This window comes from Pseudonocardia nantongensis, from assembly GCF_046546495.1.
Taxonomy (GTDB): Bacteria; Actinomycetota; Actinomycetes; order Mycobacteriales; family Pseudonocardiaceae; genus Pseudonocardia; species Pseudonocardia nantongensis.
Genome location: NZ_JBKGXT010000011.1, coordinates 115,344 through 173,014 on the forward strand (window position 1 = coordinate 115,344; position 57,671 = coordinate 173,014).

47 protein-coding genes and 1 pseudogene (2 of these 48 cut by a window edge) are annotated in these 57,671 nt (G+C 73.6%); 19 read left to right on the top strand and 29 right to left on the bottom strand.

The genetic code is table 11. The features are described 5' to 3' along the window. The 3 genes in view from ACLFMI_RS13925 to ACLFMI_RS13935 are tightly spaced (at most 10 nt apart) and all read right to left on the bottom strand, a layout consistent with a single transcriptional unit that may run on beyond the window. Nucleotides 1-269, bottom strand: the beginning of a protein-coding gene (locus tag ACLFMI_RS13925; protein ID WP_410948253.1) for an ABC transporter ATP-binding protein. 625 nt of this gene lie to the left of the window's left edge; only the first 269 of its 894 coding nucleotides appear in the window; the start codon lies at nt 267-269; the stop codon falls past the left edge of the window. Nucleotides 270-279: 10 nt separating this feature from the next. Then, entirely contained in the window at nt 280-1,332 is a 1,053-nt protein-coding gene (locus tag ACLFMI_RS13930; RefSeq protein WP_410948254.1) for an ABC transporter substrate-binding protein, read from the bottom strand. A 3-nt stretch (nt 1,333-1,335) separates the two neighbouring features. Then, nucleotides 1,336-2,289 carry a TauD/TfdA dioxygenase family protein gene (locus ACLFMI_RS13935; RefSeq protein ID WP_410948255.1) on the bottom strand — a complete coding sequence of 318 codons (954 nt, stop codon included), beginning with the start codon at nt 2,287-2,289 and terminating at the stop codon, nt 1,336-1,338. 405 nt (nt 2,290-2,694) lie between these two features. On the opposite strand from ACLFMI_RS13935, the gene ACLFMI_RS13940 reads away from it, so the two are divergent. Beyond that, nucleotides 2,695-3,075: a VOC family protein gene (locus ACLFMI_RS13940; protein ID WP_410948256.1), complete on the top strand. Its 381-nt coding sequence runs from the start codon at nt 2,695-2,697 to the stop codon at nt 3,073-3,075. A gap of 7 nt (nt 3,076-3,082) precedes the next feature. Here the strand turns inward: ACLFMI_RS13940 and ACLFMI_RS13945 are convergent, their stop codons facing one another. The 4 genes and pseudogenes from ACLFMI_RS13945 to ACLFMI_RS13960 all read right to left on the bottom strand — a co-directional run bounded on the left by ACLFMI_RS13945 (nt 3,083) and on the right by ACLFMI_RS13960 (nt 5,985). Continuing rightward, entirely contained in the window at nt 3,083-3,424 is a 342-nt protein-coding gene (locus ACLFMI_RS13945) for a DUF488 domain-containing protein (protein ID WP_410948257.1), read from the bottom strand. 52 nt (nt 3,425-3,476) lie between these two features. Beyond that, on the bottom strand, nt 3,477-4,001 hold the full coding sequence (locus ACLFMI_RS13950; RefSeq protein WP_410948322.1) for a class I adenylate-forming enzyme family protein: 525 nt from the start codon (nt 3,999-4,001) through the stop codon (nt 3,477-3,479). Further along, nucleotides 3,975-5,005 (bottom strand): annotated as a pseudogene (locus tag ACLFMI_RS13955) (class I adenylate-forming enzyme family protein); the annotation flags it as partial. The gene ACLFMI_RS13950 and the pseudogene ACLFMI_RS13955, both read right to left, overlap by 27 nt. Then, entirely contained in the window at nt 5,002-5,985 is a 984-nt protein-coding gene (locus tag ACLFMI_RS13960) for a phosphotriesterase family protein (protein ID WP_410948258.1), read from the bottom strand. The gene ACLFMI_RS13960 and the pseudogene ACLFMI_RS13955, both read right to left, overlap by 4 nt. 173 nt (nt 5,986-6,158) lie before the next feature. Between ACLFMI_RS13960 and ACLFMI_RS13965 the strand changes: the two genes are divergently transcribed. From ACLFMI_RS13965 to ACLFMI_RS13975, 3 genes are all read left to right on the top strand, one after another. Then, complete coding sequence (locus ACLFMI_RS13965; protein WP_410948259.1) at nt 6,159-6,791, top strand: protein-L-isoaspartate(D-aspartate) O-methyltransferase; 633 nt, start codon at nt 6,159-6,161, stop codon at nt 6,789-6,791. Nucleotides 6,792-6,935: 144 nt separating this feature from the next. Further along, nucleotides 6,936-8,981: an NAD(+) synthase gene (locus ACLFMI_RS13970; protein ID WP_410948260.1), complete on the top strand. Its 2,046-nt coding sequence runs from the start codon at nt 6,936-6,938 to the stop codon at nt 8,979-8,981. A gap of 388 nt (nt 8,982-9,369) precedes the next feature. Beyond that, nucleotides 9,370-9,627 (top strand): hypothetical protein, encoded by a 258-nt coding sequence (locus ACLFMI_RS13975; protein ID WP_410948261.1) that lies wholly within the window; start codon nt 9,370-9,372, stop codon nt 9,625-9,627. A gap of 40 nt (nt 9,628-9,667) precedes the next feature. Here the strand turns inward: ACLFMI_RS13975 and ACLFMI_RS13980 are convergent, their stop codons facing one another. After that, nucleotides 9,668-10,999, bottom strand: coding sequence for an MFS transporter (locus ACLFMI_RS13980; protein WP_410948262.1), 1,332 nt, complete (start codon nt 10,997-10,999; stop codon nt 9,668-9,670). 299 nt (nt 11,000-11,298) lie between these two features. Here ACLFMI_RS13980 and ACLFMI_RS13985 point away from each other — a divergent pair, with 299 nt between their 5' ends. Then, the gene (locus tag ACLFMI_RS13985; RefSeq protein ID WP_410948263.1) at nt 11,299-12,105 is read left to right on the top strand and encodes a hypothetical protein; all 807 of its coding nucleotides are present in this window, start codon (nt 11,299-11,301) and stop codon (nt 12,103-12,105) included. A gap of 16 nt (nt 12,106-12,121) precedes the next feature. Here ACLFMI_RS13985 and ACLFMI_RS13990 read toward each other — a convergent pair whose 3' ends face one another. Together ACLFMI_RS13990 and ACLFMI_RS13995 are read right to left on the bottom strand one after the other, a co-directional pair. Continuing rightward, a complete protein-coding gene (locus ACLFMI_RS13990) occupies nt 12,122-14,242 on the bottom strand; it encodes a PhoX family protein (RefSeq protein WP_410948264.1) in 2,121 nt (706 codons plus the stop codon). A 230-nt stretch (nt 14,243-14,472) separates the two neighbouring features. Further along, entirely contained in the window at nt 14,473-15,201 is a 729-nt protein-coding gene (locus ACLFMI_RS13995; protein ID WP_410948265.1) for a LuxR C-terminal-related transcriptional regulator, read from the bottom strand. 196 nt (nt 15,202-15,397) lie between these two features. Between ACLFMI_RS13995 and ACLFMI_RS14000 the strand changes: the two genes are divergently transcribed. Further along, a complete protein-coding gene (locus tag ACLFMI_RS14000; protein ID WP_410948266.1) occupies nt 15,398-16,894 on the top strand; it encodes a GAF domain-containing protein in 1,497 nt (498 codons plus the stop codon). Nucleotides 16,895-16,904: 10 nt separating this feature from the next. On the opposite strand, the gene ACLFMI_RS14005 is transcribed toward ACLFMI_RS14000, so the two are convergent. From ACLFMI_RS14005 to ACLFMI_RS14015, 3 genes are read right to left on the bottom strand one after another with little or no spacing between them, the layout of a single operon-like run. Continuing rightward, nucleotides 16,905-20,768 (bottom strand): ABC transporter ATP-binding protein, encoded by a 3,864-nt coding sequence (locus ACLFMI_RS14005; RefSeq protein ID WP_410948267.1) that lies wholly within the window; start codon nt 20,766-20,768, stop codon nt 16,905-16,907. Nucleotides 20,769-20,814: 46 nt separating this feature from the next. Then, complete coding sequence (locus ACLFMI_RS14010; protein ID WP_410948268.1) at nt 20,815-21,696, bottom strand: hypothetical protein; 882 nt, start codon at nt 21,694-21,696, stop codon at nt 20,815-20,817. Further along, entirely contained in the window at nt 21,693-22,616 is a 924-nt protein-coding gene (locus tag ACLFMI_RS14015) for an ATP-binding cassette domain-containing protein (RefSeq protein ID WP_410948269.1), read from the bottom strand. Before ACLFMI_RS14015 ends, ACLFMI_RS14010 begins: the two co-directional genes overlap by 4 nt. Nucleotides 22,617-22,838: 222 nt before the next feature. Here ACLFMI_RS14015 and ACLFMI_RS14020 point away from each other — a divergent pair, with 222 nt between their 5' ends. The 3 genes from ACLFMI_RS14020 (at nt 22,839) to katG (ending at nt 27,146) form a co-directional block, all read left to right on the top strand. Next, complete coding sequence (locus tag ACLFMI_RS14020; RefSeq protein ID WP_410948270.1) at nt 22,839-24,398, top strand: long-chain-fatty-acid--CoA ligase; 1,560 nt, start codon at nt 22,839-22,841, stop codon at nt 24,396-24,398. Between the two features lie 83 nt (nt 24,399-24,481). After that, complete coding sequence (locus ACLFMI_RS14025) at nt 24,482-24,901, top strand: Fur family transcriptional regulator (protein WP_410948323.1); 420 nt, start codon at nt 24,482-24,484, stop codon at nt 24,899-24,901. Then, nucleotides 24,894-27,146: a catalase/peroxidase HPI gene (gene katG / locus ACLFMI_RS14030; protein WP_410948271.1), complete on the top strand. Its 2,253-nt coding sequence runs from the start codon at nt 24,894-24,896 to the stop codon at nt 27,144-27,146. Before ACLFMI_RS14025 ends, katG begins: the two co-directional genes overlap by 8 nt. Before the next feature lie 186 nt (nt 27,147-27,332). Here the strand turns inward: katG and ACLFMI_RS14035 are convergent, their stop codons facing one another. Then, entirely contained in the window at nt 27,333-28,331 is a 999-nt protein-coding gene (locus ACLFMI_RS14035) for an alpha/beta fold hydrolase (RefSeq protein ID WP_410948272.1), read from the bottom strand. Continuing rightward, complete coding sequence (locus ACLFMI_RS14040; RefSeq protein WP_410948273.1) at nt 28,250-29,218, bottom strand: acyl-CoA desaturase; 969 nt, start codon at nt 29,216-29,218, stop codon at nt 28,250-28,252. The genes ACLFMI_RS14035 and ACLFMI_RS14040 overlap by 82 nt, the downstream gene beginning before the upstream one ends. Before the next feature lie 118 nt (nt 29,219-29,336). On the opposite strand from ACLFMI_RS14040, the gene ACLFMI_RS14045 reads away from it, so the two are divergent. The 4 genes from ACLFMI_RS14045 to ACLFMI_RS14060 all read left to right on the top strand — a co-directional run bounded on the left by ACLFMI_RS14045 (nt 29,337) and on the right by ACLFMI_RS14060 (nt 37,128). Beyond that, the gene (locus ACLFMI_RS14045; RefSeq protein WP_410948274.1) at nt 29,337-30,380 is read left to right on the top strand and encodes an LLM class F420-dependent oxidoreductase; all 1,044 of its coding nucleotides are present in this window, start codon (nt 29,337-29,339) and stop codon (nt 30,378-30,380) included. A 41-nt stretch (nt 30,381-30,421) separates the two neighbouring features. Beyond that, nucleotides 30,422-32,077 carry a flavin-containing monooxygenase gene (locus tag ACLFMI_RS14050; RefSeq protein ID WP_410948275.1) on the top strand — a complete coding sequence of 552 codons (1,656 nt, stop codon included), beginning with the start codon at nt 30,422-30,424 and terminating at the stop codon, nt 32,075-32,077. A gap of 167 nt (nt 32,078-32,244) precedes the next feature. Then, nucleotides 32,245-33,024, top strand: coding sequence for a hypothetical protein (locus ACLFMI_RS14055; protein WP_410948276.1), 780 nt, complete (start codon nt 32,245-32,247; stop codon nt 33,022-33,024). Between the two features lie 255 nt (nt 33,025-33,279). Further along, entirely contained in the window at nt 33,280-37,128 is a 3,849-nt protein-coding gene (locus ACLFMI_RS14060; protein WP_410948277.1) for a multifunctional oxoglutarate decarboxylase/oxoglutarate dehydrogenase thiamine pyrophosphate-binding subunit/dihydrolipoyllysine-residue succinyltransferase subunit, read from the top strand. A gap of 40 nt (nt 37,129-37,168) precedes the next feature. Here the strand turns inward: ACLFMI_RS14060 and ACLFMI_RS14065 are convergent, their stop codons facing one another. Next, nucleotides 37,169-38,179 carry a class I fructose-bisphosphate aldolase gene (locus ACLFMI_RS14065; RefSeq protein ID WP_410948278.1) on the bottom strand — a complete coding sequence of 337 codons (1,011 nt, stop codon included), beginning with the start codon at nt 38,177-38,179 and terminating at the stop codon, nt 37,169-37,171. A gap of 43 nt (nt 38,180-38,222) precedes the next feature. On the opposite strand from ACLFMI_RS14065, the gene ACLFMI_RS14070 reads away from it, so the two are divergent. After that, nucleotides 38,223-38,399 carry a DUF6104 family protein gene (locus ACLFMI_RS14070; protein WP_410948279.1) on the top strand — a complete coding sequence of 59 codons (177 nt, stop codon included), beginning with the start codon at nt 38,223-38,225 and terminating at the stop codon, nt 38,397-38,399. A gap of 16 nt (nt 38,400-38,415) precedes the next feature. On the opposite strand, the gene ACLFMI_RS14075 is transcribed toward ACLFMI_RS14070, so the two are convergent. The 3 genes from ACLFMI_RS14075 to ACLFMI_RS14085 all read right to left on the bottom strand — a co-directional run bounded on the left by ACLFMI_RS14075 (nt 38,416) and on the right by ACLFMI_RS14085 (nt 41,901). After that, a complete protein-coding gene (locus tag ACLFMI_RS14075) occupies nt 38,416-38,799 on the bottom strand; it encodes a hypothetical protein (RefSeq protein WP_410948280.1) in 384 nt (127 codons plus the stop codon). Further along, on the bottom strand, nt 38,796-41,570 hold the full coding sequence (locus tag ACLFMI_RS14080) for an FtsK/SpoIIIE domain-containing protein (RefSeq protein ID WP_410948281.1): 2,775 nt from the start codon (nt 41,568-41,570) through the stop codon (nt 38,796-38,798). Before ACLFMI_RS14080 ends, ACLFMI_RS14075 begins: the two co-directional genes overlap by 4 nt. A gap of 70 nt (nt 41,571-41,640) precedes the next feature. Continuing rightward, nucleotides 41,641-41,901 (bottom strand): hypothetical protein, encoded by a 261-nt coding sequence (locus ACLFMI_RS14085; protein WP_410948282.1) that lies wholly within the window; start codon nt 41,899-41,901, stop codon nt 41,641-41,643. A 207-nt stretch (nt 41,902-42,108) separates the two neighbouring features. Here ACLFMI_RS14085 and ACLFMI_RS14090 point away from each other — a divergent pair, with 207 nt between their 5' ends. Continuing rightward, a complete protein-coding gene (locus ACLFMI_RS14090) occupies nt 42,109-43,452 on the top strand; it encodes an Nramp family divalent metal transporter (protein WP_410948283.1) in 1,344 nt (447 codons plus the stop codon). 7 nt (nt 43,453-43,459) lie between these two features. Here the strand turns inward: ACLFMI_RS14090 and ACLFMI_RS14095 are convergent, their stop codons facing one another. From ACLFMI_RS14095 to ACLFMI_RS14130, 8 genes are all read right to left on the bottom strand, one after another. Continuing rightward, nucleotides 43,460-44,251, bottom strand: a complete 792-nt coding sequence (locus ACLFMI_RS14095; protein ID WP_410948284.1) for an MOSC domain-containing protein — start codon at nt 44,249-44,251, stop codon at nt 43,460-43,462. Next, nucleotides 44,248-45,156, bottom strand: a complete 909-nt coding sequence (locus ACLFMI_RS14100; RefSeq protein ID WP_410948285.1) for an ABC transporter substrate-binding protein — start codon at nt 45,154-45,156, stop codon at nt 44,248-44,250. The genes ACLFMI_RS14095 and ACLFMI_RS14100 overlap by 4 nt, the downstream gene beginning before the upstream one ends. Next, nucleotides 45,153-45,905, bottom strand: a complete 753-nt coding sequence (locus tag ACLFMI_RS14105) for an ABC transporter permease (RefSeq protein ID WP_458788585.1) — start codon at nt 45,903-45,905, stop codon at nt 45,153-45,155. The genes ACLFMI_RS14100 and ACLFMI_RS14105 overlap by 4 nt, the downstream gene beginning before the upstream one ends. After that, nucleotides 45,872-46,522 carry an ABC transporter permease gene (locus ACLFMI_RS14110; protein ID WP_410948286.1) on the bottom strand — a complete coding sequence of 217 codons (651 nt, stop codon included), beginning with the start codon at nt 46,520-46,522 and terminating at the stop codon, nt 45,872-45,874. Before ACLFMI_RS14110 ends, ACLFMI_RS14105 begins: the two co-directional genes overlap by 34 nt. Before the next feature lie 7 nt (nt 46,523-46,529). Beyond that, nucleotides 46,530-47,606: an ABC transporter ATP-binding protein gene (locus tag ACLFMI_RS14115; protein WP_410948287.1), complete on the bottom strand. Its 1,077-nt coding sequence runs from the start codon at nt 47,604-47,606 to the stop codon at nt 46,530-46,532. 100 nt (nt 47,607-47,706) lie between these two features. Further along, entirely contained in the window at nt 47,707-50,436 is a 2,730-nt protein-coding gene (locus ACLFMI_RS14120) for a putative bifunctional diguanylate cyclase/phosphodiesterase (RefSeq protein ID WP_410948288.1), read from the bottom strand. A gap of 307 nt (nt 50,437-50,743) precedes the next feature. Next, nucleotides 50,744-51,916, bottom strand: coding sequence for an NAD(P)-dependent malic enzyme (locus tag ACLFMI_RS14125; protein WP_410948289.1), 1,173 nt, complete (start codon nt 51,914-51,916; stop codon nt 50,744-50,746). Nucleotides 51,917-52,263: 347 nt separating this feature from the next. Continuing rightward, nucleotides 52,264-53,286, bottom strand: coding sequence for a serine protease (locus ACLFMI_RS14130; protein WP_410948290.1), 1,023 nt, complete (start codon nt 53,284-53,286; stop codon nt 52,264-52,266). Nucleotides 53,287-53,477: 191 nt separating this feature from the next. Here ACLFMI_RS14130 and ACLFMI_RS14135 point away from each other — a divergent pair, with 191 nt between their 5' ends. Both ACLFMI_RS14135 and ACLFMI_RS14140 read left to right on the top strand, forming a co-directional pair. Continuing rightward, the gene (locus tag ACLFMI_RS14135; protein ID WP_410948291.1) at nt 53,478-54,230 is read left to right on the top strand and encodes a histidine phosphatase family protein; all 753 of its coding nucleotides are present in this window, start codon (nt 53,478-53,480) and stop codon (nt 54,228-54,230) included. Further along, the gene (locus ACLFMI_RS14140; RefSeq protein ID WP_410948292.1) at nt 54,227-54,715 is read left to right on the top strand and encodes a GNAT family N-acetyltransferase; all 489 of its coding nucleotides are present in this window, start codon (nt 54,227-54,229) and stop codon (nt 54,713-54,715) included. The genes ACLFMI_RS14135 and ACLFMI_RS14140 overlap by 4 nt, the downstream gene beginning before the upstream one ends. 192 nt (nt 54,716-54,907) lie before the next feature. On the opposite strand, the gene ACLFMI_RS14145 is transcribed toward ACLFMI_RS14140, so the two are convergent. Further along, nucleotides 54,908-55,333 carry a hypothetical protein gene (locus tag ACLFMI_RS14145; protein ID WP_410948293.1) on the bottom strand — a complete coding sequence of 142 codons (426 nt, stop codon included), beginning with the start codon at nt 55,331-55,333 and terminating at the stop codon, nt 54,908-54,910. 43 nt (nt 55,334-55,376) lie between these two features. On the opposite strand from ACLFMI_RS14145, the gene ACLFMI_RS14150 reads away from it, so the two are divergent. Continuing rightward, nucleotides 55,377-56,327: a diacylglycerol/lipid kinase family protein gene (locus ACLFMI_RS14150; RefSeq protein ID WP_410948294.1), complete on the top strand. Its 951-nt coding sequence runs from the start codon at nt 55,377-55,379 to the stop codon at nt 56,325-56,327. A gap of 425 nt (nt 56,328-56,752) precedes the next feature. Beyond that, complete coding sequence (locus tag ACLFMI_RS14155; RefSeq protein ID WP_410948295.1) at nt 56,753-57,004, top strand: WhiB family transcriptional regulator; 252 nt, start codon at nt 56,753-56,755, stop codon at nt 57,002-57,004. Between the two features lie 232 nt (nt 57,005-57,236). Here the strand turns inward: ACLFMI_RS14155 and ACLFMI_RS14160 are convergent, their stop codons facing one another. Further along, on the bottom strand, nt 57,237-57,671 hold the final stretch of the coding sequence (locus ACLFMI_RS14160) for a sensor histidine kinase (protein WP_410948296.1). Its footprint extends 1,083 nt past the window's final position; 435 of the gene's 1,518 nt are visible here — the last part of the coding sequence; its start codon lies beyond the right edge, outside the window; its stop codon occupies nt 57,237-57,239.

A 57,671-nucleotide genomic window follows, 5' to 3' on the forward strand; every position in this document is an offset into this window, starting at 1 on the left:
AACACCACTCCCCGGTCCAGGCCGGGGCCGCGGATCGGGGCGCCGTCCAGCCGGATCGTGCCGGAGCTGGGGGCGCTGAGCCCGGCCAGCAGGTCGAGCAGGGTCGACTTGCCGCAGCCGCTCGGCCCGACCAGCACACTGAACTCCCCGGCGGTGACGTGCAGGTCGATGCCGTCGAGCGCGGTGACCTCGCGCGCCGAGTCGGGATCGTTCCCGGCGCGCACCGGGAAGCTCTTGGAGACGTTGTCGAAGGTGATCGAACTGGTCATGCGATGACTCCTATCCACCGCCGCCTGCCGGCGGCGACGCGACGGACGCCGTCCCGGCCGGCTCCGGCGAGGCTGGGGCGTAGGGGTTGAACCGGTTGGTGTGGAGCCGGGCGGGGTCGACGCGGCCGGGCTCCAGGCGCCCGTCGCGCTCGAGCCAGCTCGCCCACGTCCCGAACTCCTCGGGACGGATCACGCCGCCGCGACCGGCAACCCCGGTGCTGGTGAAGTACTCGATGGTGGTCGTGTCCTCGTTGCGGCCACGGCGAGCGATGATGTCGCGGAAGCGGGCGATGACCTGCTCGCGCGGCTGGTCCTGGGCCCAGGCGATGGCGCGGGCGGTGCCGGTCACGAAGGCGCGGGCGGTGTCGGGGTTGCGGGCCAGGAACTCGTCGCGCATCACGTAGCTGCCGGCGGTGAAGGGCCCGAGGAACTCGACGTCGGTGAACACCGCGCGGACCCCGCCGCGCGCCAGCGCCCTGTCCCGGTACATGTCGTTGAGCACCGCCACGTCGAGCTGTCCCGAGCGCAGCGACTGCTCGGCGGCCACCGGCGGCACCACCACCAGCTGCACCGAGTCGACCTCGGCCGGCGTGAGGCCCTGCCGGGTCAGGTACATGCGCAGGACGGCCTCGTAGTGCCCGCCCAGGGTGTTCACCGCGACGGTCCGTCCGATCAGGTCCCGGGCGGTGCGCACGGGGCTGTCCGCGCGCACGTAGTAGCCGCCGAAGGTGCGGGTGTCGGTGCCGTAGTAGCCGATCACCGCGGTGATCGGTGCCCCGGCGGCGGCCAGCTGCAGCACCGCCCCGTTGAACGCCCCGCCGACGTCGGTGTCCCCGGTGACGGCGGCCTGGATGTCCTGGGGTCCGCTGGTCGTGTTGCCGATCCACTGCAGCGCCACCCCCTCGAGCAAGCCCAGGTCCGCGGCCAGCTCGGGGAAGGTGACGTCACCGGTGGCGCCCTGGTAGCGGACGATGCCCGGTTCCGGCTGTGGGCTCCGGGCGCATCCGGTCAGCGACAGGGCCGCCGCACCTGCGAGGCCGGCGAGGAACTCGCGTCGGCGCACCGGTCAGGCCGCGCTCGGCGCGACGCCGGCGTAACCGCGGGAGTCCCCGGCGATCGCGATGCTGTGCTCGCCGGTCGTACCGACCGGCACCTCCCCTGCCACCGTGACCCGGTGCAGCCGGCGGGGCGCGTCACCGTAGTCGGCCACCGCGTAATGTTGAGTGGATCGGTTGTCCCACAACGCGATGTCGCCGGGCGACCAGCGCCAGCGCACCGTGTTCTCCAGCCGCGTGACGTGCGCCTGGAACAGCTCGAACAGCAGCTTCCCATCCACACCGGACAGACCGGGGAAGCGTTGCACGAAGTGCCCGAGCAGCAGGGCGCGCGCACCGGTCTCCGGGTGCACCCGCACCACCGGGTGGCGGGTCCGGTACACGGTGGAGATGAACTCCTGGCGGTACTCGGCCTGGGCCTCGGACACCTCGGTGGTGGCGTGTGCGGTGGCGTGTGCGGTGGCGTAGTCGTAGTCGTTGCTGTGCTCGGCCCAGAGCTCGTCGGCGAGCGCACGCAGCGGGGCCGGCAGTCCCCTGTAGGCGGCGACGGTGTCGGCGAACACGGTGTCCCCACCCGATGGCGGCAGCACCTGGGCGCGCAGCGTCGTGAACGACGGCGGCCGGTCGACGAACGTGACATCGGAGTGCCAGCTGTTGGCCCGGTTGCCCCGCCCGGAGTCCACCGGCAGCACCGCGGCCTCGGGCCGGCCGCCGGAGATCGTGGGATGCGCGGTGGTCAGCGGGCCCAACCGCCGGACGAACCCGGCGTGTCCGGCGTCGTCGAGGTGCTCCTGGCCGCGCAGGAACACGACCTTGTGGTCGAGCAGGGCGGCCCGGATCCCGGCGACCACGTCCTCGCCGAGGTCGGGACCGAGCCGCACGCCGGTGATCTCGGCACCGAGCGTGCCGGAGACCGGACGTACGTCGACGCCGGGACCCTGCTGCGGATTCGTCGTCGTGGACACGTGGTGCACTCCTTTTCATCGATGCATTCCGGGCAGCACGGGAAACCGGTCCACGGCACCGGACTGCGCCCGCGGAACCGATCGGGCCGGGTTAGTCGGACAGGGTTCGTTCGGGCCGGGTTCGTTCGGGCAGCGACGTCCGGTCCGGAACGCACTGCGGCGCAACGGGTCAGGCTCGGGTCGACCCTGGTCGGGAAGTGCAGCGCGCCCGCCGGGGCGCGGCAATGAGAATCAGCGACAGCCGGAGGAGTTCACCCGGAAAAGGTCGACGTGACGTCGACGGGTGAGTCCGGAATTCGGCATGCATCCAATTTGTGCGACGGCCCGACCGATGTCAACGGAGGGGTCAGGGGCTGGGAGGCGAACCGAGTTGTCCGGTCAGGTTTCCTCCGCCAGGCTGGGCCGGTGCTCCGCCTCGGGTTCCCGGTCGTCGGCGTGACCGATCTCGACCGCGCCGCCGCGTTCTGGTCGGCCGCGTTGCATCTCGTCGTGAGCGACGAGTGGGCGGGTGCCGGCTGGCGCACCCTGACCGGCCCGGACGGTGCCCGGGTGCTCGGGCTGATGCGCAGCGACTCGCCGCCGGAACCGCGGCCCCGGGTGCACCTGGACCTGCTCGTGGACACGACCGCCGAGCAGGACGCCGAGGTGGCGCGGTTGGCCGGGCTGGGTGCGACCCGGCCCGACTGGGACGGCTACCCGGCCCAGCCGGACTTCGTCGTGCTCGCCGACCCGGACGGCAACATCTTCTGCGTGGTCGACCTCAGCCGGGCGCCGTCGTCGGGCTGAGCTCGGGTCACTCCCGCAGCAGCTCGCAGAGCACCTCTGCCTGGCTGATCTCCGGCGACTTCGACGCGGTCAGCAGCGTGAGATCCCCGTCGTTCGCCAGGCTGCGCAACCGGTCCAGCGCGGACGAGCCGTCGAGCTCGTCCCGGTAGCGACGGCGGAACTCGTCGAACCGGTCCGGGTCGTGGCCGTACCACTTCCGCAGCTCGGTGCTCGGCGCGACGTCCTTGACCCACTCGTCGTAGCGGGCGTCCTGCTTGCGCACGCCGCGCGGCCACACCCGGTCGACGAGTACCCGCGTCCCGTCACCCTTCTCGGCCGGGTCGTAGATCCGTCGCACCTGGACCGTCATGACCCGGGGATACCGCCGGGACCGGGCGTTGAAACCCGCGGAACCGTGCCCGTCACCGTCCGTGCACCGGCGGGCCCCAGTCCGTCCCCTCCCGCAGCGGTCGTTTGAGGATCTTCCCGCCGGGGTTGCGCGGCAGCGGCTCGTCGCGCACGGCGAAGAACTGCGGCACCTTGAAGTCGGCCAGGACCGCCCGCAGGTGCTCGAGCACCGGAGCGATCTCGAACGGCGAGCCCGGCAGCGGGACGACCACCGCCCCGACCTTCTCCCCCAGCATCTCGTCCGGCACCGCCACGACGGCCGCGTCGGCCACCCCGGGCGCGCCGGCCAGCGCGTTCTCCACCTCGACCGAGTACACGTTCTCGCCACCGCGGTTGATCAGGTCCTTGGCGCGGTCGACGATGTGGACGAGCCCCTGGTCGTCGATCCGGGCCAGGTCGCCGGTGTGCAGCCAGCCGTCGACGAACGTCTCCCGGGTGGCCTCGGGCTTGTTCCAGTAGCCGGGGACGACGTTCGGGCCGCGCACGAGCAGCTCCCCGACCCCGGCCTCGTCCGGCTGGTCCAGGGCGAGATCGACCACGGGCGCGGCGAACCCGACGGAGTCGGCATGATCCGCGGCCCAGGCGTCCGGCAGGAACGTGGCGATCGACGAGGTCTCGGTGAGCCCGAAGCCGTTGCCCAGCTCGGCGCCGGGGAACCGCTCGCGCAGCCGGGAGACCAGCGCGGGCGCGATCGGTGCGCCACCGTAGGAGATCCGGGTGACCGCGGAGAGATCGAACTCGTCGACGTCGGGCCGGGCCAGTGCCAGCGCGTAGATCGCGGGTGCGCTGGTCAGCACGTTGATCCGCTCGTCGGCCACGGTGCGCAGGAAGGTCTGCACGTCGAAGATCGCAGCACCACCGTCGTCCCGCCGAGGGCGAGCTGCACCAGCAGCTGGCTGTTGCACCCGGTCACGTGGAACAGCGGCACCGAGACCAGGTTGCGCAGGGTCGGGCCGGCCGCGCGGTCCAGGCCGACCACCCGCACCGCGGTCTCGACGTTCGACAGGAAGTTCTCGTGGGTGGTGATCGCCCCCTTCGGGAACCCGGTCGTGCCGCTGGTGTAGAAGATCGCGGCGGCGTCCTGCGGTCCGGCGCCCTCGTCCGCCCGCGGTGGCCCGTCCGGCAGCGGCTCGCCGGGCCGCAGCGCGAGCACCGCACCCGAGTCCCGGAGCACGTAGTCGATCTCCGGATCGGCGAACCGGGTGTTCACCGGTACCGCGATCGCCCGGGCCAGCTGGGTGCCGAGGAACCCGAGTACCCAGTCCACTCCGGCCGGCAGCAGGTTGGCCACCGGATCCCCTGGCCCGATCCCGGCATCGCGCAGTCCGCCGGCGACCCGCGCCGCGCGGTCCCACAGCTGCCGGTAGCTCAGCCGCTCGCCGCCCACCTCGACCAGCGCCTCAGCGTCCGGATAGCGGTCCACCGTGGACTGCAGCATGGCGACCAGCGAGGCCGGCAGTCCGATGTAGTGCGCCACGCCCCGCCGGTCACGGGTGATGCCGGAGGTGTCGAACGGCGACGCCACGGACCCCGTGCCGGTCATCCGGCCGCGGTGAAGTACCGGCGCGGGTTGTCGACCAGCATCGTGGCGATCTGCTCGTCGGTCACCCCCCGCTCGCGCAGCGCCGGCAGCACCTCCTGGCTGATGTGCAGGTAGTGCCAGTTCGGCGCGGCCGTGGCCAGCGCCTGCTGGGCGGCGTCGCCGGAGAAGAAGTCCATGTAGCAGGCGGCGTCGTGGGCGAGCACGATCCGGTCGGCGTAGCCCTGGTCGCAGAGCGCGGCGATCGTCGCCACCCGCGCTTCGGTGGGGTTGAAGAGGTCCAGACCGAACCGGTCGCAGCCGATCGTCGCGCCCTGGTCCATGATCCATTTCAGGTAGTCCAGATCGTTGCTGTCCCCGGCGTGCCCGATCACCACCTTGCTCAGGTCGACACCCTCGCGCGCGTACAGCTCCATCGCCTGCCGGCCCGTCTGGTGGGCGCCGTTGGTGTGCACGGTGATCGGCACGCCGGTCTCGTGGTGGGTCGCGCAGATCGCCTCCTGCACCCGTGTCTGGTCCGGGGTCAGCCCGCGCTCCTCCACCACGCACTTGAGGAACGCCGCCCGCACCCCGGTGCCCGCGATGCCCTCCCGGATGTCGCGGACGAACATCTCGACCATCGGTTCCGGGCCGCCGAGCATCGTGTCCGGGCCCCGGTATCCGAAGAAGTGCGGGATCTCGTCGAACGTGTAGAGCCCGGTCGCGGCCACGATGTTGATGTCGACCTCGGCGTTGATCCGCGCCACCCGGGGGATGTAGCGGCCGAGCCCGACGACGGTGGGGTCGACGATCGTGTCGACCCCGGCGTCCCGGAGCGCGCGGAGCTTGGCGACGGCGTCGGTGACCCGCTCCTCCTCGTCCCACCACTCGTCGCCGTAGTTCTGCATCACGTCCGGCGTCAGCACGAACACGTGCTCGTGCATCAGGGTGGTGCCCAGCGCGTCGACCTCGACCGGCCCGCGCACGGTGTCAACCGTCGTCATCGATCGTCCTTCCCGCTCGCCCGTCACCGGAGCGTGGTCGCGGTCACACCGGCCGTCAAGGCGTCCGGGCCGGCACCGGGGTGAGAACCCGCGCCGACCGGGTATCCGGATCGGCACGGAGGACGACCACGGCCGACCGGGACCGACCCGACCGGCGGAAGGAGGTGGTCGGAGTGCCGGGACTGCACGACGACCGGTCCGACCTGGCGGATCGCCTGCGCGAGCGCGGCATCACCGACGAGCGGGTGCTGGCCGCGATGAGCGCGGTCCCCCGCGAGCTGTTCGTCCCCGAGGACGTCGCCGGTGAGGCCTACGCGGACGTGCCGCTGGGCATCGGTCAGGGACAGACGATCTCCACCCCGTGGATCGTGGCGTTCAGCGCGGCCGCGCTGGGCGAGTTCCCGGCCGGCGCGCGGGTGCTGGAGGTGGGCACCGGCTCCGGGTACGGGGCCGCGGTGCTGGCCGCGTGCGGCGCCTCGGTGGTCACCGTCGAGCGGCACCCGGAGCTGGCCGAGCAGGCCCGGCGCACACTCGCCGCCACCGGGTACGGCGACGTGGCGGTGCGGACCGGGGACGGACTGGCCGGCGCACCCGACCTGGCCCCGTTCGACGGGATCGTGGTGACGGCGATGGCCCAGCGCCGGCTCCCGCCGGCGCTGCTCGAGCAGCTCGCGCCGGACGGGGTGCTCCTCTGCCCGGTCGGCGACGGCGCCGAGGGCACGCTGGTGCGCCATCATCGCGACCGCGACGAGAGGCTGGCCGACGTGCGGTTCGTACCGCTGGTCCCCGGGGCCCCGAGCGACTGAGCGCAGCGACGACCGTTGACGCTTCAGCGGCCGCCCGTCCGCGCTGCTGCGGCTGTTGCGGCGCTGACGGTCCCGGCCACGCCGGTCACGGTCGCGTGTGGAGCGCCCCGAGCCCCGCCGGCCGCGTACGGGCAGAATGCGGCCGTGGACTTCCGCTCCGTCTACCGTCATCACTTCCTGCGGGCCGCCGCGGCGACGCTGCACACCACGATCGCCGAGCCCGCGGCGAACGCCGCGGCGGTGCTGGAGACCGCCCGCGCCTGCCACGACGACGGCGTCGGACTGGTCGTGTTCCCGGAGCTGACGCTGTCCGGCTACTCGATCGAGGACATCCTGCTGCAGGACACCCTGCTGGAGTCGGTGGAGCGGGAGCTGATCGCGCTCGCCGGGGCCACCGCGGACCTGCTGCCGGTGCTCGTCGTCGGGGCGCCGCTGCGGCACCGGCACCGGCTCTACAACTGCGCGGTGGTGCTGCACCGCGGGGAGATCCTCGGCGTCGCACCGAAGTCGTACCTGCCGACCTACCGGGAGTTCTACGAGCGTCGCCAGGTCGCGGCCGGCGACGACACCCGGGGCGGCACGATCCGGCTCGGCGCGCGGGACCACCCGTTCGGCCCGGACCTGCTGTTCGTCGCCGAGGACCTGCCCGGGTTCGTGCTGCACGCCGAGGTCTGCGAGGACTTCTGGGTGCCGGTGCCGCCGTCCGCGGAGGCGGCCCTGGCCGGGGCGACGGTGCTGGCGAACCTGTCCGGCTCGCCGATCACGGTCGGCCGCGCCGACCAGCGTCGCCTGCTCTGCCGGTCGGCCTCGGCGCGCTGCCTGGCCGGCCACGTCTACGCCGCCGCCGGGGAGGGCGAGTCCACGACGGACGTCGCGTGGGACGGCCAGACCATGATCCACGAAAACGGCGAGCAGCTGGCCGAGTCCGGCCGGTTCCCGCAGGGCCCGCAACGCGCCGTCGCGGACCTGGACCTGGACCTGATCGGGGCCGAGCGGCGCCGGCAGGGCACCTTCGACGACAACCGCCGCACGCACGCCGCGCGCACCGGTGACTTCCGGACCGTCACGTTCCGGCTGGACCCGCCCGGCGACGACATCGGCCTGCGCCGCACCGTCGAGCGGTTCCCGTTCGTGCCCGCCGACCCGGAACGCCTCGAACAGGACTGCTACGAGGCGTACTCGATCCAGGTCGCCGGGCTGGAACAGCGGCTGCGCGCGATCGGCCGGCCGAAGGTCGTGATCGGGGTGTCCGGTGGTCTGGACTCCACGCACGCGCTGATCGTCGCGGCCCGGGCAATGGACCGGGCCGGCCGGCCGCGCTCGGACATCCTCGCCTTCACGATGCCCGGCTTCGCCACCTCCGACCACACCCGCAACAACGCCGTCGCGCTGTCCGAGGCCCTCGGCGTCACGTTCTCCACGATCGACATCACCCCGACCGCGCGCACCGTGCTCACCGAGATCGACCACCCCTTCGGCCGCGGCGAGGAGGTCTACGACGTCACGTTCGAGAACGTGCAGGCCGGACTGCGCACCGACTACCTGTTCCGGCTGGCGAACCAGCGCGGCGGGATCGTGCTGGGCACCGGGGACCTCTCCGAGCTGGCGCTGGGCTGGTCCACCTACGGCGTGGGCGACCAGATGTCGCACTACAACGTCAACGGCGGCGTCCCGAAGACCCTGATGCAGCACCTGATCCGCTGGGTGGCCTCGAGCGGGCAGTTCGACGACGACGTCTCGGCCGTCCTGCAGTCGGTGCTCGGCACCGAGATCACCCCCGAGCTCGTGCCGGCGGGCGGCTCCCGGCAGGTGCAGTCCAGCCAGGCGACGGTCGGCCCGTACGCGCTGCAGGACTTCACGCTCTGGTACACGCTGCGGTACGGCATGCGGCCGTCCCGGATCGCGTTCCTGGCCGGGCACGCCTGGTCCGACGCGGCGGCGGGGCCATGGCCTCCCGGCTTCCCCGACGACGAGCGCCCGGCATACTCCGCGGCGGAGATCCGGCACTGGCTGCAGGTGTTCGCGCGCCGGTTCTTCTCGTTCAGCCAGTTCAAGCGCTCCGCGCTCCCGAACGGACCGAAGGTGTCGGCCGGTGGCGCGCTCTCCCCGCGCGGGGACTGGCGGGCACCGTCGGACATGTCGGCGGAGCTCTGGCTGGCCGAGATCGAGCGGGAGATCCCCGCGGAGTGAGCCCGGCCGGACCTCCCGGGTGAGCCTGCGGACGTCCGGCGCAGGAACCGGGTATGTCGTCGCCATGAAACGACCGTCGGCCGATCGGACTAGCGGCTCGTCGAGCGGTCGGCCGCCCTCCGTGCTGCCCGGGGCACACCCGCACACCCGTCCCCGGCCGTACCGCGCCACCGGGACGGCCACTCCCCGGGACCGCCCCCGGGAAGCTGACCTGCGGCGACGACCGTGCACCCCGCTCCGGCGCGGCGCCTCGGCGGCCCGCGGCCGGGGCCACCGGCCGTCGCACGACGCGTCTCGCCCCCGGCCCGGCCGGGTGAGTCGCGCTACTACTGTGCGCGGCAATCGACCTGGAGGTGGAGTGTTGGCGCTCGCGAACATCCTGTCCGAGATGCCCGATCTGCTCGAGCGGACCCTGTCGGAGCACACTGCCGACTCCGAGGGTTACTGCCGCGAGTGCCGGGACGCGACCGGGGTCAGCGCCAGCTGGCCGTGCGTCACCCGCGAGCTCGCCGAGCAGGCCCGCTCGATGAACGGTGCCGCCCCGGACGACGCGCCCGCCTCCAGCACGGTCGCCGGGCGCCGGCGTGCCCGTGACCTCAGCGCCACGGCCGGGGCCGAGGGCAGCGGCCGGCACCAGAGCCCCTGATCCACACCCGACGGCGGCGGCCGGCTCCCGGCCGCCGCCGTCAGCTCAGTGGGCCGGGCGCGGCGGGCCGGTGGGTCTCGCGGATGACAAGCACCGCGACCAGCGACAGCACCGCCACGCCGACCATGTAGCCGGCGACCGCCATCGAGGTCCCGAACCCGCTCTGCAGCGCGGCGGCGATCAGCGGCGCGAACCCGCCCCCGAGCACGGCGCCGACGGCGTAGGAGAACGACGCCCCGCTGTAGCGGTAGCGCGCCTCGAACATCTCCGCGAACAGCGCCGACTGCGGCCCGTAGGACAGCCCGAGCGCGACCGTCAGCACGATCACCGAAATGATCATTAGGGCGACGGCTCGGGTGTCGATCAGCAGGAAGAACGGCACCGGCCAGAGCACCAGCAGGACCGAACCGGTCAGGTAGACCGGCTTGCGGCCGATCCGGTCCGACCAGATCGCCGCGCCCACGATGCTGACCAGCCAGCTCACGCTGCCGACGATCACCACCAGGATCATCAGGTTCCGCGGCACCTCCAGCACCTGGGTGCCGTAGGAGAGCAGGTAGGCCAGGAAGACGTAGCCGATCGCGTTGTTCGCGACGAAGCTCAGCGAGGCCAGCACCAGCTCGCGCGGCCGGGACCGGAACACCTCGACGATCGGCGCCCGGCTGCGCGTGCGCTGCGCCCGCAGCTCCGCGAACACCGGGCTCTCCTCGACCCGTAGCCGGATCACCAGGCCGACCACGACGAGCACGATCGAGAGCAGGAACGGGATCCGCCAGCCCCAGGCCTGGAACTGCTCGGGCGTGACGAGGTTGGACACGACCAGGAACACCAGCTGGGCCAGGATCAGCCCGGCCGGCACGCCGATCTGCGGGAACGAGCCGTACCGGCCGCGCCGCCCTGGCGGGGCGTGCTCGACCGACATCAGCGCCGCACCGCCCCACTCGCCACCGGCGGACAGGCCCTGCAACAGCCGCAGCACGACCAGCAGCACCGGTGCCGCGACCCCGATCTGCGCGTACGTCGGCAGCAGGCCGACCCCGACCGTCGCCACCCCCATCAGCAGCAGCGAGGCGACCAGCATCGCCTTGCGCCCCACCAGATCGCCGAAGTGCCCCCAGACGATTCCGCCGAGCGGCCGGGCGACGAGGCCGACGCCGAGCGTGGCGAAGGCGGCCAGCGTGCCAGAGGCCGGGGACAGCGTGGAGAAGAACTGGCCCGAGAACACCAGGGCGGCCGCCGTGGCGTAGATGAAGAAGTCGTACCACTCGATGGTGGTGCCGATCGCGCTCGTCACCGCCACCCGGCGGATCTGGGACGGCGTCGATCCGGCCGCGCGGGCCGCACCGGCGGCGGCCGGGTCGGTCGAGGTCATGGCGTTGCGCTCCCCCCGGGCCGGACGACGGTGTGGCGGCCCGCCGACACTCTGCAACGAACGTCCGGTCGGCGGAAGAGGAAATCCGGACGTCCGGGGACGCGGAAGGGTTGCGACCGCTCGACGCACGATCACCCGCGGTCGTCTCGCGCCGGCGCGCTCGATACCGGACATCCCGGCACGCTTCGCTAACGTCCCGGGCACCAAACGCGGTCCGGTTCCCCGACGGGCAGGGATCGACTCCCCCGATCCCGTCGCTCCCCCGCACGCCCGCCCGGGCCGCGTGCGAGGAGAACGCCGTGCCCCGACACAGTCGACGGCGTGCGCAGGTCCGGGACGTTCCCGGCCTGCGCCACGTCGCCACCGCAGCCGCCGTCGCGAGCGGCGCCATGGCCGTCGTCACCCCGGTCACCGGGCTCGACCTCGGCGACGCCGAGATCACCGGTGACCTGCGTCTGGCCTCCGAGAACACCCCGTCGGACGACGCCGTGGACCTCGACGAGGCGACCCCCGCGGCCGCCCCGCGCGACGAGCCGGTGCTCGCCGCCGGGGACGACCTCGTCCGCAACGCCGGCCTGCTCGAGGCCACCGGCGAGGCCGGCCGGGCGCTCGCCGGCGAGCGGGACCGGCTCGCCCGGGAGGCCGAGGCCGCCGCCCGGGACTCCGGCGACGACGAGCCGCAGCCGGGCGAGGACGCCGGCAGCGGCGCCGGTCCGAGCTCCGCCTCCTGCGACATCGACACCTCGGGCCTGGGTGACGTGCAGAGCTGGGTGGAGGACGCGGCCGGGTTCCTCGGCTGCGCCTACGGCCAACCCGACCTGCTCGGGGTCGGCAGCCGCGGCAACGCCTCGGACCACCCCAGCGGTCACGCGCTGGACCTGATGGTGCGCGGCGAGACGGGCGACCGGATCGCCGAGTGCGCGATGGCCAACGCCGACGAGCTCGGCGTGAAGTACGTGATCTGGGACCAGCAGATCGACACCGGCAGCGGCTTCGAGGCCATGGAGGACCGCGGTGGCGACACCGCGAACCACAAGGACCACGTGCACATCTCCTTCGAAGACAGTGCCGGGTCCGGCTCCCCCGATCTCGGGAAGTGCGCCTGACTGCGCCCGTGAGTCGCTAGACCCCGACCTTTCCCGGCCGCCCGCCGTCCAGGTGCCGGATCGCCACCACCGACGGCCGCGGCTGGGCCGCGCCACCGTCCGGCCAGTGCGACGCCGGCGCCTCGGGCGTGGCGTCGTCGACGTCGCCGGGGTGCTGCACCGACACCAGCACGAACGTCTCGGCGACGACCGGGCCGCAACACTCGGCGCCGACCGGGACGCTGGCGAACAGCCGGGTCAGACCGCGCTGCGGGCCCTCCAGCACGACGCCGTAGAGCCCGTCGTTGATCTCCAGCGCCTGCGAGGAGTCGGTGGAGACCCACAGGTTGCCGTACGGGTCGAACGCCACGTTGTCCGGCGAGGTGATCGGGCTGACCTGCGACCTGTCGTAGCCGCCGAAGAACGTCGACGGGTCGGCCGGATCACCGCAGACCAGCAGGATGTTCCAGCCGAACGTCGTCGATGCCGGGTCGTCGCCGGACTCGGTCAGCTCGATCACGTGGCCGTGCTGGTTGCCGTTGCGCGGGTTGGCCTCGTCGGCGCCGGCCTCGCCCGCCTTGCCGCGATCGGAATTGTTGGTGCAGGCGATGTAGACCTTCCCGGTCTCCGGGTTCGGCTCGACGTCCTCGGGACGGTCCATCTTGGTCGCGCCGACCAGGTCGGCAGCGACCCGGGTGAACACGAAGACGTCGGCGACGCTCATACCGGGCACGTGGGACGTCGTCGTCGAGGCCAGCGGCTTCCAGGTCCCCGACCCGTCGAACGCACCGTCGCGCGGCAGCGTCCCGGTGCCGGTGATCTCCGGCGGCGGGCTGTCCCCGGTGAAGGCGGCGACGTAGAGCGTGCCGGACGCCAGCAGCGTCGCGTTGTGCTCGCGCGCGGCCCGGCTGCTGCCGCGCCGCATCGCCTTGTCGGACACGAACTTGTAGACGTAGTCGAAGCGCTCGTCGTCTCCCATGTAGACGACCGGACGGCCGTCGTCGGTCAGCCGGACTGTGGCGCCCTCGTGCTTGAACCGGCCGAGCGCGGTGTGTTTGACCGGCTTCGACGACGGGTCGTGCGGGTCGATCTCGACGATGTAGCCGAACCGGTTCGCCTCGTTCGGCTCCTGCGCGAGGTCCCAGCGCGGGTCGACGCGCTCCCACCTGCGTTCCGACGGGCCCTCGGCGAGCCCGTACCGCTCGGCCCGCGGGTCGGTCACCGGGCCGGAGGCGAAGTAGCCGTCGAAGTTCTCCTCGCCGGACAGGAACGTGCCCCAGGGAGTGCTGCCGCCGGCGCAGTTGCCGATCATGCCGCGGACCGCGCGACCGGTCGGGTCGGCCGTCGTCCGCAGCGCCGGGGACCCGGCGGCCGGACCGGTGAGCACCATCTCGGTCTCGGCGGTGATCCGGCGGTTCAGCGTCCCGGCCCGGTCGTAGCGGACCTCGCCGGTGCCGCGGTCCCGGCACACCTCGACGACGCTGCCGCCGTGCGCGGCCATCCCGATCCGGATCTGCTCCTCGGTCGGGTTCTCCTCGTCGTAACCGCGGAACATCAGCGGCTCGAGGGTGTACTCGTTGTTCGAGTACATGACGTACCGGTCGCCCGAGCCGTCGATCTTCAGGATGCCGCAGAAATCGTTGTTGTAGCCGAACTGGCGGGCCTGCGCGGCCGCGGTCTGGTTCTCGAAGTCGAACTCCGGGGCATCCGGGGTGATCGGGTCGCCCCAGCGGACGACGACGTTGCTCTCGTACCCGGCAGGGGTACGGATCGCGTCGTCCAGGTTGGGCGCGAGCGTCTCGTACCGCAGCCCGCGGGGCAGCCCCGCCGGCGCCGGCGGGACGTCGGCGCCGGACGGGTGGGCCGGCTGCGGGGCGTCCGCGGAGGCGGTACCGGCCAGCGCGACGCCGGCTCCGGCGGAGAGACCGAGCACCGCGCCGGCTCGCAGCACGCCGCGCCGGTCGAGCACCGACCGCAGGACGTCGCCGAAGTACCCGTTCGACGACCGGTTCGGCTCCGGCCGGGAACAGGCGTCACCGCAGCGGTAGCGGCAGGTCAGCCCCTGCCGCCCGCCGTGCTGCCGGGCGCGGTCGATCAGGGGCAGCGGGCGGCGGGCGGGTGCGGCCTCGTGGGCCTCGCCGGGGCAGCGCTCGGCCACGGTCGTCCTCCAGGTCGTGTGGTGGGAGTCCGGGTGTTCGATGTCCGGTTCTCCCGCATCACAGCAGGCGCGTCCTCCGTACGGGTGAGGAGAAGGTGGCCTGCGGATGAACGACCCCGCCGCTCGTCGTGGTGTCGGCCACGCAGCGTCACGCCCGCGGGCGTGGCCTTGATCACCGGAGAGAGCACGGGCCGGGGTGGGATCGGTCCGCGCACCCCGGCCCGGCGGTCCTAGACGATGCCCTGGCGGGCGGCGGTGTAGACGATCTCGGTGCGACGCCGGACCTCGAGCTTGTCCCGCAGGTTGCGCACGTGGAACTTGACGGTCGCCTCGGAGATCCGCAGCCGGGTCCCGATCTCGCGGTTGCTCATGCCGACCGCGAGCAGCCGCAGCACCTGGTTCTCCCGGTCGGTGAGCAGCGAGGTCTTGCACCGGTCGGTGGACGGTTCCGGATCCGGGTCGCGCAGCACCTGCAACGGGCCGGCGGCGCCGGTGCCCGGGTCGAAGACGCCCTCGCCGCGCAGCACGGTGCGCAGTGCCCGGACGATCTCGGCGGTGTCGGCGCCCTTGCGCAGGTAGCCGTGCACGCCGAGGCGGACGGTGCGCATCATCGAGTCCCGGTCCCGGCAGCCGGTCAGCACCAGGATCTTCGCCCCGCGGCAGCGCTCGAGCAGCGCCCGCACCAGGTCCAGGCCGGGCCGCTCGTCGCGCCCGAACTCGATGTCGACGACGATCGCGTCGGGGCGGGCCCGCTCGGCGGCCATCAGCGCGTCCCGCGGCGAGGAGGCCTCGCCGGCCGGGGCCAGGTCCGGCTCCGCGGTGAGCAGCGCACGGAGCCCGTGCCGCACCACCGGCTCGGAGTCCACCACCAGGACACGCGCGGTCCGCCGCACGACGTCGGCACCGTCGATCCCGCGGATCGACGGGTCGGTGGCCTCCCGAACGGCTTCGAGCGTCATCGCTGTCCTCCGGTACGTCACGTCCGGCCGCCTGCATGGCGGGCGAGGGCAACCGTAGGGAGGGTTACGTTGCTCCCGCGTTGCGCGCGCGGCGGGTATGGTCGGTGCCCTGGGTAACACCCCGGGGTGGCCCTGCGACGTCGCGAGGAACCGGCCGCCCTCGGTGGTGGCCCCGCGCTCGGGAAACGGAGGCGGCATGCTCGATGCAGACGGTTCCTCGACCGCGGACGAGCTCGTCGCGGACGCGAACCGGCTGCGCCGGATCTACGACGACGACCTCGGCGCCGGTGGCCGGGTGGGAGCGCCGCGCCCGGTCGTGTCCGACTCCTGGCAACGCAGCCTGGCCGCCCGGATCGACCCGGAGAGCCGGCTGCCCCCGCTGGTCTTCGCCGCCGACGAGCTGCCCTCGCTCCGGGAGAGCCACCCGCTGCACGAGGTGATGCCGCTGCTGCGGACCACCCTGGTGAGCATCGCCGACGAGGCCATGCACGTCATGCTGGTCACCGACGCCGACGGGCACGTCCTCTGGCGGGACGGCGCGCACGGCCTGCTCCCCTCCGCCGACGACGTCGGGCTGGTCGAGGGCACCCGGTGGACCGAGGACGCGATCGGCACCAACGCGATGGGCACCGCCCTCGCGGTCGACGCGCCGGTCCGGATCCACTCCGCCGAGCATCTGGTGCGCACGTATCACGACTGGACCTGCGTCGCGGCGCCCGTGCACGATCCGGACACCGGCGACACGATCGGCGCCATCGACATCTCCGGCCCGCTGCACACCGTGCACCCGGCGCTGGTCCAGCTGGTCACCGCCACCGCGCAGCTCGCCGAGAACCAGCTGCGGGTACGGCTGGCGATCGCCGACGAACGGCTGCGGGTGAAGAACATGCCGCACCTCTCGGCGCTTCGCGGCGTCGAGGGCGCGCTGCTGTCACCGTCCGGCCGGGTGATCGCGAGCGAGCCCTACGGCCGGTTCCCGGAGCGGATCAGGCTGGAGCAGGGCACCGATCGCGTCCGGCTCGGCGACGGTCGCGAGATGACCGTCGAGGCACTGGCCGAGGGCTACCTGCTGGTGCCGCCGGCCCGGCGGCGCAAGCGGATCGCGGTCCCCGAGCCCGGGTCGTCGCTGGCCCTGCGGTTCACCGGCGGGGCCGGCCCGCGGATCACCCTGGACGGCGCCGAGCAGGCCGCCACCCTGCGTCCGGCAGAGATCCTCACCGCGCTCGCGCTGCACCCGGACGGGGTGTCCGGCGAGCAGCTCACGCTGATGCTCTACGGCGAGGACGGCAACCCGACCACGGTCCGCGGTGAGATCCACCGGCTGCGCTCGTCGCTCGGTCCGGAGCTGCTGCTGACCCGGCCCTACCGGCTGGCGGCCGAGCCGGACGCGGACTTCCTGCGGATGCGGGCCGCGCTGCGCGAGGGCCGGGTCACAGACGCGCTGGCCGCCTGTCACGGCGAGCTGCTGCCGCGCTCGGACGCGCCCGCCGTGCGGGAGCTGCGCGACGAGCTGACCGCGGGTCTCCGGCATGCGGTGCTGGCCTCGGACGACGCCGAGCTGCTGCACCGCTTCTCCGGGCACCCGCTCGGCGCCGACGACCTCGAGGTGCACGAGCGGCTGCTGGAGCTGCTCGGCCGGGACGACCCGCGCCGCGCCGCCGTCGCCGCCCGGACCGAGCGCCTGCTCACCTGACCCACCCGGGTCAGGTTCGGGCGGCCAGGGGGCTGTCGGGTTCCGGCTCGAGTTCGCCGGCGCGCCAGAGGGCGGCGTAGCGGCCGTTGGCGCGGACCAGCTCGTCGTGCGGGCCCTCCTCGACGATCCGGCCGCCGGCGAGCACCACGATCCGGTCCGAGCGGCGCGCGGTCTGCAGCCGGTGCGCCACCACGAACGCGGTCCGCCGGGACGACACCCGCTCGCCCGCGGCGAGCACGGTCGCCTCGGTCGCCGGGTCGAGTGCCGCCGTGGCCTCGTCGAAGATCAGGACGTCCGGGTCGACCAGCTCGGCGCGGGCCAGCGCGACCAGCTGCCGCTGTCCGGCCGACAGGCCCTGGCCGCGCTCGCCGACCGGCGTCCGGAACCCGGCCCGCAGCGACCGCACCAGGTCCAGGGCGCCCACCGCGCGGGCCGCGGCCTCGATCCGCTCCGGGCTCGCGTCCGGGCGGCCGTAGGCGATGTTCGACGCGACGTCGCCGGTGAACAGGTGTGCCTCCTGCGGCACCACGCCGAGCCGGGACCGGTACCCGGACAGCGGGTAGCGCCGCACGTCGACGCCGTCCACCCGGACCTGGCCGTCGCCGGTGTCGTAGAACCGGGCCAGCAGCTTGATCAGCGTGGACTTCCCGGCCCCGGTCGCGCCCACCAGCGCGACCGTCTCGCCGGAGGGGATCCGCAGGCTCACGTCGTCCAGCGCCGGGGTGTCCACACCGGTGTAGCGGAACGTCACGTGATCGAGCTCCACCTCGCCGCGCATCCGCTCCGGCACCGGGACGGAGCCCGCGTCGCCGTCCGCCCGGTCCGGCACCGAGGTGGGCGTGCGCAGCAGGTCGGAGATCCGGTTCAGGCCGACCCGGGCCTGCTGGTAGGCGTCGAAGACCTGGGAGAGCTGCTGCACCGGCCCGAAGAACAACGTCAGGTACAGCAGGAACGCGGTGAGCACGCCCGCGGTGATCTGCCCGGAGCCGATCATCGCCCCGCCGACGCCGAGCACCACCGCGCTCGCGATGTCGGACAGGAACGCCACGAACGGGAAGTACAGCGCGATGTAGCGCTGCGCCTGCAGCCGCGAGCGGCGGTAGGCGTCCGACCGCTCGCCGAAGCGGTCGTAGCTGATCTCCTCGCGGACGTAGGCCTGCGCGATGCGCACGCCGCTGACGTTCTCCTGCAGGTCGGCGTTAACGACGCTGACCCGCTCGCGCGCCTCGGCGTAGGCCCTGGACGAGTAGCGGCGGAACACGACCGTCCCGATCGCCAGCAGCGGCAGCAACCAGCCCAGCGCGACGAGTGCGAGCTCGGCGTCGGTCACGACCAGGGCCACCGCGACGCCGCCGATCGTCAGCACGCTGACCACCGCCTGCGCCAGCCCGGTCTGCAGGAAGCTGGAGAGCGCGTCGACGTCGGTGGTCATCCGGGTCATGATCCGGCCGGACAGCTCGCGCTCGTAGTAGTCGAGCCCGAGCCGCTGCAGGTGCGCGTAGCTGCGCAGCCGCAGCAGGTAGAGCAGGCTCTCCCCGGCGCGTGCGGTGACCAGCGTCTGGAACCCGACCACGACGGCGTCGGCCGCCACGATCAGCAGCCCGGCCAGCGCCGCGACGACCAGCACCCGGGTCGAGTCCGCGACGATGCCGGAGTCGACCGCCACGCGCGCGATGGTCGGCAGCGCCAGCGTGGCGAGCGCGTCGGCGGCCATCAGCGAGACGCCCAGCACCAGCAGCAGCCGTACCGGGCGCAGCAGCGACGACAGCCGGAACCGCGGGTCCGGTGCCGTCGGGTCGCCCTCGCCGCGCAGCCGCGGCGACTCGGTGGCCGGGGGGAGCTTCGCGACGGCGTCGAGCAGCTCGGGGGTCGCGCTGAGCCCGCCGGCCCAGCTCCCGCCACCGCCGCCGGCCTCGCGCCCGAGCGCCCGGTCCGGGTCCTCGGGACGGTCCACCTCGGGCCACAGCTCCGGCGTGGCGCCCCCGGCCGGGACCGCGCCCCCGGCTGCGGACACGCCGTCGCCGGTCGCGAGCGCGCCGTCCCCCGCGTCCGGCGACGGGACCCCGGCGGGGGCCCGGCGCTCCGAGCCGCCGAGCTCGTCGGCGGGCCCGGTCGCCAGCAGGTCGCGGAACAGCGCGCACCGGCCGCGCAGCTCGTCCTCGGTGCCCACGTCGACCACCCGGCCGCGGTCCAGCACCGCGATCCGGTCGGCCAGGGCCAGCGTCGACCGCCGGTGCGCGACCAGCAGCGTGGTGCGCTCGGCCGTCAGCTCGTGCAGCGTCTCGTGGATCGCGGCCTCGGTGGCGGTGTCGACCGCGGACGTCGCGTCGTCGAGCACCAGCACCCGGGGCCGGGTGAGCATCGCCCGGGCCAGCGCGATCCGCTGCCGCTGCCCGCCGGACAGGGTCAGCCCGCGCTCACCGATCTCGGTGTCGTAGCCCTCGGCCAGCTCCTCGACGAACCCCGCGACCTGCGCGGCCTCGGCGGCGGCGCGGATCTCGTCGTCGCTCGCGTCCGGACGGCCGTAGGCGATGTTGTTGCGGATGGTGTCGGAGAACAGGAACGCCTCCTCGAACACCACGCCCAGCTCGGCGCGCAGGTCGTGCAGGCGCAGCTCGCGCACGTCGGTCCCGCCCATCCGCAGGCCGCCCGCCTGCGGGTCGTAGAACCGCGGCAGCAGCAGCGCGACCGTCGACTTGCCCGACCCGGGCGGGCCGACCAGCGCGAGCGTCTCCCCCGGCTCGACGCGCAGCGACAACCCGTCCAGTACCGGGTCGGGTGCCGCGTCGCCGTCCGGGCCGGAGCCGGCCGGCTCGTAGCCGAACCGGACCTCGTCGAACTCGACGGTCAGCGGCCCCTCCGGCAGCTCGCGCGGGTGGTCCGGATCCACGATCTCCGGCTCGGCGTCGGCGATCTCGAAGACCCGCTCGGCGGCGGCCCGGGTGAGCTGGCCGGTGACGACCAGTGCCCCGATCAGCCGGGCCGGCCCGACCAGCATCCCCACGTAGGTGGTGAAGGCCAGGAACGTGCCGAGGTCGATCGAGCCCTGCGCGGCCATGTAGCCGCCCACCCCGATCACCGCGACCTGGCCGAGCCCGGGCAGGGCGAGCAGCGCCGGGTTCAGCCGGGCGGTCAGCCCGGCCGCACGCAGCCGCTCGCCGTAGAGCCGGTGCGCCCGCTGCTCCAGCGACGAGATCTCCCGGGCCTCCTGGCCGAAGCCCTTGACCACCCGCACACCGGTGACGGTCTCCTCGACCTGCTGGGCGATCTCGGCCGCCCGCTGCTGGGCCGACCAGGTGGCGGGGAAGAGCTTGCGGCGGATCCGGTTCGTGGCCAGGAACGCCAGGGGCAGCATGACCAGCGCGATGACCGTCAGCATCGGCGAGAGCCACAGCATCGCCGACACCGCAACGACGACCAGCACCACGGTGCCCGCCGACAGCGGCACCATCGACAGGAAGCCCTGGACGAGCTGCAGGTCGGAGATGGACCGCGAGGCGACCTGCCCGGTACGCAGCCGGTCCTGGCGCACCCCGTCCATCCGCTGGACCGCGGCGAACACCGCCCGCCGCAGGTCGTGCTGGACGTTCAGCGCCATCTTGCCGCCGAGGTATCGGCGGACGAACGCCCCGCCGAACTTGAGCACACCGAGCAGCAGCAGGCCGAGCACCACCGGCGTGAGCACGCCCGGGTCCCCGCCGACCACGCCGTTCACCCCGGTGCGGATGAGCAGCGGCGCGACCGCCTCCAGCCCGACCCCGGCCATCGAGGCCAGCAACGCGCCGAACGTGACACGACGGTGCTTCAGGCAGGCTCGGGCGAGACGCCGCACCCAGCCCTCGCGGGCCTGGTCGGCGGAAGGGGTTCGGGGCACCGGATCAGGCTATGCCCGCCCCCCGACAGTCCGCCCGGGAGCGGGGTCAGGTGATGTCCCGCCGGCCCCCGACGACGGCGGCGAGCGCGACCCCGGCTGCGGTCCAGGCCACCAGGACCAGCAGCGACACCCAGCCGGGCGGTGGGGCACTGACCCCGGCCAGGAACTCCAGCACCAGCCGGCCGTCCGCGCCCGGCCCGGCCAGCGACACCGGCGCCTCGTAGAGAGCGAGGTCACCGGCGTTGCCGGGCAGGAACGAGGTCAGCCGGGCGAACACCGACGGGTCCCCGATCCCGGAGTCCCCGGTGCGCAGCGCCCCGGCCAGCACGTTCTCCCCGACCAGCAGGTAGCCGACGGTCAGCGCGACCGCACCGGCCTGGTTGGGCACCAGCGTCCCGATCGCGACGCCGAGCACCCCCCACAGCGCGCAGACCAGGATCCCGATCGCGCCCAGCCCGGCGAGCTGTCCCCAGCCGGGCAGCTGCTGCCCGCCGAGCACGGCCCCGCCGAACAGCGGGCCGAGCAGCGCCACCAGCAGCCCGTACAGCCCGGCCACCACCGCGGCGACGATCACCTTCGCGGTCAGCACCTGGGTACGGCCACCGGTGAGGAACGCCTGCGTGATCGTGCGGTGCCGGTACTCCCCGGCCGCGAGCAACGTCCCGAAGGCCGCGCCGACGATCGCGGTCGCGCTCAGGGCCGACGCCATCCCGGTGAGCAGCACGATCGACGAGGTCTCGGTGGCCGCGGGCACCAGCAGCGAGATCAGCCCGCCGAACAGGCTCATCGCCAGCGCCACCAGCAGCGCCGGGAGCAGCAGCAGCCACCACAGGTTCACCGACAGCGTCCGGCGGACCTCCGCGCGCAGCACGGCCTGCCAGCGCCGCAGGCCGCCGGTCGCCGGGGTGGTCGGGGTCGTCGCGGTCATCGTGCGTCCTCCCCGGCCAGCAGGCGCAGGAACATCTGCTCCAGCCCGACCTGCTCCTCGGTCATCCCGTGCACCGCGATCCCGGCCGCCAGCGCGAGGTCCCCGACCCGCACCGCGTCCGCGCCGGCCACCGCGAGCCACCCGTCGTCGATCCGGTCGACCTCGGTGAGGCCGTCCGCGACCAGCGCCTCGGCCAGCCCGGCCGGGTCGGCCGGGCGGACCAGCACCCGCCCGCCCTGTCCGGCGCGCAGCTCGGACACCGCACCGTCGAACCGGCACCGGCCACGGTCGATCACCACCAGCCGTTGCGCGGTCAGCTCCATCTCGGCCAGCTGGTGCGACGACACCAGCACGCTGCGCCCGGAGGCCGCGAAGGCCTGCACGAACGAGCGCAGCCAGGCGATCCCGTCCGGGTCCAGGCCGTTGCCCGGCTCGTCGAGCACCAGGATCCGCGGGTCGCCGAGCAGCGCCGCGGCCAGCGCGAGCCGCTGGTTCATGCCGAGCGAGAACCCGCCGACGTGGCGGTGCGCCGCGTCGGTCAGCCCGACCAGCGCGAGCACCTCGTCGACCTTGGAGTCCGGGACCTCGATGGCGGCCGCGATCGCCCGCAGGTGCGCCCGGGCGGTGCGCTTCGGGTGCCCGCCGTGAACCTCCAGCACGGCGCCGACGACCGAGCCGGGCGACCCCAGCTCGGCGAACGGGACGCCGTCGATCAGCGCCCGCCCGGTGGTCGGCGCCACCAGGCCGAGGATCATCCGCAGCGTCGTGGTCTTGCCCGACCCGTTCGGGCCGAGGAAGCCGGTGACCGAGCCCGGCTCGACGGTGAACGACAGGTCGCGTACCGCCTCCACCGGGCCGAACTTCTTGCCCAGCCCCTCGACGGTGATCCGCCCGGGACCGGGCGGTGCAGCCTGCTGCACGTGGGCCTCCCGCCTGGATCGCTCCGACGGCCTCGGCGGGCCGTCCGCGTGCCCCGCCATCCTGGCCGATGCGCGCGGGCGGCCCACGCAGGGGGTTGGCCGGCGCCCGGGCCCCTGGTGCCGTTCCGGCGAAACGGACAGGATGACCCCCGTCACACCGGACACGGCCGTGCCGACGTCCTCCGTGAGCCGCCTTCCGAGCCGACCCCCCGAGGAGCACCCGTGATCGACCCGAGCAGCACCGTCTCGTCGCTGATCCAGCGGCACGCCGCCGAGCGCCCGGACGACGAGGCGCTGCGCTTCGGCGACACCCGGCGGACCTGGTCCGAGCTGGACGAGCGGGTGCGCCGGCTGGCGTCCGCGCTGCGCGCGGAAGGGATCGGGCCCGGCGACCGGGTCGCGGTGCTCGACCTGAACCACCCGTCCTGTGTGGAGCTGTCGCTGGCCTGCGCCCGGATCGGCGCGGCGAACGCGGTGGTCAACTTCCGGCTCGCGCCGCCGGAGATCCACTACATGATCAACGACGCGCGGGCGTCGCTGCTGCTGGTCGGACCGGAGTTCGCCGCGGCAGCGGCCGGCCTGCGCGAGCAGCTGGACACCGTGCGCCGGGTGCTGCACGTCGGCGGGGAGCAGGACGAGTACGAGGCGTTCCTGAGCGCGCACGAGCCGGACACCGAGCCCTACGACGCCGCCCCCGGCGACTGCTTCGTGCAGCTCTACACCTCGGGGACGACCGGGTTCCCGAAGGGCGCGATGCTCACCCACGCCGGGATGCTGGCGCACGCCGCCCACGTGGCCGCGGACTTCGAGCTGGGCCCCGGCGACGTCGTCCAGGTCGCGATGCCGCTGTTCCACGTCGGCGGGACGAGCTACGCCTTCGTCGCCCTCGGCCAGGGCGCGCGGATCGTGCTGGCCCGGATGCCCGACCCGGCTGCGCTGCTGGACATGGTCGCGACCGAGGGCATCACGCACACGTTCTGGGTGCCGGCACTGATGGGGGCGATGACCCAGGTGCCCGGCGCGGCCGAGCGGGACTACTCGTCGTTGCGGGCGATCTCCTACGGGGCCTCCCCGATGCCGCTGCCGGTGATGCGGGCGAGCCTGGAGCTGTTCGGCCCGAAGCTGCACCAGGTCTACGGCATGACCGAGGCCTGCGGCGTGGTCAGCTCGCTCGGCCCGGAGGACCACACCGATCCCGCGGTCGCGCACCGGCTCGTCTCGGCCGGGCGGCCGATCACCGGCGTGACCATCGAGATCCGCGACCCGGCCACCGGCGAGCGGCTCGGCATCGACGAGCCCGGTGAGATCTGGGTGCGCACCGACCAGCTGATGAGCGGGTACTGGCAGAAGCCGGAGGCGACCGCGTCGGCGATCACCGATGACGGCTGGCTGCGCTCCGGCGACGGCGGGCACATCGACGCCGACGGCTACGTCTACGTCACCGACCGGATCAAGGACATGATCGTCTCCGGCGGCGAGAACGTGTACCCGGCCGAGATCGAGCGGGTGCTGGCCGAGCACCCGGCCGTCGCCGACGTCGCGGTGATCGGGGTGCCGGACGACCGCTGGGGCGAGGTGCCCAAGGCATGCGTGGTCGCCGCCGCCGGCACGTCGGTCGACCCGGCCGGGCTGATCGCCTTCGCGCGCGACCGGCTGGCGTCGTTCAAGTGCCCGAAGACCGTGGACGTGCTCGACGAGCTCCCCCGCAACCCGACCGGCAAGATCCTCAAGAAGGACCTGCGCGGGCCCTACTGGGAGGGCCGCGAACGCTCCACCGTCTGATGACGAGACACGACTGAAACTTGACCTGTTCCAGAAAACGCGGCAGGCTCCCGGTCGTGTTGATCGCTACGGACCATGAGGGCATGTTGCGCGCGGCCTCGCTGCGCGTGACCCGCCCTCGGCTGGCCGTGCTGACCGCCGTGCACGACCACCCGCACGCCGACACGGACTCGATCATCCGGGGCGTGCGGGAGGATCTCGGCGAGGTGTCCCACCAGGCCGTCTACGACGTCCTGCGGGCCCTCACCGGTGCCGGACTCGTCCGGCGCATCCAGCCGTCGGGATCCGTCGCACGGTACGAGGCGCGCGTCGGCGACAACCACCATCACGTCGTCTGCCGGTCCTGCGGGGCCATCGCCGACGTCGACTGCACCGTCGGCGCCGCACCCTGTCTCACCGCGTCCGACGACAGCGGCTTCGTGATCGACGAGGCCGAGGTCGTCTACTGGGGCCGGTGCCCCGACTGCTCATCCACTGATCCCGGAAGGACTCCCCGTGTCTGACGAGCACGCCACCGTCGAGAGCGAGCTGAACCAGGAGGAGGACGGGGGCTGCCCCGTCGTCCACGGACGCATCGCCCACCCGACAGAGGGGGGCGGCAACCAGGACTGGTGGCCGAACCAGCTCAACCTGAAGGTCCTGCGCAAGCACCAGGCCGCCTCCGACCCGTTCCACGGCGAGTTCGACTACGCCGCGGAGTTCGCCACCGTCGACCTCGACCAGCTGGCCGCGGACGTCGACGCGGTCATCACCACCTCGCAGGACTGGTGGCCCGCCGACCACGGCAGCTACGCCGGGTTCTTCATCCGGATGGCCTGGCACTCCGCCGGCACCTACCGGACCTTCGACGGCCGCGGCGGCGCGGGCGCCGGCATGCAGCGCTTCGCCCCGCTGAACAGCTGGCCGGACAACGGCAACCTGGACAAGGCCCGCCGTCTGCTGTGGCCGGTCAAGCAGAAGTGGGGCCGCAAGGTCTCCTGGGCCGACCTGCTGGTCTTCGCGGGCAACCGCGCGCTGGAGGTCTCGGGCCTCACGACCTTCGGCTTCGCCGGCGGGCGTGCCGACGTCTGGGAGCCGGACGAGGACGTCTACTGGGGTGCCGAGACCGAGTGGCTCGGCAACTCCGCGCGCTACGGCGGCAACACCGACATCGCGCACCGCGAGCTGGAGGAGCCGCTCGGCGCGTCGCACATGGGCCTGATCTACGTCAACCCGGAGGGCCCGGACGCAAGCGCCGACCCGATCGCCGCGGCCCGCGACATCCGCGAGACCTTCGGCCGGATGGCGATGAACGACGAGGAGACCCTCGCGCTGATCGCCGGTGGCCACACTCTCGGCAAGACCCACGGTGCGGCGAACCCGGACGAGAACGGCAACGTCGGTCCCGAACCGGAGGCCGCCGACATCACCGAGCAGGGCCTCGGCTGGAAGCAGAACTTCGGTTCGGGCAAGGGCCGCGACGCCATCACCTCCGGGCTCGAGGTCATCTGGACCCGCACCCCGAACCGGTGGAGCCACGACTTCCTCGAGTTCCTGTTCGCCTACGAGTGGGAGCTCGAGAAGTCCCCGGCCGGTGCCTGGCAGTACGTCGCCAAGGACGCCGAGGCGATCATCCCGGACCCGGAGGAGGGGCAGCCGGCCCGCAAGCCGACCATGCTCACCACCGACCTGGCGCTGCGGTTCGACCCGATCTACGAGCCGATCGCGCGGCGGTTCCTGCAGAACCCGGACGAGTTCGCCGACGCGTTCGCCCGTGCCTGGTACAAGCTGACCCACCGCGACATGGGCCCGCGCGAGCGCTACGTCGGCGCCTGGGTGCCGGCCCAGCAGGAGCTCTGGCAGGACCCGGTCCCCGCCGTGGACCACGAGCTGGTCTCCGCCGACGACGTCGCGTCGATCAAGGCAAAGGTGCTCGAGTCGGGCCTGTCGGTCTCCGAGCTGGTGTCGACGGCGTGGGCCGCGGCCTCGACGTTCCGGACCAGCGACAAGCGGGGCGGCGCCAACGGCGGCCGCGTCCGGCTGGAGCCGCAGCGCAGCTGGGAGGTCAACGACCCGGACTCGCTGAGCACCGTCATCTCGAAGCTGGAGTCGCTCGAGTCCGAGATCAACGGCTCGCTCGGTGGCGGCAAGAAGATCTCGTTCGCCGACCTGGTCGTGCTCGCGGGTGCCGCCGGCGTCGAGAAGGCCGCGAAGGACGCCGGTCACGCCGTGACCGTCCCCTTCACCCCGGGCCGGACCGACGCGACCCAGGAGCAGACCGACGTCGAGTCGTTCTCCTACCTGGAGCCGACGACCGACGGGTTCCGCAACGTCCTGGGCAAGGAGAGCCGGCTTCCGGCGGAGTACCGGCTCGTCGACCGGGCGAACCTGCTCGGCCTCACGGCGCCGGAGCTGACGGTCCTGGTCGGCGGCCTGCGGGTGCTCGGCGCCAACACCGGCGGCAGCACCGCCGGCGTGCTCACCGACGAGCCGGGCACGCTGAGCAACGACTTCTTCACCACCCTGCTCGCGGCGGGCGTCGAGTGGCACTCGGTCGCCGGTGACGAGAACTCCTTCGAGGGGATCGACAGCGCGACCGGCGCGAAGCGCTGGACCGGCACCCGGGCGGACCTGGTGTTCGGCTCCAACTCCGAGCTGCGTGCGGTGGCCGAGGTCTACGCCAGCGACGACGCGGGCGACAAGTTCGTGCGCGACTTCGTCGCCGCGTGGGACAAGGTCATGATGGCCGACCGGTACGACGTGGTCTGATCACCCGGTTCCCGGCGGTGCCCGGGCCGGATCATCCGGCCCGGGCACCGTCGTTTCCGCAGCTCAGGGCCCGGCCACTCTTCGAACCGCTTCCCGACGCCGAGCTGGCGCGCTGGGAATGAGCCCGATCGTGGTGTCGGCGGGGTCGCGAGCCCGCGAGCGGGACTCGGGCAGCCGCCGAGCGGGTCAGCGCAACCCGTCGAGGATCGCCGCGAGCCGCTCCGGCTCGGAGAACATCGGCCAGTGTCCGGTCGGCAGCTCGGCGAACGACCACTCCGCCCCGCCCATCTCGGCGAACCCCGGCACCCCGGCCTCGATCATCGGGTACACCTGTTCCGCGGTGAAGCTGCAGGCCACGACGGTCTTCGGCAGTGTCGGGTCCACCTCGCCCCGCGCGACCCCGCTCAGCACGGCCCCGGCCGGCTCGACCAGCGAGCGCGTGTGCACCTGCTCGAACAGCTCGTCGGACAGACCCTCGGTGCTGGTGCCCAGCTCGGCGAACTCGGCGCGGGTCGGCATCGGCTGCCCGCCGCCGTGCGCGGCGATCGCAGCCCGGGTCCACTCCTGCGTGCCCGGCTCGGTGAACTCGGTCTGCGCGACCCCGTCCGGTAGCGGCCCGGTGTCGACCAGGACCAGGCGCGCCACGCTGCTCCGGTCCCGCTCGGCGGCCGCCGTGCACACCGGGCCGGCCCCGCTGTGGCCGACCAGCACGGCCGGCTCGTCCAGACCGGCGAGCGCGTCGAGCACGTCGTCCACGTGCGACTCGGCCGTGTCGGCGGCCGCGTGCCCGAGCTCCACCGCCCGCACCTGGTGACCGCGGGCGCGCAGCTCCGCCGCGACCGCGTCCCACGCCCACGCACCGAGCCAGAACCCCGGGACCAGCACATACGTCGTCATGACCGGAACGCTACGACCCGACGCGGACAGGTTCGGCCCGCAAAAGGAATGCCCTGTTCCGGGCCGCCGACCGGCTGCTCGACGTGCGGCACGCGCTCGGCCGGACGTTCGAGCCGGTCCTGCCGCTGATCCGCTGACCCCACGAACGACGAGGCCCCGGCTGCACCGTGTGGTGCGGCCGGGGCCGTCGGGATGACGCGAGGAGATCAGGCGGCAGCGGCCTGCTTCTTCTTGCCGGCCAGCCGCTCCAGGCGGCGCGCGGTGGGCCAGCGGACGTTGGTCGCCCACCCGAGCTTCTCGAAGCCGCGGATGACGACCGCCGAGATGTCGACCTGGCCCTTCTTGACGCCGTGCCGGGCGCAGGTCGGGTCGGCGTGGTGCAGGTTGTGCCAGGACTCGCCGAACGACAGCACGGCCAGCCACCAGACGTTGGCGGAGCGGTCCCGCGAGGCGAACGGACGCTCGCCCCAGATGTGGCAGATCGAGTTGATCGACCAGGTCACGTGGTGCAGCAGCGCGACCCGGACCAGGCCGGCCCAGAAGAACGCGGTGAAGGCGCCCCACCAGGACATGGTGATCAGACCGCCGATCAGCGCCGGGCCGAGCAGGCTGGCCACGACGATCAGAGGGAAGGCCTTCCCGACCCGCATGATGTCCTTGTCCTCGAGCAGGTCCGGCGCGAACCGCTTCATGTTGGTGAGGTCGCGGTCGAACAGCCAGCCCAGGTGCGAGTGCACGAAGCCCTTGGCCAGCGCCCTCGGGCCGGTGCCGTAGAGCCACGGCGAGTGCGGGTCGCCCTCCTTGTCGGAGAACGCGTGGTGCCGGCGGTGGTCACCGACCCAGTCGAGGACGCTGCCCTGCAGCGAGAGGCTCCCGGCGATCGCCAGCGCGATCCGCAGCGGGCGCTTGGCCTTGAACGCGCCGTGCGTGAAGTACCGGTGGAACCCGACGGTCACGCCGAGACCGCTGACCGCGTAGAAGATCGCGAACAGCGCGACGTCGACCCAGCCGAGGCCCCACCCCCAGGCGAGCGGTACGGCAGCGAGCAGCGCCAGTGTCGGGAGGGCCACGAACACGCCGATCAGGGCCATCGCACCCGGGGGGCGGGTGCCGTCGGTGACGGGGGCGGGTGCGCTGCGGGTGTTGCTGCGGGGAGGGGCGGCCTCGAGCGTCATGGCTCCATGAGACCCGCGGAGGGGCCCTCCCGGCAGTGCGGTAATCCCCCCTATCCCGGGTCGGGTTCTGCCGTGCGGCGACTTGACCCGTGAGTAACTTGGGGCTAGTCACGTCGGTGTGAAGCTCTCGACGGTACTGCCCTACGGCGACGACCCCATCCGCAACGCCGACGCGGTGACCGAGATGGAGCGGGCCGGCCTCGACGCCGTGTGGGCCGCCGAGGCCTACAGCTTCGACGCCGTCTCGCTGCTCGGCTACCTCGCCGCACGCACCGAGCGGCTGGAGATCGGCTCGGCGATCCTGCCCATCTACTCCCGCACCCCCACGCTGACCGCGATGACCGCGGCCGGCCTCGACGCGCTGTCCGGCGGCCGGTTCAACCTCGGCCTGGGCGCGTCCGGCCCGCAGGTGATCGAGGGCTTCCACGGGGTGCCCTACGACAAGCCGATCGGCCGCACCCGGGAGATCATCGAGATCTGCCGCAAGGTCTGGAGGCGCGAGGAGAAGGTCACCAACGACGGCCTCTACCCGATCCCGCTCCCCGAGGCCCAGGGCACCGGACTCGGCAAGCCGTTGAAGATCATCAACCACCCGCAGCGGGCGGACATCCCGATCTGGGTCGCCGCCCTCGGGGAGAAGAACCTGACCATGACCGCGGAGCTCGCGAACGGCTGGCTGCCGCACGCGGTGCTGCCGGAGAAGATCTCCGACGTCTTCGGTCCCGCCCTGCAGGCCGGGTTCGCCAAGCGGGCGCCGGAGCTGGGCCCGCTGCAGATCACCGGGGGCGGGATCTGCGCGCTCGAGGAGGAGATGTTCGAGCCGGCCCGCCAGGCCGCCCGTGGCCTGTACGCGCTCTACATCGGCGGGATGGGCGCGCGCGGCAGGAACTTCTACAACACCGTGTTCGCCAAGCAGGGCTACGAGGCCGAGGCGAAGACCGTGCAGGACCTCTACCTGGACGGGAAGAAGGAGGAGGCGATGGCCGCCCTCCCGGACGACTTCATCGACAAGGTCTCGCTGATCGGCCCGGAGGGCCACGTCCGGGAGCGGATCGCGGCGCTGCGCGAGAACGGGATCACCCACCTGCACGTGAACCCGATGACCTCCGGCGGCACGTCCACCACGGCGATGTTCGAGAAGCTCAAGAACTGGATTTCCTGACGACGGTTGCCCGGCCCGCGCGGTCGTGATGCTCTGGCGGCATGGCCGACACCGAGGTTGACTCCTTCGACGCCGTCGTCATCGGAGCCGGGTTCGCCGGGCTCTACATGCTGCACCGGCTGCGCGGGCTGGGGCTCTCGGCGGTCGTGCTCGAGCAGGGCGCCGGGGTCGGCGGGACCTGGTACTGGAACCGCTACCCGGGCGCCCGCTGCGACTCGGAGAGCTACTACTACTGCTACTCCTTCGACTCCGCGCTCGAGCAGGAGTGGACCTGGTCGGAGCGCTACCCGCGCCAGCCGGAGATCAAGGACTACCTCGACCACGTGACCGACCGGTTCGACCTGCGCCGCGACATCCGGTTCGGCACCCGGGTCACCGGCGCCCGGGCCGACGCCGACGGCCGCGGGTGGACCGTCGACACGGACACGGACACGGACACGGACACCGACACCGACACCGCCCCGGTCCGCTGCCGGTTCCTGATCACCGCGGTCGGCTGCCTGTCCGCGGCGAACGTCCCGGACATCCCGGGGCTGGCGGACTTCGCCGGTCGCTGGTTCCACACCGGCCGGTGGCCCCACGACGGCGTCGACGTCACCGGGCGCCGGGTCGGCGTGGTCGGGACCGGCTCGACCGGCATCCAGGCCATCCCGGTGCTGGCCGAGCCGGCGTCACACCTGACGGTGTTCCAGCGGACCGCCAACTACTCGATCCCGGCCCGCAACGGCCCGCTGAGCCGGGCCGAGTCGGACGCCTACAAGGCCGACTACCCGGCGATCCGCGAGGTCCAGGCGGGCTCGACCAACGGGCACCCGTTCGTCGTCAACCCGCAGTCCGCGCTGGAGCCCCCGGACGACGAGCGCGAGCGCGCCTACCGGGCCGCCTGGGAACGCGGGGGCCTGCGGTTCCGGGCGTCCTACGCCGACCTGCTCGCCGACGAGGCCGCCAACGAGACCGCGTCGGAGTTCATCCGGGACCGGATCCGGGAGACCGTGGAGGACCCGGCGGTCGCGGAGACGCTGCTCCCCCGCGACCACGGTTTCGCCACGAAGCGTCCGCCGATCGACACCGGCTACTTCGAGACCTACAACCGGGACGACGTGACGCTCGTCGACGTGCGGGCGGATCCGATCGAGGCGGTCGTGCCGGAGGGGCTGCGGCTGCGGTCCGGGACCGTGTACGAGCTCGACGACCTGGTGTTCGCGACCGGCTTCGACGCGCTCACCGGGCCGCTGCTGCGGCTGGACCCGGTCGGCCCGGACGGGACGTCACTGCGCCGGGCGTGGGCCGCGGGCCCGCGGAGCTACCTCGGGCTCGCGGTCTCCGGGTTCCCGAACATGTTCACGATCACCGGGCCGTTCAGCCCGTCGGTGCTGACGAACATGCCCACCTCGATCGAGCAGCACGTGGACTGGATCGCCGACTGCCTGGCGCACATGCGCGACACCGGCGCGGACCGGATCGAGGCCGACCGGGACGCCGAGCGCGCCTGGGCCGAGCACACCCGGGAGGTCTCGGAGCAGACGCTGCTGCCGCGGGCGGCGACGTCCTGGTACCTGGGCGCGAACGTGCCCGGCAAGCCGCGGGTGTTCATGCCCTACGCGGGCGGCTTCGCCCGGTACACGGCGGCCTGCGCCGACGTCGCCCGGCGCGGGTTCGAGGGCTTCCGGCTCACCGGTTCACCCGCCGCCGCCTGACCGGAGCCGGGGCCCCCGTCCCGGCCCCCTCCGAGCTGCGCCGTTCGGCCCAATGGCGGGGGCCGGATCACGGCGCGTCATCGACCCGTACAGAATGAGCCACGTCGTCCACGGGTACCGCGCCCGGCTGCGTCCCCGCTCCGGGCACGACGAGGAGGAGCGCTGAGTTGCTGGAGCTGGCCATCCGGACCTCCGACGAGCCGATCTCCCCGGACCAGTACCGGCACACCGCCACCCACGCCTGGTGGATGGGCACCTGCTTCGTCGGTGACGAGTTGTGCGCGCACTACTCCGAGCATCTGCTGCAGCAGTGGACTCCGGCCGACCCGGCGCAGGACTGGCTGCTCGACCGCGAGATGACCGGCCGGATGCAGTGGCTCTGCGGGGACGGCGCGGCCGCCGTCGAGGCCGGTTTCGAGCTCGCCGACCAGTGGCCGACCGGCCGGTTCCGCGCCCCGCACGGCGACTTCTACGCCGAGCTGCACGGCCACGTCCCGGCGGCCCGGCCGGGCAGCTGGTCCAATCCGACGGCGTCGTTCGTGGCCGCGCTGCCCCGGGACCCGGACGCGATGCTGCAACGGCTGATCGACGACAGCCCGCCCGGGCGGGGCTACACCGGCCCGTTCCAGAGCGCGGTGGACGCGCTGCGCACCTGCGCGGTCCCGGCCGAGGTGCGCGCGGTGATCTACGCGGCGCTGCGCGAGCTGCCGGCCGTCACGCTGGGCGAGAGCACCGACCTCGACGGTGAGACGCATCCCACCCTGGTGCACGACGACGGCCCGGTCCGCAGCGAGCTGCTGATCTCCCCGGTCGACGGCCAGTACACGGGCGAGCGGGACACCGTGCGCCGCCCGGCCCGGGTCGGCCCACCGGTCGGGACGGTGGTCGCCGAGACCGCGGTCTCCACCTCGGTCGTCGACGTCCTCGGGTCCCCACCCGGCTTCTGAGCGAGGCCGGCGGCAGGAACCCTGGCACCGGGACCCGGCGGCGGCCGAGGCTCTGAATCGAGCACGATGCCGACGATCACGAAATGATCACGGACCGGGTCACGCCACACTGCCGCCCCTGGCCCGGAGGGGACTAACCTGGTACGCGGTCGCGACAAATCGAGCAGCTATCAAGGCGGTTGACGCAGAGTGTCATCGAGCAGTACTTCCCGACTGGCGAGCGACTTCGGACCCAACGAGTGGCTCGTCGAGGAGATGTACCAGCGATTCCAGGAGGACCCGTCGGCCGTCGATCCGGCATGGCACGAGTTCTTCGCCGACTACGGCCGGGACGGTGAGCAGGACCAGGGCACCGAGGACGAGGCCGGTACCTCCACGGGCGCCGCCGCGGCCGCCCCCTCCTCGGGGGCCGTGACGCGGGGCTCGGCCACCGAGGACGACCAGTCGGGCGGAGGGTCGGGCGCGAGCGGCGACACGACGTCGTCGCCGGCGCAGAAGGCCGTCCCCAGCTCGACCAACGGCTCCCCCCTGACCGGGCGGGCCTCCGGCTCGGCCCGCGACGTGCCGCCGCCGGTCACCCCGAAGGCCGAACCGCCGCCCATCGACGAGAAGCTGCGGGGCGCGAGCGCGCCGTCCACCGACGGCGCCCCGGCCGGCGGTTCGCAGGACCGCGGCAAGCCCGCGGCGGGCAGCGGGTCCAAGGCCGCGAAGCCGGCCCAGGCCGGGGGTGCCGCGACCACCACCCCGCTGCGCGGGGCCGCCAACGCCATCGCCAAGAACATGACCGCGTCGCTGGAGCTCCCGACCGCGACGAGCGTCCGTGCCGTCCCGGCCAAGCTGCTGGCCGACAACCGCATCGTCATCAACAACCATCTCAAGCGGACCCGCGGCGGGAAGCTGTCGTTCACCCACCTGATCGGCTACGCGCTGGTCAAGGCGCTGGCCGACTTCCCGAACATGAACCGGCACTTCGGCGAGTCCGACGGCAAGTCGGCGATCGTCACGCCGGAGCACGTCAACCTGGGCCTGGCGATGGACATGCCGGGCAAGGACGGCAACCGCACGCTCATCGTCGTGTCCATCAAGGGCTGCGAGAGCATGTCGTTCGCGCAGTTCTGGGCCGCCTACGAGGGCATGGTTCGCAAGGCCAGGGACGGCAAGCTGACCGCCGAGGACTTCTCCGGCACCACGATCAGCCTGACCAACCCCGGCACCCTGGGCACCAACCACTCGGTGCCGCGGCTGACCGTCGGGCAGGGTGCGATCATCGGCGTCGGCGCCATGGAGTACCCGGCCGCGTTCCAGGGCGCGTCCGAGGAGCGGCTGGCCGAGCTCGGCGTCAGTAAGATCATCACGCTGACCTCGACCTACGACCACCGGATCATCCAGGGCGCCGAGTCCGGCGACTTCCTGCGCCGGGTGCACCAGCTGCTGCTCGGCGAGAACGACTTCTACGACGACGTCTTCGCGTCGCTGCGGGTGCCCTACGAGCCGATCCGCTGGGTCACCGACATCCCCGAGGGCGAGGTCGACAAGACCGCCCGGGTGCTGGAGCTGATCGAGTCCTACCGGACCCGCGGTCACCTGATGGCCGACACCGACCCGCTGAACTACCGCCAGCGCCGGCACCCGGACCTGGACGTGCTGAGCCACGGGCTGACGCTGTGGGACCTGGACCGCGACTTCGCGGTCGGCGGTTTCGGCGGCGAGAGCCACATGAAGCTGCGCGACGTGCTCGGGCTGCTGCGCGCGTCCTACTGCCGGACCATCGGCACCGAGTACATGCACATCTCCGACCCCGAGCAGCGCAAGTGGCTCGAGGAGCGGATCGAGGTCCCGCACCACAAGCCGGACCAGTCCGAGCAGAAGTACATCCTGTCCCGGCTGAACGCGGCCGAGGCGTTCGAGACGTTCCTGCAGACCAAGTACGTCGGGCAGAAGCGGTTCTCGCTGGAGGGCGGCGAGACCGTCATCCCGCTGATGGACGCGGTGCTGGACAAGGCCGCCGAGCAGGAGATGGACGAGGTCGTCGTCGGCATGCCGCACCGCGGCCGGCTGAACGTGCTGGCCAACATCGTCGGCAAGCCGATCAGTCAGATCTTCCGCGAGTTCGAGGGCAACCTCGATCCCGGCCAGGCGCACGGTTCCGGCGACGTGAAGTACCACCTCGGCGCCGAGGGCAAGTACTTCCGGATGTTCGGCGACGGCGAGACGGCGGTCTCGCTGACCGCGAACCCGTCGCACCTGGAGGCCGTGGACCCGGTGCTGGAGGGCATCGTCCGGGCCAAGCAGGACATCCTGGACAAGGGCGACGGCGCCTTCACGGTGCTGCCGCTGATGATGCACGGCGACGCCGCGTTCGCCGGCCAGGGCGTGGTCGCCGAGACGCTGAACCTGGCGCTGCTGCGCGGCTACCGCACCGGCGGCACGGTGCACGTCATCGTCAACAACCAGGTCGGGTTCACCACCGCGCCGGAGCACGCGCGCTCGACGCAGTACTCCACCGACGTCGCGAGGATGATCGGTGCCCCGGTGTTCCACGTGAACGGCGACGACCCCGAGGCGTGCGTCTGGGTGGCCAAGCTGGCCGTCGAGTACCGCGAGCGCTGGAACAACGACGTCGTGATCGACATGATCTGCTACCGGCGGCGCGGGCACAACGAGGGCGACGACCCGTCGATGACCCAGCCGTCGATGTACGACATCATCGACGCCAAGCGCAGCGTCCGGAAGCTCTACACCGAGTCGCTGATCGGGCGCGGGGACATCACCGTCGACGAGGCCGAGCAGGCGCTCAAGGACTTCTCCAACCAGCTCGAGCACGTGTTCAACGAGGTGCGTGAGCTGGAGAGGACCCCGCCGGTGGTCTCCCCGTCGGTCGAGGAGGAGCAGACCGTCCCGGCCGACCTGAACACCTCGATCCCGCTGGAGATGGTGCACCGGATCGGGGACGCGCACGGCTCGCTGCCGGAGGGCTTCAGCGTCCACAAGCGGGTCGAGCCGGTGCTGAGCAAGCGCTACAAGATGTCCCGCGAGGGTGACGTCGACTGGGCGTTCGCCGAGCTGCTGGCCATGGGTTCGCTGGCGATGGACGGCAAGCTGATCCGGCTCTCCGGCCAGGACTCGCGGCGGGGCACGTTCGTCCAGCGGCACTCGGTGATCATCGACCGCAAGACCGGGGCCGAGTACTTCCCGCTGCGCAACCTCTCCGAGGACCAGGGCCGGTTCCTGGCCTACGACTCGGCACTGTCCGAGTTCGCCGCGGTCGGGTTCGAGTACGGCTACTCGGTGGCCAACTCGGACGCGCTGGTGATGTGGGAGGGCCAGTTCGGCGACTTCGTCAACGGCGCCCAGCCGATCATCGACGAGTTCATCTCGTCCGGTGAGGCGAAGTGGGGCCAGATGTCCGACGTCGCGCTGCTGCTGCCGCACGGCCTGGAGGGGCAGGGCCCGGACCACAGCTCCGGCCGGATCGAGCGGTTCCTGACGCTGTGCGCCGAGGGCTCGATGACGGTCGCGCTGCCGTCCGACCCGGCGAACTACTTCCACCTGCTGCGCCAGCACACCCTGGACGGGGTGCGCAGGCCGCTGGTGGTGTTCACGCCGAAGTGGATGCTGCGCGCCAAGCAGGTCGTCAGCCCGCTGTCCGACTTCACCGACGGCCGGTTCCGGCCGGTCATCGACGACCCGGAGCACGCCGGCACGACCGGCCCGGTCTCCGCCGTCGACCGGGTGCTGTTCTGCAGCGGCAAGATCTACTGGGAACTCGCCGCGGCGCGGGAGAAGCGCCGCAAGAACGGTGACGCCTCGGTCGAGGGCACCGCGCTGGTCCGGGTGGAGCAGCTCTACCCGATGCCGCTCGAGCAGATCACCGAGACGCTCGAGCGCTACCCGGACGCCGAGGTCCGCTGGGTCCAGGAGGAGCCGGCGAACCAGGGCTCCTGGCCGTACTACGGCCTGGAGCTGCCGCAGAAGCTCCCGCAGCTCAACGGCCGGTTCACCCGGGTGTCCCGGCGGCGGATGGCGGCCCCGGCCGCCGGCTCGTCGAAGGTGCACGAGGTGGAGCAGGCCGAGCTGATCGAGAAGGCGTTCGCGCGCGTCTGACGCGCCGGCCGGCACTCATGCCGCATGAGTGCCGGCCGGTTCAGGCCGCGTCCAGCTCGCCGCGGTTCGCGGCCGCGGTCAGCCGCACGCGCTCGCGGAAGATCCGCTGCGCGTCCGTGATGTCGTCCGGTGCGCCCGCCCACGCCTGCATGGCCGCGCCCTGCAGCGCGCGGGCGTAGGAGAAGCTGACCGTCCACGGGTGCGGTCCGCACCTGGCGATCGCGTCCAGGTTCCGCGTCGCCTGGTCGTCGGTCTGCCCACCGGACAGGAACACGACGCCCGGAACGGCGGCCGGCACGTTCCGGCGCAGCACCTGCACCGTGCGTTCCGCGACCTCGTCCGGCCCGGCCTGCTGGGCCCCCCGGTAGCCGGAGACGACCATGTTCGTCTTCACCAGCAGGCCCTCGAGCACGACCCCCTGGTCGGTGAGCTGGGCGAACAGCTCCCGCAGCATGGCCCCGCTGACCTCGGCGGACCGGTCGATCGACTGGGTCCCGTCCATGATCGCCTCGGGCTCGACGATCGGGACCAGCCCGGCCTCCTGGGCCAGCGCCGCGTAGCGGGCCATCGCGTGCGCGTTCGCCGTGAGGGCGGCCCGTGTCGGGATGCCGTCCCCGAGCTCGACGACCGCGCGCCACTTGGCGAAACGGGCTCCGAGGTCGCGGTACTCCTCGAAACGCCCGCGCAGCCCGTCGAGACCCTCCGTGACCTTCTCCCCCGGCGAGAGCGCGAGCGGCATGGCCCCGCGGTCCACCTTGATGCCGGGCACGATGCCGCGCTGCACGAGCGCACCCGGCATCGGCGTGCCGTCCGACGTGGACTGCCGGATCGTCTCGTCGTAGAGGATCACCCCGCCCAGCCACCGCTCGACGTCGTCGGTGCTGAACATCAGCTCGCGGAACGCCCGGCGGTTGTCCTCGGTCGAGGCCACCCCGACGGCCTCGAACCGCTTCGTGATCGTGCCGGTGCTCTCGTCGGCCGCGAGCAGCCCCTTGCCGCCGTCCAGGAGGTCCCGGACGGTGTTCTCCAGTTGCCGTACCGCCACACTCATGTCAGGCGGGTATCCGCTCCACCCGGCCCGTAACCTGAACGGCGTGTACTTCACCGACCGCGGCATCGAGGAGCTCGTCGACCGGCGCGGCGAGGAGGAGGTCAGCGTCGAGTGGCTGGCGGACCGGCTGCGCGCGTTCGTCGACCTGAACCCGCAGTTCGAGACGGCCGTCGAGCGGCTGTCCAGCTTCCTCGCCCGGGACGACGCCGACGACGAGTGAACCCGGGGCCGGGTCGTCAGTCGCCGGTCCGGCGCCGCGGCAACAGCCGGCGCGAGCCCGCGTCGCGCAGCTCGGCGAGCGCCCGGTCGGCGTCGTGCTCCAGCTCGTCGACCCGCTCCGGGTCGGCGCGCGGATCCGGCCGGGGACGCGGCCGGCCGGGCTCCTCGTAGGACCACAGCACCCGCAGCGCCGCCTCCCAGCGCAGCTCGAACATGCCCCGGCCGAGGGTGACGGTGTCCGCCGCCGTGCGCAGCGCCCGTTCCCGCTCGCGCAGCTCCCGGCGCAGCTCCTCGGCCCGCACGGCGTCCCGCTCGCGCAGCTCACCCACCGCGTCCGCGAGGCCCGCGACGACCGCCCGGTAGCGCTCGACCGCGTTCCGCCCGTCCCCGCCGGAGGTCACGGCGTCTCCTTCCAGTCGGCCAGGATCACCAGCTCCGGACGCGACCGGCGGGCCCGGTCCAGCAGCAGCCCGCGGCCGGGTGCCGGGGTCCACTCCGGTGTGATCCCGCCGCCCACCAGCGAGGTCAGGTCACCGCCCTGCACGCCGGTCGCCACCCAGGCGCCGAGGTCGTCCACGGTGGCGCCGGGCGGGCTCAACAACGCCTTCAGCCGCTGCGCACCGCGCCACCAGCCCAGCACGTGCACGCCGACCTCCGGGCCGTGCCGCACGATCGCCCGCAGGTCCTCGAGCCCGCTGCGGTCCAGCATCGCCTCGGCGGCGTCCGCGCCGAACAGCACCAGCACCCGCGGGGGGTGCCCGCCGGTGCCGCCGGACCCGGCGCGGTCCCGCACCTCGGCGGCGAGGTCGGTGACCCGGCCGGCGAAACCGTCCGGGAACACCTTCTCGGCCGCCTGCCGGAGCCGGCCCCCCAGCGCATCCACCGCCGGTCCGGCCTCGCCGACCAGCGGGAACAGCAGGAAGCGGGCCCGGTCGTCGATGCCCGCGAGCTGCGCACCGAGCGAGTCCGCGGCCGAGCACAGCAGGGTCGCCGCGGTCTCCGGGTCCGGGCCGATCACGCCGAAGTTGCGGCCCGGCGAGTCGGCCAGCCCGACCGCGGCGGGGCTGCCCTCGACGTCGACGAGCTGGCCGGCGAGCAGCACCGGCGGGCCGTCCACGGGGAGCCGGGCGACCAGGGCGTCGTGCGCGGGCGCGCGGGCTCCGTCGAACACCACCGGCTGCTGCTGGGGCGAGCAGGCCTCGAACACCGACTCCTGGACCTCGCGGATCAGCGGGCCGCCGGCCTCGGCCAGCCGCACGACGACGTTGCCGTGCGTGACACCGGAGTCGTGGTTGATCACCGCGTGCCAGCGCGGCAGCTCCATCGCCACCTCGTTGTTCTGCGCGAGCACCCGCCGGGCCCGGGGCAGCGCGATCCGCAGCACGAACTGCTCGAAGATCGCCGGACGGCCCCAGAACGCCTCGATCCCGGAGACGTCCTGGCTGGCCAGCACCAGGTGCACGCCCTGCGAGCGGCCGCGCCGGGCGACGTCCTCGAGCAGCGCGGTGGCCTCGGCGGTGACCGCGTCCCGGCCGCTGAACAGGAACTGGAACTCGTCGATCACCGCGACGATCCGCGGCAGCCGGGCCCGCTCGTCGTCGATGCCGCGCTCGGCCAGCACGTCGCGCAGCTCGGCCAGCTTGGTGGCGCCCTGCCGGCGGGCCAGCTCGGCGCGGGTCCGCATGGTGTCGGCGAGCCTGCGCAGCAGCGCCAGCCCGAACTCCCGGTCGGTGTTGATGTTGACGCCGATCAGCCGGGCCTGCGGCAGCCAGTTCCGGCGGAACCCGTCCGGGTCCGGCGCGAACTGGGCGAACGACACGCCCTCCTTGAAGTCGAGCAGGTAGAGCTCGAGCTCGTCGGGCGGGTACTGCGCGGCGAGCGTCGCGATCCAGGCCAGCAGCAGGTTGGTCTTGCCGGACCCGCTGGGCCCGCCGACGAGCGCGTGCGGGGCGTGGTCGTCCAGGGTCAGTCCGGACGGGATGCCGTCGGCGAAGCCGACCGGGGCCCCCAGCCCGTCCTTCGACGACAGGGCCGGCGGGCGCCCGTCGTGCGGGAGCAGGTCGGCGAACGCGCCGAGCCGGCCCCGCCAGCGTTCGTGCGCGGCGGCGAGCACGTGACAGGTCTCGCTGACCAGGTCCCGCGGCAGCGGCGGGTCCGGCTCGACGAGCACGTGCGGGCCGGTCAGCGAGGTCCGGACCGGGACCGGGCGCCGCCCGTCCGCCGGGTCGGTGCCGGGCGGGTCGCCGAAGTCGACCGACTCGACCTGCCGCAGGGCGACCGGCACGTCCAGCAGCACCAGCACGACGCCGGCCGGGATCCCGCCACGGGCCACCCGCTGCAGCTGGCGCTGCTCGGCCTCGGGCAGCGGCCGCCCGTTGCCGGCGAGCACCGCGACCACCCACGGCTCGGGCCGGTCACCGCCGGCGTCGGCGAGCTCGCGCAGCGAGCCGTACCCCTCGGCGAGCACCCGGGTCTGCACCCGGCGGATCCGGTCGGCGAGCTGGCCGAGCAGCGGCTCCAGCCGGGTCGGGTCGTGCACGGTCAGCAACCCGGTCCGGGTCAGCGGGTAGAGCCCGGGCAGCGCCCCGGCGAGCTGCCCGACGTCCCACACGTGCACGCCGGCGACGCCGGGCCGGACGTGCCGCAGCACCCGCAGCAGCAGCTGCTCGACCATCGCCTCGGCCCGCTCGCGGGTCCGCGGGGTGGAGGTGACCTGCAGGTGCGCCCCGTCCAGCAGCGGCACGGCGACCCGGAACGGGGCACCGTCCTCCACCGCGCCGGTGCCCAGCTGCCACAGCTCGGGGATCGGCCCGGTCGTCTCGACCGTGCCGGCGCGCACCTCCGTCCCCTCGCCGCCGCCCGGCTCGTCCCCGGCCGCGCCGGGCGCGGCCTCCGCGACGATCGCGGACAGCTCCTCCGGCGACCCGCCCTGCCACCGGTCGAAGGTGTGCGCCCGGTCCGCGGCCACCCGCGCCACCGGCGCGGCCAGCCGTGGGTTGTCCAGCACCCGGCGCAGCGCCGGGTCGTTGCGGGCGGCGTCGTGACCGGTCTCGCGCAGCCAGAGCTCGGCCATCGTCTCGGCGTGCGCCTGGGCGGCCCGCTCCAGCCGCTGCTCGGCGGCGCCGAGCGCGGCCGATGCGGCGAAGTGGAACCGGTCGAACGCGCCCCGCACGCGCTCGCTCCGGCCGGGGCGGCGGGCCATCGCGGTCAGTCCCGGGCTCGCACCGGCGCCACGGACGCCGTCACAGGCGGGAGCCGACGTCGTCGGCCGAGGCCATCGCGATCCGCACCGACTGCTCGATCTCGTCGACCTTCTCGGCGGCGGCCGCGAACGCGGCGCGCGCCTCGTCGGCGTCGTTCTGCGCGGTGCCGAAGATGTTCTGCGAGAACACCGCCCCGGCCTCCTCGACCGACTGCCGGACGTGACGCAGCGCGCCCAGGCTCTCGGTGGCCCGTTGGTTGGCCTGCCCGATGCCGGCCCGGATCTCGTCGATGTTCGCCATGCCGCCCTCTCCCGTGCGTGCGCGTACCGACGGCCCCGTGGAACCGGCCGCCGCAGGGAAACCTATCGGCCGGCTCCGCGGCCACCATGGTGAGCCGCCCCGTCACCCCGCGCAACGCGCGCCGGACGTGACCGTGGACTCCGTGAACGGCCAGTTCGTGACCCGATCGTTCTCGAAGGCGGCGGCCCGCTCGCTTACCGTGCACCGATGACCTCCCCCGGTCCACAGACCGAGTTCCTCGAGCCCCCGACCGGCGCGGCGAAGATCCGCTCGATCGGACCGGGCCTGGTCGCCGCGGCGACCGGCGTCGGTGCCGGCGACCTGGTCGCGACGATGGTCGCGGGGGCGAGCTTCGGCACGGTCCTGCTGTGGGCGGCGGTCGCCGGCACCCTCGTCAAGATCGCGCTCGGGGAGGGCGTCGGCCGCTGGCACCTCGCGTCCGGCGCCACCATGCTCGACGGCTGGCGACGGCTCGGCCGCTGGGCCACGGTCTTCTTCGGCATCTACATCGTGCTCTGGGGCTTCGTCTACGGCGCGACGGCGATGTCCGCGGTCGGGCTGCCGCTGAACGCGCTGTTCGGCGGGCTGTCGGTGCGCTACTGGGGCATGCTCGCCGGCGTCGTCGGGCTGGTGCTGGTGTGGCTGCAGCGCTACGGCGCCTTCGAGAAGATCATGACCGTCCTGGTCGCGGTGATGTTCGTGTCGGTGGTCGGGATCGCGGTGCTCGTCCGGCCCGACCTCGGCGCGCTGGTCTCCGGACTGGTCCCGCGGCTGCCCACCGGCTCGACGGTCTACGTGCTCGGCCTGATCGGCGGCGTCGGCGGCACCATCACCATGTCCAGCTACGGCTACTGGCTCTACGCCAAGGGCTGGAAGGGCCCGAAGTGGCTGTCGATGATGCGGCTGGACAACCTGGTCGGCTACGTCCTCACCGGGTTGTTCGTGATCGCGATGCTGGTCGTGGGCGCGACGATCCTGCTCGGCATGGAGATCACCGACGACGACGACGGCCTGCTCGTCCTCGGTGACCGGCTCGGCGAGCTCTACGGCCCCGGAGTGCGGATCCTGTTCCTGGTCGGCTTCCTGTCGGCGACGCTCACCTCGCTGCTCGGCGTGTGGAACGGTGTCTCGCTGCTGTTCACCGACTGGACCCGGGCGATCCGGCTGCCGCACGGGAAGGCGGCCGTGATCGGGCCGGAGGACTCGCTCGTCGGCGCCGAGACCGGGCGCGGCGACGGACCGGGCCGGGCCGGTGCGTACGAGGCCGCGACGGCCGACCGGTCCTGGCCGTTCCGCGGCTACCTGCTGTGGCTGACGTTCCCGCCGATGCTGTTGCTGTTCCTGGACCGGCCGTTCGCCCTGACCCTGGTCTACGGCGTGCTGGGCTCGTTCTTCATGCCCTTCCTGGCGATCACTCTGCTCCTGCTGCTGAACACGAAGCTGGTGCCGAGCCAGGGGCGCAACGGATGGCTGTCGAACACGGTGCTGGGCGTCTCGTCGGTGCTGTTCCTGGTACTGCTGGTCACCGACGTGCAGTCGCGGCTGTTCTGAGCCCGGATCAGCCGACCGAGACGGGGTCCCCGCAGCGCAACGTGCCGGGGGCCTCGACCCGGGCGTAGAGCCCGGCGCAGGGCAGCACCCCGAAACCGGGGACGTCGACCCGGTTGCGCTCGGCGGGCCCGCGCAACGCCTCCTTCGAGCGCGGCAGGTCGCCGTGCTCGAGGGTGGGCACCGAGCAGCGCGGGGTCGGCAGCGTCCCGACCAGGCGCACCCCGCCGAGGGTCAGCTCGCGGCCCAGCCAGTCGTTCTCCATGAACGGCGGCGTGCCCTCCGGGGTCGCGACGACGACGTTCGGCCGGTAGCGCAGCGCCTCCACACCGAGCGCGTCCAGGGTGGCGGTCGTGAGCAGGTGCACCGGTGAGTGGTCGACGAACCGGCCGCCCGGTGTGCCCTGGCCGATCTCCAGCAGCGGGGCCTCGACATCGGCGTCGAGGTCGTCGAGCAGCTGTTCCGGGTCCGGGCGTTCGACGACCGCGCCGTCGGCCCGGCGCGCGCTCATCCGCACCGGCCGGCCGAGCAGGTCGGACAGGGCCGCGGCGGCCGCCGCGGCGGGCAGCGAGCGGCCGTCGGGCAGGGTGACCCGCACCGCGGGCCCGCTCCCCGCCGAGCGGCAGCGCAGCAGCGCCCGCCAGTACCGGGGCTGCTTCGCGGTCGCCACCCGGCCGTGCTCGGCGTCCACCAGGGCCAGCGCGCGGTCCCCGACGACCCCGTGCCCGTCGAGGGTCAGCGACGTCAGTTCCTCGCCCAGCATGGACTTGACCGGGTAACGGCGCAGCGACGCGATCTTCATGCGTTCTCCCCGGTGATGCCCTTGGCGGACAGCCACTCCGCGGCGACCGTCCGGAGCGCAGGCTTGTCGTCGGCGGCCGCCCGGCTGTTGAGCGCCAGCAGCTCCTCGGTGGACAGCTCCCCGGAGATCCGGTCCAGCACCGCGCGGACCTGCGGCGAGGCCTTGCGCTCGGCGATCACCGGGACGACGTTCTGCGCGGCGAAGTTCTCCTTCGGGTCGGTGAGGACCACGAAGTCGTTCTCCGGCAGCGCCGGGTCGGTGGTGAACAGGTTCGCGGCCTGCACGTCGTCACCGCGCAGCGCGGCGACGGTCAGCGGGCCACCCGAGTCGAGCGTGCGGTACTCGCCGAAGCCGCACCCGTAGTTGCGGGCCAGGCCGGGGATGCCGTCCGGGCGGGTGCGGAACTCCGGCCCGCCGCCGAAGGTCAGCTTCCCGCAGTGCGGGGCCAGGTCGGCGACCGAGCGCACACCCAGCCGTTCGGCCGTCTCCCGGGTGACGACGACCGCGTCCTTGTTCTCGGCCTGCGACATCGCGCCGAGAACCAGCCCGGGCGGCAGCACCCGTCCGAGGCCGGCGTAGACGGCGTCCGGCTCGACGGCGGTGGCGTTCTCGTCGAGGTAGGTCAGCAGCGCACCGGTGTAGTCCGGGATGAGGTCGACCGAGCCGTCCTGCAGGGCGGGGAAGTACGCCTCCCGGGAGCCGATCGCCTGCGGGTCCTCGACCTCGACGCCGGCGTCCCGCAGTGCGAGCGCGTAGATCTCGGCGAGCAGCTGGGACTCGGTGAAGTTGCCGGACCCGATCGCGATCACGTCCGGGTCGCTGTCCGCCCGCCCGGCGAGCGGGTTCCCACCGCAGCCGGCCACCGCGAGCAGCGTCACGGCGAGCAGGACCAGGAGCCGCCTCATGCCGCCTCCTCCTCCGAGCGCTCGCCACGGACCAGCCGCAGCCCCGGCCCGCCGGTGGTGGTCCGCGCCTGGCGCAGCCCGGGCGAGACCAGCAGCCGTTGCACCGCGCCCAGCACCAGATCCGCGAGCACGGCCAGCAGCGCGACCAGGATCGACCCGCCGATCATCTGACCGAAGTCGCGCTGGCCGAGGCCGTCGATGATGAACCGGCCCAGCCCGCCGATGCCGACGTAGGCGGCGACCGTCGCGGTCGAGATCACCTGCAGCGCCGCACTGCGCACCCCGCCGATGATCAGTGGCAGGGCGTTGGGCAGCTCCACCTTCCACAGCACCTCCGGCCCGCGCATGCCCACCCCGCGGGCGGCGTCGACCACCGCCGGGTCGACGTTGCGCACACCGGAGTAGGTGCCGGCCAGCAGCGGCGGCACGGCCAGGATCACCAGCGCGATCAGCGGGCCGAGCAGCCCGAGGCCGACAGCCAGGAACAGCAGCACCAGCAGGCCCAGAGTGGGCAGCGCGCGCAGCGCGTTCGCCAGCGCGACGACGACGAACCCGCCTCGCCCGGTGTGCCCGATCCAGGCTCCCAGCGGCAGCGCGATCACCATCGCGACCAGCATCGTCAGCGTCGTGTAGCCGAGGTGCTCGGACAGCCGCACCATGATGCCTTCGGGCCCGCCCCAGTTCTCCGGGTCGACCAGCCAGCCCAGGTACCAGGTCATCGGCGTGCCCCCGCCCGCGCGCGCTCCCACGGCGTCAGCAGCCGTCCGATCAGCACCAGCGCCGCGTCGACCACCAGCGCCAGCAGCAGCACCAGCACGATCCCGGAGACCGTCTCCTGCGGGATCTCCCGCTGGAAGCCCTCGGTGAACATCTTCCCGAGCCCGCCGAACCCGATCACCGACCCGACCGTGACCATGCTGATCGTGCTCACCGCGGCCACCCGGACGCCGGCGACGATCACCGGGACCGCCATCGGCAGCTCGACGGCCAGGAAGCGGCGGCCGGGCCGGAAGCCCATCGCCGTCGCCGAGGCGACCACCGTCGCGGGCACCGCCGAGAGCGCGTCGGCGACCGTGCGCACGAGCAGCGCCAGCACGTAGACGGTCATCGCGACGATCACGTTGAGCGGGTCCAGGATCCGGGTGCCGATGATCGGCGGCAGGAACACGAACAGCGCCAGCGACGGCAGCGTGTAGAGGAACCCGGAGGCGTTCAGGGTCAGCGTGCGCCCCCAGGACCGCCGGTTCGCCAGCCAGCCCAGCGGGATCGCCAGCAGCAGCCCGACCACGAGCGGGACCAGCGAGAACACCAGGTGCTGGCCGGTCAGCTCGAGCACCAGGTCGGAGTTGCGGAACACCCAGTCCACGGCGGCCTCAGGCGGCGGAGTCGCGGGCGCCGGGCAGCGCGGCCAGCACGTCGTCGGCGGTCACCGAGCCGGCGACCCGGCCCTCGGCGTCCACCGCCACGCCCTGCCCGGACGGCGAGGACAGCGCCGCGTCCAGCGCGCCGCGCAGCGAGCCGGAGCCGACCGCGTAGAGCGAGCCGCCGGGCACGATCGCATCGTCGGCGACGGTGCCGGGTCCGGCCTGCACCCAGCCCAGCGGGCGGGCGGTGGTGTCCACGACGAGCGACCAGCCGTCGTCGGGCAGCGGGTCGCCGACCGAGAGCATCGGCAGCGGGCCGAGCGGGATCGCGTCCGAGGACAGGAAGCCCAGCCCGCGGTAGCCGCGGTCGCGGCCGACGAAGCTGTCCACGAAGTCGTCGACCGGGCGGGACAGCAGCACACCCGGCTCGTCGTACTGGGCGAGGGTGCCGCCGACCCGGAACACCGCGACCCGGTCGCCGAGCTTGATCGCCTCGTCGATGTCGTGGGTGACGAACACGATCGTCTTGCCCAGCTCGGACTGCAGGCGCAGCAACTCGGACTGCAGGCTCTCCCGGACGATCGGGTCCACCGCGGAGAACGGCTCGTCCATCAGCAGCACCGGCGGGTCCGCGGCGAGCGCGCGGGCCACCCCGACCCGCTGCTGCTGGCCGCCGGAGAGCTGGGCCGGGTACCGCTTCGCCATCGAGGTGTCGAGGCCGACGGTCTCCATCAGCTCCATCGCCCGGTCCCGCGCGGCCTTCTTGGTGCGCCCCACCAGCATCGGAACGGTCGCGATGTTGTCGACGACCGTGCGGTGCGGGAACAGCCCGGCCTGCTGGATCACGTAGCCGATCCCCCGGCGCAGCTCCGCCGGGTCGGCGGCCAGGACGTCCCGGCCGTCCACCCGGAGCTCGCCCGAGGTCGGCTCGATCATTCTGTTGATCATGCGGAGGGACGTGGTCTTGCCGCAGCCGGACGGGCCCACGAACACCGTGATCCGTCCCTGCTCGGCGACGAGGTCGAGCTCGTCGACCGCGACCGTCCCGTCCGGAAAGCGCTTGGTGACGCCCCGGAACTCGATCATCCGGGCTCCCCCTGCCCTCGGTGGCCGCCCGTTCCGCGGCCGTCTGGTCGGGAGCACACTAACCCGGTCGCGCACGACCGGCGACCCCGCTCTCCCGCGCCTACCAGGCCCCCGGCACGCCGCCCGGCGGGGTGGCCGACGTCGCAGGGGTGGCCAGGCCGCCGCCGCGCAGCACCCGGTGCAGGTCGTCCGGACGCAGCGAGCGGGCGAACAGCCATCCCTGGAACGCGTTCACCCCGAGCCCGCGCAGCACGTGGAACTGCTCGGCCGTCTCGACGCCCTCGGCCACGGTGGTCCGGCCCATCGCCCGGGCGACCTCGACGACGGCGCGGGCCAGTGCGAAGTCCGCCGGGTCGGTCCCGACCCCGGTCACGAACGCCCGGTCCACCTTGACCGTCTGCGCCGGGAGTTCCTTGAGCCGGGCCAGCGAGGAGTAGCCGGTGCCGAAGTCGTCGACGGCGAACCGGACACCGCGGCGGACCAGCTCGCTCATCGCGTCCAGTGCGGGCCGGGGCAGCGCGACGAGGCTGGTCTCCACCAGCTCCAGCACCAGCTGGTCCCAGCCCAGCCCGGCGCCCTCGACGACCGCGCTGACCTCGCTCAGGAACTCCGGGTCGGACGGCAGCAGGCCGGCCAGGTTCACCGCCACGGCGATCCGCCGACCGTGCTGCGGCCAGGTTGCGGCCTCGGCGGCCGCGGTGCGCAGCACCCACAGGTCGAGATCGCGCTGCAGGCCGCTGCGCTGGGCCACCGGCAGGAACTCGCCCGGCGAGACCTCCCCGTGCACCGGGTGCGACCAGCGCAGCAGGGCCTCGGCGGAGAGCACCGTGCCGTCCGGGCCGATCACCGGCTGGTACTCCAGGCGCAGCGCGTCGGCCTCGATCGCGGCCCGCAGCTCGGCCTCGAGCTCCAGCTGCCGGCAGGCCGGACCGACCGTCCCGCGGTCGGCGACCGCCACGGTGCCGCGGCCACGCTGCTTGGCCTGGCGCACCGCGACCTCGGCCGAGCGGAGCAGGTCGTCGCCGCGCGGGGCGTGCGGCCCGGCCGGGACCGCCTCCCGGGTCGCGACGCCGATCGAGGCGGTCAGCGTGACCGGCCGTCCGGTCACGGTGACGGTGCCGCGCAACAGGTCCGCCACGGCGCCGGCGAGAGCCTGCGGGCCACCGGCACCGGCGACGTCGGCGCAGACGACGCCGAACTCGTCGGCCGAGAGCCGCCCGGCGGTGCAGCCGACGGGCAGCTCCCGCTGCAGCCGGCCGGCCAACTCCGTGAGCAGGGTGTCGCCGGCCTCGTGCCCCAGACCGGTGTTGACCCGGGCGAAGTCGTCCACGTCGCCGCAGACCACCGCGACCCGGTCGGCGTCCGGCCCGGACAGCAGCCGGTCGGACAGCTCCAGCAGGCCGGCCCGGTTCGGCAGCCGGGTCAGCGGGTCGACGGTGCCTGCCTCGCGGAGCACGTCGGCGGCGCGCCGCTGCTCGTCCACATCGGTGACCACCAGCAGCCAGAAGGGACGGCCGTCGTCGGACGGGGCGGCGTTGACCACGACCTCGCAGTCGACCCGGGTGCCGTCGGCACGCAGCAGCGGCAGGTTGTCGATCCGGTAGGTCGGCTCCGGGTGCGACGGGTCGCGCAGCCAGTCCGGCAGGCCGCCGCCGCGCGGCTGGTCGGCGGTCAGGCTGCGGGCCGGCACCCCGCGCAGCATCTCCAGGTCGGCGTCGAGCAGCGCGCACAGCGCCGGGTTGGCGTCCACCACCCGGCCGCGGCCGTCGAGCATCGCGACGCCGGTGGTGATCGTGGCGACCAGGTCGGCGAACCGCTGCCCGGAACGCTGGGCCCGGGACTCCGCGCGACGGCGGTCGGTGACGTCCTGCACGGTGCCGATCAGCCGCAGCGGCGCACCGCCGGGCGTCCGGTCGATCCGGGTCCGGCAGGACAGCACGGCCCCGCCCTCAGGCCGGATCTCGGACAGGTGCGCGGCCTTCGCCGCCGGCCCGGTCGGCGCCTCGCGCGGGGCGTCCGGGCCCCGACGCAACATCCGGCAGACCCGCTCCACCTGGTCGCCCTCGATCGGTCCGTCCGGCCCGTCCGGGCGCACGTCCATCGAGCGGTACAGCTCGACCAGGCCCTCGCTGCGGGTCAGCGTCCCGGCCTGCAGGTCGAAGGTCCAGGTCCCGGAACGGGTGGCGCGCTCCAGGTCCAGCGCCGGGGCCTCGTCGGACGCGGCCGGGGCGGCGTCCGGGAACGGCGTGAGCAGCACGACGGTGTGGTCCGGGCCCTGCGGCCACCGGACCGCCTTCACCCGGGCCAGCCGCCGGTCCGCGCGGACCAGCCGGGCATCCGAGTCCGGGCCGACCAGCAGCTGCGGCAGCTTCATCCCGGTCGGGTCGGCGGACCCGGCGAGGCGCCGCAGTGCCGCGTTGGTGTGCAGGACGGTCCCGCCGGCGTCGCAGACCAGCGCGGGCGAGGGCGGCAACGGGACGTCCGAGTGTGCGGCGTGCGGGGCGTCCCCGGCGCCGCCGTCCGGAACCGGCGCGTGCCCTGCCGGGCCGCTCACGGCCGGACCGCTCACGACCGGCCCGGGACGGTGCCCGAGGGACGGCTCGCCGAGCGCGGGGCCGGCCACACCGGACCCGGCGAGCTCGGCCTCGGGGGCCGGCAGCCGCTGCCCGGCCCCGGGGCCGAACGCCCGCTGCAGGTCCCCGGCGAAGCCGCCGGGACGGTGGACGTCCTGGACGCCGGGACCGGGCACCCGGCCCGCCCGCGGGTCGTCGAACACGCCCCGGGCCGCACCGTCCGGGTGACCGCCCGCACGCGGTTCCTGCTCGCCCACGCCCGCCTCCGTCCAGTTCGTACGACGTCCACTCCGACCAACGAGCCACCGGGCCGGGCGATCCGCCTCGGTAGCCCGATCGAGCCATCCCTTACCGGCAGTGATGGGGCCGTTCGGCCTAATGTGGCCTGTGTCACGTCGATTGGCGCCCGATGTGGACGGCCGAGGTCGGACGAAGGGCGTCGCCCGGGCGCCGAACGGCCGGCGCCGGGTTGACCCACCGTGGTCGACCGTTCACAGCGTGGTCCACACGCTCGGCGCAGCATCCGTTCGCGCACGGGCGGTAACCGGAACGGCCCCCGGAGGCTCAGCCCGCCTCGGTGGCCCGCGCGACGGCCGAGGCCACCGCCGGGGCCACCCGCGGGTCGAACGGGCCGGGGACGATCCGGTCCGGGGCCAGCTCGTCGGCGACGACGTCCACGATGGCCTCGGCGGCCGCCAGCTTCATCCGGTCGGTGATCCGGCGGGCGTGCGCGTCCAGCGCGCCCCGGAACACCCCGGGGAAGGCCAGCACGTTGTTGATCTGGTTCGGGAAGTCGCTGCGTCCGGTGGCCACGATCGCGGCGTGCCGGCGGGCGACCACCGGATGCACCTCCGGATCCGGGTTGGACAGCGCGAAGACCATGCCGTCGCCGGCCATCGTCGCCAGCAGCTCCTCGGGCAGGGTCGCGCTGGACAGCCCGACGAAGACGTCGGCGCCGTCGAGCGCGTCGGCGATCCCGCCGGTCAGCCCGCGCGGGTTGGTCACCGCGGCCAGTTCTGCCTTCACCCCGCCCCGGCCGGCGTCCACGATCCCCCTGGAGTCGAGCAGCACGACGTCGGACGCCCCGGCGGCGCGCAGGATCCGGGTGCAGGCCACCCCGGCCGCGCCGGCCCCGGAGATCACGATGCGCAGCGAGTCCAGCGGCCGCCGCTGCACCGCGCAGGCCCCGCGCAGCGCGGCGAGCAGCACGATCGCGGTGCCGTGCTGGTCGTCGTGCATGACCGGGCAGTCCAGCGCCTCGATCAGCCGGCGCTCCAGCTCGAAACAGCGCGGGGCCGAGACGTCCTCCAGGTTCACCGCGCCGAACGTCGGACGCAGCCGGACCAGGGTCTCGACGATCTCGTCGACGTCGGTGGTGTCGAGCACCAGCGGAATCGAGTCCAGGCCCGCGAACGACTTGAACAGCGCGGACTTGCCCTCCATCACCGGCAGCGCGGCCCGCGGGCCGATGTCGCCCAGGCCGAGCACCGCGGTGCCGTCACTGACCACGGCGACCAGCCGGTGCGCCCAGGTGTAGCGGGCGGCCAGCGCGGCGTCGGCGGCGATCGCCCGGCTGACGTCGGCGACCCCCGGGGTGTAGGCGATGGCCAGGTCGCGGGCGTCGGCGAGCGGGGCGGTCAGGCCGGTGGACAGCTTGCCGCCCCGGTGCGCGCCGAACACCTCGTCGGGGTCCGGGGCGGTCGTCCGGTGCTGGTCGGTCTCATGGGCGAGCGTCATCACGAACTCCTACGGGTGAACTGCGAGCGGCGCCGCGGTGGCGCCTGCCGTTGCACCGGAGGTCGCGGGTTGTCGTCGACCGAATGCGGTGCCGGACGGCCATCCCACCAGGACCGGGGCCGGATGCGGCTCCGCGGCGGGACTCGGCTGTCGGGTACTGCGGCAGAGCATAACGGCCGCTCGCGCCGGGACAGGCCGGCCCCGGCACCGCACCTGCAGTGGGCCTCCCCACAGCACGCCGCCCGCACACCACCTCCCGCGTGGTGGAGCCACATCGCTGCCGGACGCCGCGTGGGAATCGCGTCACGGCTCCACAACGCGGACGGCGGGAAGAGGGGGCGTGCTGGTCAGCGCAGTGGTGCCGGGACCAGTTCGGGGAGTGGTCGCGGCGGGGCGTACGGACCGGCCGGCTGCTCGGTCAGCGGCAGCACGGCGGACGAGAACGGCCGCGTTCCCGGCACCAGGTCCACCGGGCCGATCCGGCCGTGCTCGGTCGCGTAGTCCAGCGCCGTCGCCAGATCGGTGACGCCGTTCGCCGAGGTCGGCAGCAGCAGGCTGGACAGCAGCCCGAACGCCCTGCCCTCCCGGTCCAGGAACCCGGCGCCGGAGTCGCCCGGAACACCGCCGGGGACCGTGAGCACGACGTGCGTGCGCGGCCCCTCCGGCCGGCCCAGGCTCACGCCCTGCTTGTTCGGCGTCGCGGGCAGCTGGTTCGGCTGGTGGCTGTAGACCGGCTCGCCGTCGACGGTGCCGTCGGTGTCCAGGCCGGTCGGGCCGCCGAAGCCCGGGACGGTCGGGTCCGCCACGGCCGCGGCCTCCGGGCCCAGCCGGATCAGCGAGAGGTCGTTGAACAGGCACAGGTCGCGGTCGGTCTCGCCGCGGTCCTGCATGACCTTCCAGGAGTTGTAGGCGACGGTGCCCGAGTAGGTCCGGCCGTCGCGGCCCGCGATCCGCACCTCGATGCCCTCGGGCAGCACCGGCTCGACACAGCCGTCGACCGAGGACATCGCCTCCTCCCCGGCCATGCAGTGCGCGGCCGCCCCCAGGTAGAGATCCCCGGACGGTGCCGCCTGGTGCTCGGCGCCCCACTCGCCGTCGGCGTGCCCGTCGGGCCGGCCCGCGCCGGTGAACAGGAAGTTCGCCGTGCACAGCTCGGCACCGCCGCGGACCGGGGTCGCGATCCGGACGCCGGGACCGATCGCGCCCGGCCCGGGGGCCGGCTGTGCGGGCGCCGCCGCGGCGACCGGGGCCGTCAGCGCGGTCGTGAGGACCAGGCCCACCGCGACGCCGAGTCCGGCCAGCCGGCGTCCGGCGCGGCGGCGCGGCAGGGCCCGGACGTCCTCGAGACGGGCGGCGGTCGGCGACGGCATGGCACTCCTCGGGGTGGGGCGGGTAGCTCCCGCATTCGACCCGGTCACCCGCCGGGTCGGCGATCGCCGCGCCCGCCCACCGCCCGGCCGGGCACGCGGACCATCCCTTCGGGTGACGGCGGCGACGACCCGGGCGCCGGGCCGCCGGTGCACCGGGCGCCGCCGGCCGGGCGGCGCTAGCGTCGCCGTCCGTGACCCCCGAGCAGCCCGCCGCCGGTCGGATCTTCCTGGTGCGGCACGGCGAGACCGAGTGGTCGGCGGCCGGGAAGCACACCGGACGCTCCGACATCCCGCTGACCGACACCGGCCGCGCGGCCGCCCGCCGGGTACGGGCCGCGCTGAGCACGCTGCGCGGCAACACCCGGCCGGCCCGGGTCCTGTGCAGCCCGCGCACCCGCGCGCGCGACACGGCCGCGCTCGCCGGGCTGCGGGTCGACGCCGTCGACGACCGGCTGGCCGAGTGGGACTACGGCGCGCAGGAGGGCCTGACCACGCCGCAGATCCGGGAGTCCCTGCCCGGCTGGACCGTCTGGGACGGCCCGTGGCCGGGCGGCGAGACCCCCGACGCCGTGAGCGCCCGCGCCGACGCCGTGCTCGCCGACGCCCGGGCCTGGCTGGCCGGTGCCGATGCGGGCTCCGCCTGCGCTCCGCCCGGTGCCGATGCGGGCTCCGCCTGCGCTCCGCCCGGTGCCGATGCGGGCTCCGCCTGCGCTCCGCCCGGTATCGATGCGGGCTCCGCCTGCGCTCCGCCCGGTGCCGACGTCGTCCTGGTCGGGCACGGGCACTTCTCCCGGGTGCTGGCCGTGCGCTGGATCGGGCTGCCCGCCACCGGCGGGGTGCACGTGCGGATGGACCCGGCCGGGGTGACCGTGCTCGGGACCGAGCGCGGCGTGCCCCGTCTCGACCACGTCAACCACCGACCGCCCGCACCGGAGTCCGAGTGAGTCCCGCCGGCACCCGCCCCGCCCGGCCCGACGACGTCGAGGCCGTCGTGCGGCTGGTGCACGAGCTCGCCACCTACGAGCGGGCAGCGCACGAGTGCCGGCTGACCGGCGAGCAGCTGCACGCCGCGCTGTTCGGACCGGACCCGGTCGCCGGGGCGCTGGTCGCGGTCACCGGGCAGGACCAGGTCGTCGGCTGCGCGATCTGGTTCCGCACCTTCTCCACCTGGGAGGGCGTTGCCGGGATGCACCTGGAGGATCTCTACGTCGCCGCGGAGCACCGCGGCGGCGGGCACGGGTTCCGGCTGCTCGCGGCGCTGGCCGCGGAGTGCGCGCGGCGCGGCTGGGCCCGGCTGGAGTGGAACGTCCTGGACTGGAACGCACCGGCGATCGGCTTCTACCGCGCGATCGGGGCCGGCCCGAACGAGGGCTGGACCACCTACCGGCTCACCGGCGCACCGCTGACCGAGCTCGCGGCCCGCGGCTGAGGTCGCCCCGGGGCGTCCGGCACATGCTGCGCTGGTGGGCCCGGTGACCGGTCTGCACACCTCGATCGCTTCCACGGGCCGCGGCACACCCGTGCTGCCAGAGCTTCCTCCGACAGCGCTGTGGTGCCGTTGACCATGACGAGGGGCACGTGATGGCCCCGGCTCGCGGGATCACTCATGTGCCGGTCGCTGCTAGTCGGGATACTCGTCGCCCATCGACCAGCGCCGGGACTGCTCGCTGATCAGCAGCAGGAAGGTCAGCAGCACCAGCAGGCCGCACACGATCCCCCACACCAGCTGCCGGGACGGGCCGAGCAGGCTGTAGATCACCGGGAGCAGCAGCAGCTGGATCACGATCGCCGGGGTGCGGCAGCCGTGCGCCCCGCGGACCAGGCCGTAGCCGATCCCGACCACGGCCGCCCCGAGCAGCAGGAAGATCCCGGCCTCGGCGAGGCCGTAGTACAGGCGGGCCGGGTCGCTTCCGAACGACCGCACCCCGAACACCACCGCGACCACGACCGCGGCCAGCCCCTGCAGGGCCACCAGCCACCCGGCCACCCGGACGTTCTCCGGCGCCGGGGGTCGGCCGGCCCCCGTCTTCTCCCGTTCGTCGGCCACGGCCGCAGAGGATAGGCGGGGTGCGGTCGTTACAGTCACCGGCGTGCGCGCGCTGCTCGTGGTCAACCCCCAGGCCACGTCGACCACCGCCGCCGGCCGCGACGTCCTGACCAAGGCACTGGCCAGCGAGCTGAAGCTGGACGTGCTGCAGACCCGCTACCGGGGGCACGCCGCGGAGGCCACCGCGGCGGCCGTCGCCGACGGCGTCGAGCTGGTCGTCTCGCTCGGCGGGGACGGCACGGTGAACGAGGTCGTCAACGGCCTGCTGGCCGCCCAGACGGGCACCGGCCGCACCGCGCCCCGGCCGGACCCGCAGGCGACCGCGATGCTCGCCGTGGTCCCGGGCGGCTCGGCGAACGTGTTCGCCCGCGCGCTGGAGATGCCCCGCGACCCGGTCGAGGCCACCGGGCACGTGCTGTCCGCGCTGGCCGCGCGCCGGCACCGGATGGTCGGCCTCGGGCACGCCGACGACCGCTGGTTCACCTTCAACGCCGGCATGGGCTGGGACGCCGAGGTCGTCGCCGCGGTCGAGCGGGCCCGCGCGCAGGGCCACGACGCCAGCCCCGGCCGGTACGCGATGACCGCCATCGCGCAGTACCTGGTGCAGCTGCGCCGGCCGCCGTCGATGACGGTCGAGCTGCCCGGCGCCGCCCCGCTGGACGGCGTGCGGCTGGCGTTCGTCTCCAACACCGACCCGTGGACCTACCTGTCCGGCCGGGCGGTCCGGACCAACCCCCGGTCGTCGTTCGGCAGCGGGCTGGGGCTGTTCGCGCTGACCGGGCTGAGCCCGCGGACGATCGCCACCACGCTGCGCCAGATCCTCTCCCCGGACGGCGACCCGCACGGCCGGAACATCGTGCGGCACGACGCTGTTCCCCAGGTCAGGATCACCAGCGACCGCCCGCTGGCCCTGCAGCTGGACGGCGACCATCTCGGGGAACGCACCGAGGTGGATTTCCTGAGCGTGCCCGGGGCGCTACGCGTCGTCGTGTGAGACGGGCGGTTCGCCGCACCCTCGAAGGTCGGTCTCACACGCCGGGGTGAGCAGGCGCGCCATTCACCGATGTGAGCGGACCGTCGGTCCCGTTGGGGCTTACACCAGGCCAAACCGGTGATCCAAGGTGGTCCCTACGCAAGCGAGGGATCACGGGCAGTGCAGCCCGGGGTGTTTGGTGCGACAGCGATTCGGGTAGCCGACTCGCCGTCGGACGGGGACACTGGTTGTCAGGACCGGCCCGGCCTCCACGGAGGCCATGGGTTGCGGCGGCCGTGCGTGGTTATGAGGCCACTCACGCTCCCAGCAAGCAGTTTTCCATTGAGGACCGCTGGAGCTCGTGAAAGCATTCACAAGCTCCGGGAACACCAGCGAACATGACGATCGGCGCGACCCCGATCGCGCACCAAGAGGAGAAAGTCACCATGGACTGGCGTCACGACGCGATCTGCCGCGACGAGGACCCCGAGCTGTTCTTCCCGGTCGGCACCAGCGGCCCCGCCCTGATGCAGATCGCCGAGGCGAAGGCCGTATGCCGCCGCTGCCCGGTCACCGAGTCCTGCCTGCAGTGGGCGCTCGAGTCCGGCCAGGACGCGGGCGTCTGGGGCGGCATGAGCGAGGACGAGCGGCGCGCCCTGAAGCGCCGCGGCAGCCGCACCCGCGCGCGCACGGCCTGACCGCCGAAGAAACAGCTCCCCCGACCTCGGGCCCGTAGCCGGACGCCACCGGCCACGGGCCCGAGGTGTGTTCCGGGGCGATCTGCCACCCCGGTGGGACCGTCCACACGGTGCCGGCGCGACCTCGGCACCGGGATCAACGGCCACGGTGAGAGCGTATCCCCCACCGCTCACGGAGCCGCCCACGCCCCGGGTCACACTCGGTGACCGGGAGGTGGCCGCCCACCGGACCTCAGCCACCGCCCAGCGGTGCCCGGATCAGCGCGACGGTCCCGCCGCCATCGCGGTCCGAGACGGTGATCGTGGCCTCCAGCTCGGACCGCAGCAGCGTCCGGACGATCTGCAGGCCCAGTCCCTGCGAGGTCTCGACGTCGAACTCCGGCGGCATGCCGTGGCCGTCGTCGGCGACCGACACCTCGAGCCGGCCCGCCGAGCGCTCCGGCCGCACCACCACCTCGCCGGCCACTCCCGGGTCGTAGGCGTGCGCCAGCGCGTTGTGCACCAGCTCGGCCAGCACGAGCACCAGCGGGGTGGCCTTCGCGGCGGGTAGCGTGCCGAACCCGGTCTCGACCCGGACCCGGGCGCGCGCCTCGGTCGTCGCACCGTCCCGGATCGCCGGGAGCACCTTGGGCAGCAGCTCGTCCAGCTCCACCGTCTCGGCGACCGA

Coding starts and splice junctions, on each gene's coding strand:
- ACLFMI_RS13975 (WP_410948261.1), top strand. CDS start 9,370: ATGCCCGATCTGCTCGAGCGGACCCTGTCGGAGCACACTGCCGACTCC.
- ACLFMI_RS13960 (WP_410948258.1), bottom strand. CDS start 5,985: ATGACGACGGTTGACACCGTGCGCGGGCCGGTCGAGGTCGACGCGCTG.
- ACLFMI_RS14095 (WP_410948284.1), bottom strand. CDS start 44,251: ATGAAGATCGCGTCGCTGCGCCGTTACCCGGTCAAGTCCATGCTGGGC.
- ACLFMI_RS13945 (WP_410948257.1), bottom strand. CDS start 3,424: ATGACGGTCCAGGTGCGACGGATCTACGACCCGGCCGAGAAGGGTGAC.
- ACLFMI_RS14000 (WP_410948266.1), top strand. CDS start 15,398: ATGCTCGATGCAGACGGTTCCTCGACCGCGGACGAGCTCGTCGCGGAC.
- ACLFMI_RS14040 (WP_410948273.1), bottom strand. CDS start 29,218: ATGACGCTCGAGGCCGCCCCTCCCCGCAGCAACACCCGCAGCGCACCC.
- ACLFMI_RS14125 (WP_410948289.1), bottom strand. CDS start 51,916: ATGACGCTCGCCCATGAGACCGACCAGCACCGGACGACCGCCCCGGAC.
- ACLFMI_RS14100 (WP_410948285.1), bottom strand. CDS start 45,156: ATGAGGCGGCTCCTGGTCCTGCTCGCCGTGACGCTGCTCGCGGTGGCC.
- ACLFMI_RS14085 (WP_410948282.1), bottom strand. CDS start 41,901: ATGGCGAACATCGACGAGATCCGGGCCGGCATCGGGCAGGCCAACCAA.
- ACLFMI_RS14060 (WP_410948277.1), top strand. CDS start 33,280: ATGTACCAGCGATTCCAGGAGGACCCGTCGGCCGTCGATCCGGCATGG.
- ACLFMI_RS14155 (WP_410948295.1), top strand. CDS start 56,753: ATGGACTGGCGTCACGACGCGATCTGCCGCGACGAGGACCCCGAGCTG.
- ACLFMI_RS14090 (WP_410948283.1), top strand. CDS start 42,109: ATGACCTCCCCCGGTCCACAGACCGAGTTCCTCGAGCCCCCGACCGGC.
- ACLFMI_RS14115 (WP_410948287.1), bottom strand. CDS start 47,606: ATGATCGAGTTCCGGGGCGTCACCAAGCGCTTTCCGGACGGGACGGTC.
- ACLFMI_RS14065 (WP_410948278.1), bottom strand. CDS start 38,179: ATGAGTGTGGCGGTACGGCAACTGGAGAACACCGTCCGGGACCTCCTG.
- ACLFMI_RS14025 (WP_410948323.1), top strand. CDS start 24,482: ATGTTGCGCGCGGCCTCGCTGCGCGTGACCCGCCCTCGGCTGGCCGTG.
- ACLFMI_RS13980 (WP_410948262.1), bottom strand. CDS start 10,999: ATGACCTCGACCGACCCGGCCGCCGCCGGTGCGGCCCGCGCGGCCGGA.
- ACLFMI_RS14130 (WP_410948290.1), bottom strand. CDS start 53,286: ATGCCGTCGCCGACCGCCGCCCGTCTCGAGGACGTCCGGGCCCTGCCG.
- ACLFMI_RS14010 (WP_410948268.1), bottom strand. CDS start 21,696: ATGACCGCGACGACCCCGACCACCCCGGCGACCGGCGGCCTGCGGCGC.
- ACLFMI_RS13995 (WP_410948265.1), bottom strand. CDS start 15,201: ATGACGCTCGAAGCCGTTCGGGAGGCCACCGACCCGTCGATCCGCGGG.
- ACLFMI_RS14050 (WP_410948275.1), top strand. CDS start 30,422: ATGGCCGACACCGAGGTTGACTCCTTCGACGCCGTCGTCATCGGAGCC.